Source organism: Gordonia aurantiaca, from assembly GCF_039939235.1.
In the GTDB taxonomy this organism is placed as follows: Bacteria; Actinomycetota; Actinomycetes; order Mycobacteriales; family Mycobacteriaceae; genus Gordonia.
In genome coordinates, this window is sequence record NZ_JBDUUF010000002.1 from 345,317 (window position 1) to 402,987 (window position 57,671).

Below are 57,671 nucleotides of genomic sequence, written 5' to 3' on the forward strand. Positions count from 1 at the left end.
CGGATCTGCGCGCCGGCTGATCCGGGCGTCGACGTCGGGCGTCGGTCGCCTAGTGGACACGGCGCCGACGATTTCGTAACCTTTCTGAGACCTTTGCGGAGCGTCCCGCTTCAACAGAAGTGGTCCGCACAAGTCGCCGCCTAATCGCCCCTTGTGGGCGAACCGGGGAACCACTTTCTTCGGGAGCACGTGGCCAGCGGTGCCCACCGGCATGACCTGCTGACACGTCCCGAATCGGGGTGAATCGCGTCAACGCGTATGCGTGTCCGCTTGCGGATACGCCTGTGCCGAAAACGCGTAGGGCCACTCTTCCGGCCCGAACCCGACAGCTAACTCGGTCGGCGGTACAGGGAGAATTTGAAGGAGAACTCGCTTCGTGGCCAAACATCGTTTGGAGACCCCCAATCGCGGGAGCAAGGCCGCCAAGAAGGCGGTGATCGCTGGATCGATCACGCTCGGTTCGCTCGCCGCCGCCGGCGCCGGACCTGCCCTCGCCGCCCCGGTGCACACCCCGCTCGGGACCTTCGAGATGCCGGCCCTGCCCGGTGAGAAGAAGGCCGCACCGGCGCCCAAGGCCAAGCCGGTCGCCAAGTCGCCCGCCGCCACGGTCGAGATCCCGAACCTCGGTCAGTTCACCATCCCGGGTGTCGACCAGAACCAGGTTCCGCAGCAGTTCCGCCCCAACGGTGGCGGAATCAAGAACTTCGGCCAGCCGCGCCTGAGCGTCGGCGAGAAGGCCGTGAAGGCCGCCGAGAGCAAGATCGGCGCCCCGTACTCCTACGGTTCGGCCGGCCCGGACGCCTTCGACTGCTCCGGTCTCGTCTACTGGTCCTACAAGCAGGCCGGCAAGACCATCCCGCGTGACAGCTACGGCCAGCTCGGTGGCGGCCGCGCGGTCTCGTACGCCGACGCCAAGCCCGGCGACGTGATGATCTTCAACGGTGGCGGCCACGCCGGCATCTATGTCGGCAACGGCATGTTCATCCACTCCTCGACCTACGGCGTGCCGGTCAAGCGCGACGCCGTGAAGGAGTGGCAGCTCACGGGTATCCGTCGCTACTGATACGAACTGAACAACGACAGGAGAGGGCGGGTCGCGAGCACATGGCGATCCGCCCGATCCAGTCCTCGGGGTGAAACGAACCGGAGCGGTTCGGGGGGAGAACCGCACCGGTGGCCCGGGGCAGACGAGCGGTAGAGGAGTGGTTGACACCGTGTTTTCCGGGGAGGGGCGAGTGACCGCATCACGGCCGGGTGCACGTTCGGGACCGCTGACGCTCGTCCTGTGTCTGCTTGCGGCACTCGCGACCGTCGTCCCGCTCGTGACCGGCGGCGCCGGCCGCGCCGTGGCCGCGCCCGGCCAGTCGACCGACCAGCTGCTCACCCGGTACAAGCAACTCGGCATCGAGGCCGAGAAGACCACCGAGGCGATGCACAACGCCAAGATCGAGTACGACAAGCAGCGCGGCATCGTCGTCGAGGCCAAGAAGGCCGCGGCCGACGCGCAGGCGAAGCTCGATCGGAGTCGTGCGCAGCTGGCCGACCACCAGGAACGGGTCGACGCCATCGTCCGCGCGAGCTACCGCGGCGCCCGCGTCAGCGGTCTCTACGCCGTGATGGTGAGCGACTCCCCGCAGGCGCTGCTCGACCAGATGTCCGGTCTTGACATGATCGCGCGCCAGGCGGCGGCCGATCTGACCGCGATCAAGAAGATCCGTGCCCGTACCGAGGCCGCCAAGAAGGAGGCCGAGGCCACCGCGATCAAGGCCTCCGAGGCCGTGTCGCGCGCCGAGCGCGTCCGTGGCGACCTCCAGGCCAAGCAGGCCAGCCTGCAGATGCAGGCGGTCAAGATCCGCGCGATCTATCAGACGATGACCGGCAAGCAACTCGCCGCGCTCCGCGGGGAGAAGTTCGACTTCGACCCGCGTCTCGTCCCCAGGGGAACCGCCCCGGCGCTCGTCGCGGTGCACGCCGCACTGACCCGCCTCGGCGATCCCTACGTGTGGGGTGCGACCGGCCCGCACGCCTTCGACTGCTCGGGTCTGATGGTCTGGGCCTACAAGCAGGCCGGCAAGACGCTCCCGCGGTCGAGCCAGGCGCAGATGGCCGGCGGTACCCCGGTGGCACGTGAGGATCTCCAGCCCGGCGACCTGATCATCTACTACCCGGACGCGCACCACGTCGGCATGTACATCGGCGAGGGCTACGTCATCCACGCCTCGACCTTCGGCGTGCCGGTCAAGATCGAACCCCTCGACGAGGCCGGCCCGTACAACGCCGCGCGCCGGTTCTAGAATCCTCTGGTGGTTTCACTCCGTGGGCGCCGGGGCCCGACGCTCGCGGCCCCGGCCCTGCTGATCACCGGGACCCTGCTGGTCTCCGGGACGCTCGCCGGATGCTCTGACGCGGCGTCCACGGACGCCCGGCCGGCTGGGTCGTCGATCAGCACGACGTCGACGACCACCTCCGAGAACATCTACGAGCAGCAGCGCGCCGAGGGTGTGACACAACTGCTCGACACGCTCACCGACTCGCTCACCTCCGGTGACGCGCGCAGCGTGGGCCGACTGGTCGACGCGTCGGCGATGCCGCAGTTCCGCGACCGGTTCGTCACTGCGGCCGATAACCTGCGCGCCGCCCGCCCGGACACCGCCGGCGACGACACGTCCGGTCCACTTCGCTTCGCCCGCTTCCGATATCAGCTCGCGCCCACCGAGGAGGCCGAGACGCTGGTGCCGATGCAGGTGCAGGAGCGGCTCAGCGCGGCAGGCAGCTCCGACGCCTGGGTCGCCCCGGTGGAGCTTCGTTACGCCCTCGGTGGGCAGCGGGCGCCCGGCGTCGACGAACCCGAGGTCGTCGTCGCCACCCAGTTCGTCGTCGCCCGATACGGCGAAGAATGGAAATTGGTGGGGGACACCGCCCTTCTCGACGCGGCCCCGACCCCGATCCAGATGTGGGAACTGCCCGGCCTCACCGCCTCCGACGCGGCCACCGCCGGCGGGACGTCGGTGGTCGCGTCCTATCCCGACACCGGCGACACCGCGCGGTCGCTGCGCACGCAGCTGCCCGCGGCCGTCGACGCGGTCACCGGGTTCTGGGGGCCCGAGTGGGAGCGCCGTGCCGTCCTCGTGACGACCGCGGAGGACTCGCAGTTCGAGTCCCTCGTCACGCAGGCGCGGGGAATCACGGGGACCGCCGCGGCGGCATCGATCTTCAGCCGCGTCGACTTCGCGCAGCGTGTCGCGACCGGTCAACGGGTGGTCTTCACGCCCGCGGCCACCGACCTCGCCGAGCCCATGCTCGCGGTGGTGCTGCGCCACGAACTCACCCACGTCGCCGCACGGGCCCGGACCGCCTTCGACGCCCCGCTGTGGATCACCGAGGGAGTCGCCGAATACGTCGGACGCAAGGGCACGTACCGCAGGCTCGCCGACGCCGCGCCCGACCTCGCCGACGCCGTCCGAGCCGATGCGACGCCGGCCGGACTGCCCGACGACGCGGCGTTCGCGATGGACGGGGAGGCCTCCCGGATCGCCTACCAGAGCGCGTGGTCGGTGGCCGCGTACGTGGCCGACCGTTACGGGCCCGAGCGACTCAAGAAGCTCTATCTCGGCGTCGCGGCGAGCGGAGAACCGGAACGTCAGAACGCCGCCATCCGTTCTGCACTGGGCGTCGATCGGGACCGGCTGGTCGCCGACTGGCGCCGCTGGCTCGACAGACAGGTCGGATGATGCCTCGAACCCTGTTGATCACGAATGACTTCCCGCCGCGCCCCGGCGGAATCCAGTCGTATCTGGAGAATCTCGTCGACCTGCTGCCGCCCGAGGACGTGGTCGTGTACGCGCCCCGGTGGCGGGGCCGCTCGCACATCGAGTTCGACGCCAGGGTGCCGTACACCGTGTACCGGCATCCCACGACCCTCATGCTCCCGACGCCGTTCGTCGCCCGTCGGGCCGCCGAGATCATTCGGCGCGAACAGATCTCGACGGTCTGGTTCGGCGCGGCGGCGCCGCTCGCCGTGCTGGCGCCGGTGGTGCGGCGGGCCGGTGCCCGACGGGTCCTGGCGAGCACCCACGGTCACGAGGTCGGGTGGTCGATGTTGCCGGGAGCACGTCAGGTGTTGCGGCACATCGGCCGACACACCGACGTCGTCACGTTCGTCAGCAAGTACACGCGCGGTCGTTTCGCCGCTGCGTTCGGCGCCGATGCCGCGCTGGAGTACCTGCCGCCCGGCGTCGACGTGAACCGCTTCACACCGGATCCGGTCGCCCGACAGGAGATCCGGGATCGGCACGGGCTGGGGGACCGCCCGACGATCCTGTGCCTGTCGCGACTGGTGCCGCGCAAGGGCCAGGACGTGCTCATCCGTGCGCTGCCGTTGATCCGCCGGACCATTCCGGAGGCGGTGCTCGTCATCGTCGGCGGTGGCCCGTATGCGGAGAAACTGCACGCGCTGGCGGAGTCGACCGGGGTGGGCGAGCACGTGATCTTCACCGGATCGGTTCCGTCGGAGGAACTCTCGGCGTATCACAACATCGCCGACGTGTTCGCGATGCCGTCGCGCACCCGGGGCGGCGGCCTCGACGTGGAGGGCCTCGGCATCGTCTACCTGGAGGCCTCGGCGACCGGGATACCGGTGATCGCGGGACTCTCGGGCGGTGCGCCGGAGACGGTGGTGGAGGGTGTCACCGGGACGACGGTCGACGGCCGGGACGTGGACGCGGTCGCGATGGCCGTGCTGTCGATCCTCGGCGATCGCGCGACGGCGGCCGAGATGGGCGCCGCGGGACGACGTTTCGTCGTCGAGAACTGGCAGTGGAGCCAGATGGCGGCCCGGCTGCGGCAGCTGCTCTAGACTGTCGGCTCTCGAGCACGGCCACCGCAGCCGGGACCACTCACCTCACTTGGCGTAGATCGCCTCGATGTCGCCGGAGTACTTCTCGACGACGACATTGCGCTTGACCTTGAGGGTCGGGGTCATCTCGCCGGTCTCCTCGCTGAAGTCCGACGGCAGGATGCGGAACTTCTTGATCGCCTCGGCCGAGGAGACGGTCTTGTTCGCCTCGTCAACGGCGGCCTTGACCTCGGCGAACAGATCCTCGTCGTCGATCAGGTCGGCGACCGTGGCATCGGCGGGCTTGCCGTTGCGCTCCTTCCAGGCCGGGAATGCCTCGGGGTCGATGGTGATGAGCGCGGCCACGAACGGCTTGGCGTCACCGACGACCATCGCCTGCGAGATCAGCGCGTGGGCGCGGATCACGTCCTCGAGGCCCGCAGGGGAGACGTTCTTGCCGCCGGCGGTGACGATGAGTTCCTTCTTGCGGCCGGTGATGGTGATGAAGCCCTCGGAGTCGACCGTGCCGAGGTCGCCGGTGTGGAACCAGCCGTCGACGATCGCGGTCGCGGTGGCCTCCGGGTTCTGCCAGTACTCCGAGAAGACGACCGGGCCGCGCAGCAGCAGCTCGCCGTCTTCGCCGACACGGACGGAATTGCCCGACAACGGCTTTCCGACGGTGCCGATCTTCCACGCGGACGGGGTGTTCACGCTGAACGCCGCGGTGGTCTCGGTGAGGCCGTAACCCTCGAAGACCGGGATGCCGACGCCGGAGAAGAAGTGGCCGAGCCGGGCGCCGAGCGGTCCGCCGCCGGAGATCGCCATGCCGCACTCCCCGCCCAGGGCCGTGCGCAGCTTCTTGTAGACCAGCGCGTCGAAGACGGCGTGCTTGGCCTTGAGCAGCAGACCGATGCCGCCCTTCTCCCGGGCCTCGGAGTAGGCGATCGCGGTCTCGGCCGCGGCGTCGAAGATCTTGCCCTTGCCCTCGTCGTGGGCCTTCTGGCGGGCGGAGTTGTAGACCTTTTCGAACACGCGCGGCACTGAGAGGATCAGCGAGGGCTTGAACACCGCGAACTCGTCGACGAGGGTCTTGATGTCGCTCGTGTGGCCGACCTCGGCGCCCGCCTCGATGGCGACCAGCGTGATCGCGCGCGCGAGGACGTGGGCGAGCGGGAGGAACATCAGCAGGCGCTTGTGGTCACGCTGCCGGAGTTCGTCGAGGATGTCGCCGGCGAGGATCGCCTTCATCTCGGCGAGCATGTTCGAGTGGGTGAGGATGCAGCCCTTCGGGCGGCCGGTGGTGCCCGACGTGTAGATCAGGGTCGCGGGGTCGGCGGCGCCGAGCGTCGCTCGGCGCTTGGCCACCTCGTCGTCATCGATGTCCGCGCCGGCGGCGGTGAGCTCCTCGATGGCGCCCGGGCCGTCGGTGCGGTCGATCTGGAAGACCTTGACCGGCTGGGGCAGCGACTCGATGGATTCGAACGCGGCACGGTGGGCGTCGTCTTCGAGGACGATCGCGACGGCGCCGGAATCGCGCATGATCCACTCGATCTGGCTCGCCGAGGAGGAGTCGTAGATCGGCACGGTGATGGCGCCGGCCGACCAGATGGCGAAGTCGACGAGGTTCCACTCCAGGCGCGTGCGCGACAGGAGCGCGACGCGGTCGCCGGGGGCCACGCCGGAGGCGATCAGGCCCTTGGCGATCGCGGCGATACGTGCGGCGGCGTCGGCGGCGGTGATCGGTGCCCAGGTGCTGCCCTGCTTGTGCCGGAACACGATGTGCTGGGGCGATCGTTGCGCCAGCCCGAAGATGATGTTCGTGCAGTTCTCGTCATCGGCGATCGAGAACTTGGCCGGCACGCTGTACTCGCTCATCGTGGTTACCCTCCAGTAGATGCCAATGTGCCGATGGTATCCCTGCTGCAGAACGCACGTGTTCGGGCCACCGCCTTCGGGTGCACTACCCTGCGCCGACACGAGTATGTGAAGCTAGGGGGCGTGACGAGCATCCAGGTGGCCGACGAGGTCTTCGTCGCCGCGACCCCGGCCCTGAGCACGGCCGTGATCGGCAATCCCGCCAATTGGCGCCGGTGGTGGCCCGACCTGCGTCTCACGGTGACCGAAGACCGTGGGGAACAAGGGGTCCGGTGGCGCGTCGACGGGCCGGTGGCCGGGACGATGGAGATCTGGAACGAGGCGGTACTCGACGGCTTCGTCCTCCACTATTTCCTGCACGGCGAGCCGACGGGGCCGCTGCCCGGGGAACGTGGGGACGACCCGCAGGCCCGCGCCGATTCATTGGCCGAGGAGAACAAGCGCCGGCGCGTGGCGGGCAAGGACATGTCGTTCGAGGTGAAGCGGCGCCTGGAGGAGGGCCGCGAGGTCGGCGGGCCCGCCATCGAGACATCGGCGGGGGTCGGGTAGATGGCCGATCACACCGAACGCGACATCGTCATCGGCGCCGACGCCGACGCCATCATGGCCGTCATCGCCGATTTCGAGCACTACCCGGAGTGGGTCACCGCGGCCCGCGCGGTCGAGGTGCTGCGCACCGACGACGCCGGTCGCGCGCTCGAGGTCCGCTTCGAACTCGATGCCGGCGTCCTGCAGGACACCTATGTCCTTGCCTACGAGTGGGATCCGGATGGCACCTCGGTGTCGTGGCGGCTCGTCTCCAGCGATCTGCAGAAGGATCAGCAGGGCCGTTACATCCTGACCCAGCAGGTGCCGGGCTCCACCAAGGTCACCTATCAGCTCATGGTCGACCTCCGGGTCCCGATGATCGGCCAGCTGAAACGCCGTGCGGAGAAGGCGATCACCGACGCCGCGCTGCACGACCTGAAGAAGAGGGTCGAAGGCTGATCGATCTCACCCCCATCCATGTGGTGCTCGGTCCCGGAGGTTCCGGCGTCTCCGCGATCGCCGCTGCCGCGGCATCCCAGCGACCCGGCACATCCAGGGATTCCCGTCGTGTCGTCAGCCGGGCCGAACAGCACACCCTGCTCGTCACCGTCGACCGCTGGTCGCCGGTGCACGACTGGGCCCGCGTGTACCGCCGGCCCGGTGAGCCGGTGGCGGTCTCCAAGCACCTGCACCTGCTGGCGCTCGACCGTCTCGACCTCACCGAGAAGACGTGGTCGGCCTTCGTCGACGTGCTCACTCACACGATCGGCCACAGCAAACACGTGCTGCCCGGTGTGTCGACGCTGGCGGGCATCGACGCCGCGGAACTGACCTCGCTGCCGGGCATCGACGACTTCCTGCTGCTGCGCCGCATCCGCGACGAGGCGACGAGCGGGCAGTGGCAGCGCATCGTCGTCGACTGCTCGGGCTGCGGCGACCCACTGCAGTTCCTGCGCGGCGGGTCGGTGCTGAGCCAGGCCCTCAACCGCTTCTGGCCGCGACACCGGCGCCTCGCCGCCGCGGCCGAACGCCCGGTGATGGCGCAACTGACCGCCGCCGTCGACGCCATCGACCGCGACTGTGCCGACGTCGCCGAACTGTTCGGCGATCCGCACGCGGTCGCGATCCACCTCGTGCTCGGTGCCGAGGACCGGACCCGGCGGCTGGCCGGGCGCTACCTCGCCGGCGCGGACGTGATGGGGCTGCCGCTCGCGTCGATCCTCGTCAACCGCGGGGTGGGCGGCGAAGCCGCGGACGACCTCGTCGCCCACGTAGAGGGGCTTCTCGATCCCGCGGAGGGGGACGGCCCGGTGCGGGTCGGCACCGTCGAGCGGTCGGACGAGACGATCGACCGGATGGCGCGGGTGCGCAAACTCGGCGTGCGCCTGCCCGACCCGCACGGCGTCGCACGCGGGTCGGCCGCGGCGACGGTCGACGTCGTCGCCGACGGAGAGCCCGGGCGGCCGGAAACGCCCGCCTACCGGCTGTCGTGGCCGCAGCGGCTGCCCGACCCGGATTCGTTGGCGCTCGGCCGAAGCGGTGACGACCTGCTGGTGACCGTGTCCGGATTCCGGCACCCGGTCCGACTGCCCTCGGTGCTGCGACGATGCCTGGTGACGGACGCCGCATGGGAGTCCGGCCGGCTGTCCGTCGGCTTCGTGCCCGATCCCGCCGTCTGGCCCCGCCGGTAGTCGTCGGGGCGGTTGCACTCCGGTACGTTCGAAGACCGCGCGGTCGACACCTGCGCGGTACGGTGCCTGGGATGCCTGTACAAGCGGGAGGGGAGAGACGCGAATGGCCACGGACGACGGGACGTCATCCGGCGGCGGGCCCGGCCGTGACGACCACGGCGGACACGCCGACCCGGTCCGGGATCTGCTGCTCGGACTGGCGAACCAGATCGACGCGCTGGCCGCCCTCTTCGCCGGGGCCGGCGGGGGATCGCGCACCGGGGGCTCCGACGAGCGGGAAGGCGACGGCGCGGCGGGTTCACCGCTCGCGGCCTACGCGGCGGTGTTCGGCGCAGACGGCCCGGTCGGTCACGCGCTTGCCGGCGCGTCGGGGGAGATCACCTCGCTGTTGAGCGAGATCGGGGACCTGATCGCCCGGTTGCTGGCTGCGATCATCGCGGTGCTGGAGGCGATCGCGGAGGCGCTGCGGTCGTCCCCGGCCACGGCCACGGCCCCGCGCCACTACGAACCGATCGCGGTGCGCATATCCGCGCCGCGGAACGAGACGACCACCGGACCCGACCAGGAGCAGTGATGGGTGAGCTGACGATCGGCATCGACATCGGGGGCACGAGCGTGCGTGCCTCGGTCGTCGACGACCGGGGCACGATGCTCGACACCCTGCGCGCACAGACCCCGTCGACGGTGGAGGCCCTCGAGCACTGCCTCGACCGGCTCGTCGGCGAGCTGACCTCCCGGTGGGACGCCAAGGCCGTCGGCCTGGCCATCGCCGGGTTCCTCACCACCGACCGCAGCATCGTGCGCTTCGCGCCGCACCTGCCGTGGCGGGAGGCCCCCGTCGCCGAGGACATGACCCGCCGCCTGGGCATCCCGGTCTACGCCGAACACGACGCGAACGCCGCCGCGGTGGCCGAGGTGCGCTACGGCGCGGCCGCACGCGGACACAACACCGTGGTGCTCGCGATAGGCACCGGCATCGGCGCGGGCCTGGTGATCGATGGCGAGATCTACCGCGGAAGTTTCGGCGTCGCACCGGAACTCGGACACCTCACGATCGTCCCCGACGGCCGCGCTTGCGCGTGCGGCAAGCGGGGATGTTGGGAGAGGTATTGCAGCGGAACGGCTTTGGTGGACACCGTGGTCGAGCTGCTGGCCGACGGCGACTGGGGACGGAGCCAGCTCGCCGCTGACGTCGCGGCCGACCCCGGCTCACTGACCGGACGCCGCGTGGCCGGCGCCGCCGCCGACGGCGACGCCGTGGCACTGGCCGCGTTCGCCAGGTTCGCGACCTCGCTGGGGCAGGGCCTGGCGATGATCGCCGACATCTTCGACCCCGACCTGATCGTGCTGGCCGGCGGCGTCGGGGCGGCGTCGGGTCTGTTCCTCGACGAGGCCCGCGAGCACTACGCCCGGCAGATCACCGGCGCCGGTCACCGCCAGCTCGCGCGCATCCGCGGCACCCAGCTGGGCGAGACCGCGGGCGTGGTGGGAGCGGCCGAGGTTGCGCGCCAACAATTTCGGGCCGCGCAGGAGAAGAACTCGGAACAGCCCGGAGACCGTAGGGTCGCGGGCCGCTAGAAACCGGATCCCCTGCGCGGTCTCGGACGCAGGTATGGTTCTGGTGTCGGGGCCGCGCCGAAGGCGACGGCCTCATCGGATCGGGGTCCGCAGTCGACGGGGACCGCGGGTCAGGCGAATGTGCGCGGCGAGGAGAGTCTCATGTGGTACTGGCTGTTCAAGTACATCTTCCTGGGGCCGTTCCTCCGGATTCTGGGGCGTCCGACGATCGAGGGTGAGGAGAACATCCCCGCCGACGGTCCGGCGATCCTGGCCAGCAATCACCTGGCCGTGATGGACAGCTTCTTCCTGCCGCTCATGGTCAACCGACGCATCTACTTCCTGGCCAAGAGCGAGTACTTCACCGGCACCGGTCTCAAGGGCGCGTTCCAGCGCTGGTTCTTCACCGCCGTCGGCCAGATCCCCATCGACCGGTCGGGCGCCGCGGCGGCCGAGGGCGCGTTCATCGCCGCCCGCCGCCAGCTCCGCAAGGGCAAGCTGATGGGCATGTACCCGGAGGGCACCCGTTCGCCCGACGGCCGCCTGTACAAGGGCAAGACCGGCCTCGCCCGCCTCGCCATGGACACCGGCGTCCCCGTCATCCCGGTAGCGATGATCGGCACCGAGAAGTTCAACCCGCCCGGCACCATCCTGCCGCGGCCCTGCAAGGTGACCGTCCGCATCGGCAAGCCCCTGAACTTCGCGCGTTACGAGGGCATGCAGGGCAACCGTTACATCGAGCGTGCCGTCACCGACGAGATCATGTACGAACTCATGCAGCTGTCGGGCCAGCAGTACGTCGACGTCTACGCCGCGACGCTGAAGAACAAAAAGCCCGAGGTCGAGCCGCCCGCGGCGGACGCCGCCTAGAGCCGCCCGCGGCGGACGCCGCCTAGAGCCGCCCGCGGCGGACGCCGCCTGGAGTCGGTCGGCGGACGCCGCCTGGAGTCGGTGGGCGGACGCGGCCCCCTGAGGGCTCAGCCCGCTTCGCCGACCCGTGTCTCGTCGAGGGCGGCGCGCAGATCCGGAATCCAGCCGCGGTCGGCGGGGACGACGTCCTCGTCGTCGAGCTCGCGCAGCTGAGCGGCGGTGAACCAGCGCATGTCGAGATGTTCGAGCGCGGCCGGCGTGCCCGAACGCAGCCGTGCCCGATAGGCGTGCAGCACAAGACCGTTCGGGAGGGGCACCGGGGATCCGACCGGGCGGCCGGCCTCGACCTCGGCGCCCAGCTCCTCCCGGATCTCCCGGACCAGGGCCTGCGCGTGCGTCTCACCCGATTCGACGCGACCGCCGGGCAGCTCCCACTTGCCGGCGAGTTCCGCGGGATGGGCGCGTTTGGCCAGCAGCACCCGGTCGCCGTCGATGATCGCGGCCGCGACGACGTCCTTCGGGCGGCCGTCGGCGGGCGCGGCGTCGCGGTGGGCACGGGTCGCGAACAGCCAGCCCATCGTGACGAAGGTGGCGATCGGCCACGCCGCCCCGAAGATCGCGTCGACCGCGTCGCCGGGTCGCGGGCCGTATTCGTCGAGGACGCGCAACACCCACGGAACGCCGATTCCGGCGACCACGACCCACATCGCGAGCACGGCGCGGGCACCGGGGCGTCGGGCGCCGGGCCCGTGGACCAGCCAGATGGCCAACGGGACCACCCAGACCCAGTGGTGCACCCAGGAGATCGGCGAGACGAGCAGTCCGAAGAACTGCACGACGAGCAGGATGCCGAGTAGGTCCGACGTCGCCATCCCGCGCCAGGCCAGGATCGCGAACACCGCCGCCACCAGGACGCCGACGAACCAGATCCAGCCGCTCTCGACGTCGTGATCGACGAACCGCGACAGCGTTCCGCGCAGGCTCTGGTTCATCACCTCCTGGACGGGACCGATGCGCTTGGCGTCGCCGAGCAGGGTGCCGTAGTAGGTACGGGTCACCTCGGGGAAGAGCAACAGGCATCCCAGGACGGTGTCCACGAACGAGATCGCCGCCCACAACGCGCCCCAGGGGCGCCGGGCGGCGAGATACCAGAGTCCGGTGACGGCCGGGGTCAGCTTGATGCCGGCCATCAGGCCGATCAACACACCTGAGCCGATGACGCCGCGGTCGCCCGGTGACGGCGACGGCCGGCGCGCCCAGTAGACGGCCAGCAGGGTGCCCAGCATCAGGAACAGGTTGATCTGCCCGTAGTCGAGCGTGACGCGGACCGGCTCGCACCAGATCGCCGGCGCCGTCCAGAGCGCGGCGGTGAACTGCACGTCGGTGGTCTTGCCGACCAGACGCAGTGCGAGCACCACGCATGCGTAGAGCGAGGCGAAGGTCGCCAGTTGCCAGCCGATGGCGACGATGTCCCACGGGATCAGCGACAGCGGGTAGAGGACCACCGCCGCGAACGGCGGGTAGGTGAAGGGCAGCGCGAAGTCGGTCTCGCCGGCGTAGGTGAACAGATAGAGCGACCCGTCGGTCAGACCCGCCGACCCATCACGGTAAACATGCAGGTCGACGAAGTTCCTGCCGTTGACGGTCAACGTGTCCCAGACGAGCCGCGCGATGATCGACGCCGCCAGGAAAGCGGTCGCCAGCACAGACCTGGAGCGCACGGAGTACCAGGGTAGCCAGCCCGGGGTGCCGATGGGAAAATGTGCGTCAGACCCGTCACGCCGACCGTCTCGGATGCGGCCTGCGGCGGTGAACCTGTGAATACTGTCCCCATGCGGTTCTTCTACGACTCCGAGTTCATCGAGGACGGAAACACCATCGAGTTGGTCTCGATCGGAGTCGTCGGCGAGGACGGTCGGGAGTTCTACGCGGTGTCCACCGAGTTCGACCCCGGCCGGGCGGGGGACTGGGTTCGAGCCAACGTGCTGCCCAAGCTGCCGTCCCCGGCGTCGCCGGTCTGGAAGGACCGTCGCCGGATCCGTGACGAGCTCCTGGAGTTCCTCACCGCCGACAGCACCGACATCGAGCTGTGGGCGTGGGTCGGCGCGTACGACCACGTCGTCCTCTGCCAGCTGTGGGGTCCGATGACCGCGCTGCCCCGCGCCATCCCGCGCTTCACCCGCGAACTGCGGCAGCACTGGGAGGCCGCCGGCCGCCCGCCGCTGCCGCCTGCCCCGTCGGATGCCCATGATGCGCTCAGCGACGCGCGGCACAACCTGCGCCGCTGGGAGGCCATCGAGAAGGCCCGCGCCGGCCAGGGGAGATGACCCGGCGACCGGTCCGCGGAAATCGAGTTCGGTGGGATGACAGGAGATCCGACCCTGCCCGCCGACCACGGGTGACGACTCCATTAGGCTGAAACCGTGGTGAACTGGACCGTAGACGTTCCGATCGACGAACTCCCCGAACTGCCGCCGCTGCCCGGTGGCCTCCAGGAGCGCTTCGACGACGCGATGAGCAGGCCCGCCCTGCAGCAGCCGAGCTGGGATGCCGAAGAGGCCCGCCGGATGCGCACGGTCCTGGAGTCGGTGCCGCCGATCTGTATGCCGGCCGAGGTCGAGTCGTTGCGCAGCCAGCTCGCCGCCGTGGCCGAGGGTCGCGCGTTCCTCCTGCAGGGCGGTGACTGCGCGGAGACGTTCGCCGACAACACCGAACCGCACATCAAGGCCAACATCCGCACGCTGCTGCAGATGGCCGTCGTCCTCACCTACGGCGCGAGCCTGCCGGTGGTCAAGGTCGCCCGCATCGCGGGGCAGTACGCCAAACCGCGCTCGTCGGACACCGACGCGCTGGGCCTGCCGTCGTACCGCGGTGACATGGTCAACGGATTCCCGGCCGACGAGGCCGTGCGTCGCCACGACCCGTCGCGCCTGGTCCGCGCGTATGCGAACGCCGCCGCGGCGATGAACCTCGTGCGCGCCCTGACCCAGGCCGAGGCCGACCTGCACCGCGTCCACGACTGGAACCGGGAATTCGTGCGGACCTCGCCGGCCGGCGCCCGGTACGAGGCGCTGGCCTCGGAGATCGATCGCGGCCTGCGTTTCATGGACGCCTGTGGCGTCACCGACTCGAGCCTCAAATCGGCGGCGATCTTCGCCTCGCACGAGGCCCTGGTCCTCGACTACGAGCGCGCGATGCTGCGCCTGGCCGACAACCCGAAGGGCAGCGAGGACGCGGAGAAGGTTCTCTACGACCTGTCGGCGCACTTCCTGTGGATCGGCGAGCGCACCCGTCAACTCGACGGCGCGCACATCGCCTTCGCCGAGCTGATCAACAACCCGATCGGCGTGAAGATCGGCCCGACCACCACGCCTGAGCAGGCCGTCGAATACGTCCGGCGACTCGACCCGCGCAACGAGCCGGGCCGGCTCACCCTGGTCGCCCGCATGGGCAACAGCAAGGTGCGCGAGGTGCTCCCGGCGATCGTCAGCGCCGTCGAGGAGACCGGGCACAAGGTCATCTGGCAGTGCGACCCGATGCACGGCAACACGCATGAGTCGTCCACCGGGTTCAAGACGCGACACTTCGACCGCATCGTCGACGAGGTGCAGGGCTTCTTCGAGGTGCACCGTGCCCTCGGCAGCCATCCCGGCGGCGTGCACGTCGAGCTCACCGGTGAGGACGTCACCGAGTGTCTCGGTGGCGCCCAGGAGATCTCGGACTTGGACCTCGCCGGCCGCTACGAGACCGCCTGCGATCCGCGACTCAACACCCAGCAGTCGCTGGAGCTGGCGTTCCTCGTCGCGGAGATGCTGCGGGGCTGAGAAAGGCTCGTCAGCCGACCGCGAGATACGTGCTGCCGACCCAGAATCCGGCGGCGCCGAGTCCCGCGGCGACCAGCAGCACCAACAGGATCCACAGGATCGACGCCAGGCGCGATCCGCCGACGAACTCGGGTTCGGGATCCGGTCCGTCGTCGATGTCGGCGGACCGGCGCTGCGCGCGACGGTGCTCGCGCACGAGCGCCGGTGACGCGTCGCCGACCGCGGCGACCGGACGCGCCGGCGCGGGATCCGCAGGGACGTCTGGTGCGGAATCGCCCGGTTCGTAGGGGCCCGGCCGGGATTGCACGCGCGTGCCGCGCCCGGCCCGTCCCACGGGATCGACCGCCCGGTGACGCGCACGAATCTCCCGCTCCCGGGACCGACGCGGCGCGGGCACGGTGAACGGCGGGAGATCGAGCTCGTCGGCCACCGCGAGCAGGTGCTGCTGCATCTCGAACCCGTCGGCGTACCGGTCGGCGGGATTCCGCTCGGTCGCGCGCAGCACGATCTCGTCGAGCTCGGCGGGCACCCCGGCGATCACGTCACCAGGCGCGGGCACATCGTAGGAGAGGCGCTGATAGGCCAGCGCCAACGGCGAGTCGCCGTGGAAAGGCGTTCTGCCGGTGAGGAGTTCGAACATCATCACGCCCATGGAGTAGACGTCGCTGCGCGCGTCGGCATGGGTGGACTCGACCTGCTCGGGCGAGAGGTAGGCGGCGGTGCCGAGGATGACGCTGGCCGAGGTGACCCCGGCCTCGGCGACGGCCCGCACCAGACCGAAGTCGGCGACCTTCACCTCGCCGGCATCCGAGATCAGCACGTTCTCGGGTTTGACGTCCCGGTGCACCAGGCCGGCGGCGTGCGCGGTGCCGAGACCGCCCAGCACCGGATCGGCGACCGCGACGACCGCGTGCGGAGGCATCGGACCGCGCTCGCGCAACAGTTCGCGCAGGCTGCCCCCGTCGACGAGCTCCATGACCAGGAAGGCGACCCCGCCGTCGATGCCCTGGTCGTACACGGCGACGAGACCGGGATGCTTCAGCCCGGCGACCGCGCGGGCCTCGAACTCGAAGCGTCGCAGGAACTGCGGATCGCCGGAGTACCGGGGGTCCATCACCTTGACCGCCACGTCGCGGCCGAGGCGCAGGTCGACGCCGAGGTACACCGCCGACATGCCACCCCGCGCGATGGGTGCGTCGATGCGGTACCGGTCCTCGAGGACGGTCCCGAGCATCGTGTCGACGGGGGAGTTCACGACGCTGAATCTACCTGCAGGACCGCGCGGTCGGGGCCATCGGTGGATGTGAGCCCGGCCGGTGTCGCCCCCGTCGGGCGGTCGGATGTGTGCCAGGCGGCGGGTACTGCGGTTTCACCGTCACCAGGCAGCCGCTACGCTGCATCACGTGGGTTCCCTACCGTTGTCCCCGGACACTCTGCCCCCTGACGTCGAGACGCTCACGGTCGACGATGTCGCCAAGCGACTCAAGGTCTCGACCAACCGTGTCCGCACCCTGATCCGCGATCATCACCTGCTCGCCGTCTCCCGCGACGGTCAGCCGGCCGTGCCCGCGCTGTTCTTCGACGACCTGGGCGTGGTCAAGCACTTCTACGGCCTCGTCGAGGTGCTGCTCGACGGCGGGTACACCCGCGACGAGGCGATGGTGTGGCTGTTCACCGTGCACGAGGACCTGGGTCTCCACCCGGCTGCCGCGCTGCACACGCACTCGGCGCGAGAGGTCATCCGCCGGGCGCAGGCTCAGGCCTTCTGACCCCGTTCTCGTCCGCAGGGGCGTCCGACGCCTTGTCGCGAGCGGATGCCGCGGGTGTGGGGGTGCCCCACGCCCATCTGCCGAACCGGCCGAGGCGCAACGGATCCGGTCGCAGCAACGACCAGGCCGCGAGACCGGCGAGCACAAACGCCAGCACGAGTTCGAACGGCTTGTAGAAGACGATCGCGTCGTCGGGCTGGAAGACGATCAGCATGAACGTCGACGCCCCGACGACGGTCGCATACGCCCAGCGGGGTAGCGTGAACGCCACCGCGACGGCCAGGGCCCACGTGTAATACCAGGGGAGAGTGGACGGTTCGAGCAACAGGACCGCGAGCATCGCCCAGGCGATCCCGGCCACCGCGGTCCGCTCGTCGTGGCGCTGCCGCCACCACAGGCCGACGAGGACGAGCGCCAGCACGACCGACCCGATCGCGCGCGTGACCTCCAGCACCGGCTGCAGATTCAGCGCCACGAACGGCGCGGCGACCAGCGTGACGAGATGTGCGACGAGGGTCGGGATGGTGAACCAGTTGATGATCACGTCGGCCCAGCCGAGGCCGGTGAGCCAGCCGAGTCCCAGCCCGATCACCAGGGTCCAGAAACCGAAGACCGCGAGCGAGACCCCGACGATCGCGGCGAACACCTTCACCACGTCGCGGGCGGCCACCGCGCGCTCGGAGCGGATGTGCGACAGCCAGATCCACAACACGAAGGGCACCGCGATGGCGGCGGTGATCTTGATCGACACCGCCATCGCCAGCGCCGCGGTGCCCCAGGCGTGCCGGCCGGACACGACCAGCGCGACGCCGGTGGCCAGCACACCCATCATCAGCATCTCGACGTGCGGTCCGGCGACGATGTGGATGAGCACCATCGGGTTGAACAGCGCCAGCCACAGACCGGCCTGCGGAGAGGCGCCGAAATGCGTTGCCAGCCGGGGGATCGCCCACAGCGAGAGGAACAGGCCGGGCAGCAGGACGAGCCGGATCGCGAGCACACCGGCGACGACGTGGTCGCCGGTGATCTCGGTGACCACGCGGAACAGCCCCATCGTGAACGGGCCGTACGGCGCGGTTGTGGTCGCCCACACGGTGGCCATCGAGTCGACCAGCGGACCCGGATTGTGCGCGGGCCCATCGGCATACGGATCGAAGCCGGCGCCGAACACCGCTCCCTGCGCGAGATAGGCGTACACGTCACGGCTGTAGACCGGGGCCGCGACGAGCAGCGGCGCCGCCCAGGCCGGCAGCCAGCGCTGCAGGGTCCGGACCGACGGCACGTCCGCGGCGTCGGTCCGATCCGTGCGCGCGCCGATCACGCGGCGCCCCAGCCGAACCCACGCGAACACCAGGCAGAAGACACCGGCCCAGAACAGGACGCCGGAGACGTTCTTGCCGTGGCCGTAGCCGATCCAGCCGAGGTGCAGGTCGGTGGGCACCGACCAGTTGCGGGGCGGGTCGCCCACGCCGAAACTGCCCAGGCACACCAGGATCGCTCCCAGTGCGCCGATCGCGAGGTCGCGGCGGGTGCTCATGCCTCGCGATGCGCGGTCCGGTGGGCCACCGCGGTCAGTTCGGCCCGGATGTCGTCACCGATGTCCGCGGAGGACAGCGCGTCGAGCGCTTTGCCGAGCAGGTCGTCGATGGCGGTCTCCATCTCCGCGACCGCACCGACCTCGACGAGGATGCCGCGTGCGGAGGTCAGTTCGGCGTCGTCGAGTGGCCGTCCGATCAGGTCGCGAAGGCGTTGTCCCACGGCGGGATCGGAGTCGTCGGCACGACGCAGCGCGGTGCCCAGCAGGGCGGTGCGCTTGCCGGAGACCAGGTCGTCGCCCGAGGGCTTGCCGGTGCGCACCGGGTCGCCGAACACGCCGAGCAGGTCGTCGCGCAACTGGAACGCGATGCCCAGGTCGTGGCCGATGCTGCGCAGCGTCCCCACCAGGTCCTCCGACGCCCCGGCCAGGCGCGCGCCGAGTTCGAGCGGGCGCGCCACGGTGTAGGCGGCGGTCTTGAACTCCATCACCCGGTAGGCGGCCGCGGCCGAGTCGTCGCCGCTGGCCTCGTTGACGATGTCGAGGAACTGGCCGCCGAGCACCTCGGTGCGCATGGCCGCCCAGGTGGCCCCGACCGCGGGCGGCAGGGCGCGATGGTCGCGCACCCCGCCGGTCGAGTCGGTCGGAACCCCCGGCCGGTGGTCGTGCACCAGGTCGTCGGCCCACGCGAGTGCGAGATCGCCCGCGAGGATCGCGGCCGCCACCCCGTGCTCGGCGGCGTCGCCCGCCCAGTCGGCCTCGACGTGCCGCGACTGGAAGACACGGTGCAGCGTCGGGTTCCCGCGGCGTGTGTCGGAGTGGTCGATGATGTCGTCGTGGATCAGGGCACAGGCCTGGACGAGTTCGAGTGCCGCGCCCACGCGCAGCGCATCCGATGCCTCCCGGCCGACGGGGGAGTCGGGCGCCGCGTCGGCCCGTGCCGACTCGGTCATCCCGCAGCGCCAGCCCGCGAACGCGAAGACCGGCCGGATGCGCTTGCCGCCCTGCAGCACGAAGTCACGCACCAGTTCGGCCGCGGTGCCCACCACCGGGGCGATCTCGGCCGCCGCGGGTACCGCGACGTCGAAGAAACGGCGCAATTCGGTCTCGACGGCCGCCGGGACCGCATCGAGCGAGGTCGGCGTGGGGGAGGCGGAGGTCACCCTGCCAGGCTATGCGAATCGCTCTCTACACTGAGCGGGTGACCCCAACCGCTCCGGCACCCTCGATCGTCGAACGCCTGTCCGCCCCGCACCGTGGACCGGTGCCGTTCTCCGTCGAGTTCATGCCGCCGCGCGACGCCGAGGGCGAGGCCCGGCTGTGGCGCGCGGTGCGCATCTTCGAACGGTTGTCCCCGGCATTCGTGTCGATGACCTACGGCGCCGGCGGGTCCACGCGTGACCGCACGGTCCGCATCACCGGCGAACTCGCCGCCCAGACCACCCTGCTCCCGGTCGCGCACCTGACCGCGGTCAACCACAGCATCGATGAGCTGCGCGCCTTGGTCGGGGCGTACGCCGACCAGGGCATCACCAATCTGCTCGCGCTGCGCGGCGACCCGCCCGGGGATCCGCTCGGCGAGTGGGTCAAGCACCCCGACGGCGTCGAGTACGCGGTGGAGCTCGTCCGCCTCATCAAGGAGCTCGGCGACTTCCACGTCGGCGTCGCGTCGTTCCCGGAGGGTCACCACCGCGCGATCGACCTCGAGCACGACACCGCGAACCTGGTGAACAAGCTGCGCGCGGGCGCCGAGTACTCGATCACCCAGATGTTCTTCGACGTCGACGACTACCTGCGGCTGCGCGACCGCGTGTGCAAGGCCGACCCCGAACAGGGCGCCAAGCCGATCATCCCGGGCATCATGCCGGTCACCTCGCTGGCGAGCATCAGGCGCATGGCCTACCTGTCCGGTTCCAAGATCCCGCCGGCGGTGGAGGAGCGCTTCGCGCGGGCCGCGGGCAACGGGCCGGAGGAGGATCGCGCGGCGGTCCGCGCGGTCGGCATCGACTTCGCCACCGAGACCGCGCAGCGGCTCATCTCCGAGGGCGCCCCGTGCCTGCACTTCTGCAGCCTCAACTTCGCCAAGGCCACCTCCGAGGTGCTCGCGCGCCTCGGCGTCGACGTGGACGCCGCGCTGCACGTCCCGGCCTGACGCTCACGGGAGCCGGTCGGGACGTCCGTCGGGCACCGGTCGTCAGGTGTTCGTGCCGGACCCGTCGCCGGTTCCCTTCGCGGCCGGTGCCGGAGAGGTCGGGTCGGCCGCGGCCGCCAGTCCCTCCGCCGACAGGTTCGTCTGGGCCGGCTTGCCGACCGGCCGTCCGGGGCGCGGTCCCTTGTAGCGCATCTTGTAGGCCATCCGCACGATGACGGCGACCACGAGCAGGCACACGATCGCCAGGAACCACGACCAGCTGCTGACCGCGGCGGTCGCGGGGTCGGGGTAGGTGGCGTCGGCACTGAAGTCCGACGGCTCACCCGGCTGTGGGGTCCAGGTGACGGTCGACTCGCCGACCTGGTCGCCGTTGGTTGCGGTGACCGGCCCGGCGAAGGTCACCGTGAGCTGCACATAGTCCTGCTGCCGAGGGTTGAGCTCGGACAGGTCGGCGTTGCCGCGGAACCGCACGACCTCGCCGCTGCGCTTGGCGTTCAGGTCCATCGACAGCGACGTCTCGCCGTAGGCGTCGGAGATGATGTCGCCGAGCTGACCGAACTGCCCGGCGGTGAGATCGGAGAAGCTGGCGCGGGTGCCCACCCGAGACACGGCCTCGTCCTTGTCGTTCTTGTCGTCGGAACCCTCGTCCTCCGGTGCCTCCTTGTAGTTGGTCACCGAGACCTGACCGAGCATCGACTCCGGGATGTCGAGCTGCGGCGCGCCCTTCGGGTTGTCCGGCGAGGTCGCCACGATGACGCTGCCGGAGTAGCGGTCGCCGACCGTCGTCGACCGCTCGAGGCAGCCGGCGGTCAGCGGTGACAGCAGCAGCGTCACCAGGGCCAGGGCCAGCGGGGTCAGTCGGCGGGACCTGCCACGGGTCCCGCCGGGGGTCGGTGCATCCAGTTCGGGATTCGACGATCGCACGCTGCTCATCGTGCCAGACGCTCAGCCGAAGATGCGTCTGCGCCGCAGGACGGCGTGGGCGGCGATGTATCCGCTGGCCCCGGTGACGCCGCCGCCGGGATGGGTCGACGCCCCGGCGAGGAACAGGCCGTCGGCGCCGGGCACGCGGTGTCCGGCGAGGTCGGGGGTGGGACGCCACATGAACATCTGATCGATGGACATCTCCACATGCATGATGTTGCCGCCGATCATGCCGAGCTCGTCCTCGAGGTCGGCCGGCGTCTGGACGAACCGGTGGGCGATCGAGTCGGCGAAACCCGGTGCGTGGCGGCCCACCTCGGTGCAGACCGCGTCGGCCGCGGTGCCGGCGGCCGACGCCCAGCTGGTCTTCGCGGCGCCCGCCGTGTGATTCTCCGCGAGCCGGTACGGATGCCACTGAGCCCACAGATTGACCACGTGGCGGCCCTCGGGGGCGAGGGTCGGGTCGATCGCCGAGTAGCTCATCGCCACCACCGCCGGTCGCGGCGGCAGTTCGCCGACCGAGGCGGCGGCGTGCGCACGGACCAGATGGGATCGCTCGGTGACCAGCAGCCCGAGCGCGGAGTGCACCCCGTGCGCAGGGAGGTCACCTGGCAGGTCCCGGTAGGCGGGCAGCGCGGTGGTGCCCAGGCGCACGGCCATGCCGATGCCGGTGCCGACGACGATGTCGCGCCGCCACCGTTGGATGGTCGCGGCGTCGAATCCGCCGCGTGACAACAGATCCAGCGTCGTCAGCACATGGCAGGCGCTGATCACGGTCGGAGTGCACCGCCGCTCACCGGACGCGGTCTCGACTCGCCAGTGGTCGCCGCAACGGGTGATCGACACGGCCGGGTCGCCGCACGAGACGCGTCCGCCGTCGGCGCCGATGCGGCCGACCAGGGCATCGGTCAGTGCCCCACTCCCACCCACCGCGCGTCCCGGCGGGATCTTGTGCATCAACGCGGCGAAGCCGATCATCGGCGCGGTGCCGGGCGCGCTCATCGGCGGGCCGGACTGCGCGCCGAACCAGGCGAGCCCGGCCTTCAGGTGCTCGGAGTCGAACCACCGGTCGAGCAGCGCGTCGCCCGGGGCCATGAGCTCGGCGGTCAGGTTCAGCATCGCGCCGCCCCGCCGGCCGACGGGGCCGGTGCGCGCCGTCGACGAGGTCGGCCCCAGGCCGGCGAAGGAGCGTCCGAACCGTCCCATGGTCGCGGGTCGGTAGAACGCGTCCATCACCGCGGCCGCACGCGGCGCCCAGGTCCGCACGAACTCCCGGTAGGCCGCGGCATCGCGTGCGCCACAGGCCTGTTCGATCGAAGCGCAGGTGGCGTCGAGGTCGGTGCGGAACACGATCGCCGGCGCCGAGTCGGTGGCCGGGACGAAGGCCCACGGGTCGCAGTCGATGTAGCGCAAGCCGTGCGCGGCGAGGTCGAGGTCGTCGAGAACGGGGGAGTGCCGGATCATCAGGTGCGCCGACGAGCCGCGGTCGACGCGGTGACCGGGGAATCGTTCGACGGTCGTGACCGCGCCGCCCGGGATCGTGTCGCGTTCGAGCACCTCGACGTCGCGGCCGGCCCGTGCCAGGTAGGCCGCGGCGATGAGCCCGTTGTGGCCGCCACCGACGATCACCGCGTCGCGCCGAACGCCGTGCGGGCCGGTGGATCTCGAGCGGCCGGTGGTCATCGCGCGTGCGCCCGTGGTTCGGCGGCCGGCGGACGGAACTCGAGGGGGAGCGGGCGGCCCAGGAAGGCGAACGGCCTCGGGTCGCCGGTGAAGGTGAAGTGTCGCAGCACATCCCGGAAGCCCATGCGCCGGTAGAGCGACCACGCGCGGTTCTGTTCGGCCGGGATCTCCGGTGTGGAGAGCAGGACGTGGCGTTCCGGACGGTTCGCGAGCAGGTTGACCAGCAGCCACTGTCCGATGCCGCGGCCCTGGGCGGTCGGGTGCACGTGGAGCTCGGTCAGCTCGAAGTAGTCGCGGGCGATCGCCTCGATGTCCTCGGGGGAGCGGCCGGTCTGTCGCAGGCCGAGCCGCAATTGCTGGTTCCACCACTGACCCGTCGCGCCGGTGTAGCCGTAGGCGATGCCGACGAGGACGTCACCCGGGTCGCGGCCGATCGGCGGGGCGAGGCGGCGGCGGGCGGCCGGCATGGCCTGGGCCTCGTGGGGTGGGAGGGTCGCGATCGCACCGATCGCGCGCCAACCGGGCCGGGCGATGTGTTCGCGCCACAGCGCCGCCCGGTGGATCTCGGTGCCGCGCGGGTAGCCCATGGCGGTGACGTAGACGTCGAGCGCCGGGTCCAGCCAGATGCGCGAGTCCTGGCCGCTCAGGGTCACCAGCCGGACGGTCATCGCCGGACCGCCCGTCGGATTGCCGTGGGCGTCCACACCCGGTGGGCCGATGTGTTCTGGACCATCAGGTGGGGCTGTCCTCTCGATGCCGTCTGTGTAGGGGCCGAATCCCGGGTCCGGAATTCGGGTCACGGGCCCAACGTTGGATCCGTTGCGTTCAACCTATGTCTAGCGCACCGACCGGTCGATCGGTGCGTCACACCGAGGTGACGGTCCACGCCTTGAAGAGGCGACGGCCGCTGGCTATATTGAACGTGTCGAACGGATGTTCGATGAATGTGCCTCCGCCAGCTGTTCGCGTTCATCCGACGACTCGAGGTGTCCGGTGGCGGACGAGGGAAGCGTCTGCCACCGGACCCGCCTCGAAGGTCGGGTTCACCGCGAGCCGGTAGGTCTGCACGAGGCAGGTCCGCACGACGACGCAGGAGAAGGCGACGCGGCTGAAGACGGCGCGGCTGAAGGCGGCGGCGCAGCACACGACGACGCAGGGGTTCTGTGCGAGAACTTTGTCAGACCCTTCCGGCAGGCTTCGGTACGACGACAGCGTGCAGCTTCGGTGCACGACGGAGAGGAGGGCACCATGGCCGCCAGGACCACCACCCGCCGGTCCGCCGCCGGCTCACGTCGCGGGGCGCCGGTCGACCCGGTCATGGTCAGCCGTGCCCGGGATCTGCTCCAGCGCGCCCATCTGCTCCTCGACAACGCCGACGGGGTGGAGGACACCGCCGAGCGATTCCGTCAGCTCTACCTCGTCGCACTGCGTGCGGCCGGCGCGGCGATCGCCATCGGCGAGCCGCCGACGGCCACCCGGCGCAAGACGTCGAACGCCTGGACGCGCATCGGCGTCGTCGTACCCGAGCTGGCCGCGCCCGCCGCGCGCTTCGCATCGTTGTCGTCTGTCCGTATGAAGATCGAGTCGGGTCTCATCCGGACTCTCGACCCCGACAGTGTCGCCGGGATGCGCCGTCTCGTGGTCGACTTCCTCCGCCACGTCGAAACCATGGTCATCGCCTACGAGCAAGGCAAATTCGGTACCGAAGAGGTCCAGATCGGACAGACCGCGTAGGTTCCGACGCGATCTGGGTGTGGTCGACGTCATTCCGTGATCCGAGTCGTTGCCCACATGGCCCGGTAATGGTGGTCGCGGCCGATTTCACCTCGTATCATGGGTGCATATAAGGCGCAGACGCCTCACCGGTCGCGGTTGACCGTCGTCGGCGTCGTGGATCAGGGAGAAGGAGGGTCGGTGCCACTTTCGGAGCACGAGCAACGCATGCTCGAACAGATCGAGAGCGCTCTGTACGCGGAAGACCCCAAGTTTGCGTCCAGTGTCAAGCGCCGTCGGCTCGGCCGGTCGAGTGGTCGGCGTCGGCTTCAGGCCGTGGCGATCTTCGTCGTCGGTCTGGTCATGCTCGTCGGCGGTCTCATCGTCAACATCGACATCGGGGGCTTCCCGATCGTCAGCCTCCTGGGCTTCCTGGTGATGTTCGGAGCCGGACTCCTCGCCCTGTGGGGTGACGATGTCGATGACGCCCCGGCCGCGCCTTTGTCGCGCGGGGGCAAGAAGTCCGGGGGCCACGGCCCCAAGCGCAAGCTGTCCGAGCGGATGGAGGAACGCTTCAACCGTCGCTTCGAACAGGAGTGAGGCCCCACCGGGCCCCCTGACCCAGCGCACCGAGTCCACAACAGAGCCGCGTCCCGCTTCCGGGGCGCGGCTCTTTCGTGCATCCGCCCCACCGCCCCCGCCGGGATCCCCACCGGGCTCCCCACCGTGCCCCACCGGCGTTCCCCACTTCGCCCCACTCGGATTCCCCACTTTGCCCCACCTGCTCGAAACCACTGGTCGCAGGTACCTCTCACGCCTCAAATGGCACGCCCGTAACCCCTCCGGTTGAAGCACTGGCGGCTGGGTGGGTGACAGGACACGCAGGTCGCATTGCGAATTTCACCCTTCTGAACTGGGTATTTACTCCTGCTGTAAGTTGAAGTGGGCACCTGGGGTGGAAAGTGGAGGAAAGTGGGGTACTGTGGCATCACTGGGTGAAGCGATCCGGAACGCGAATCCCAGGGGCAGGAGGTGTCGACGTGTCGTCTGTGCGATTTGTCGGCACCTACACGCCCAAGTTGGACGACAAAGGGCGACTCACGTTGCCCGCGAAGTTCCGCGACGCATTGGCAGGAGGGTTGGTGGTCACGAAAGGCCAGGACCACAGCCTGTCGGTGTACCGGACCGAGGAGTTCGACGCGATCGCGGCGAGGATCGTCGAGGCGTCACGCAGCAACCCCGATCTGCGTGCGTTTCAGCGAACGTTCTTCGCCGGTTCGGAAGAGCAGCGGCCGGACGGCCAGGGCCGGATCGTCCTGTCCGCCGCCCATCGGACCTACGCGGGACTGTCCAAGGAGTGCGTGGTGTTCGGCAGCTTCGATCACCTCGAGATCTGGGATTCGGCCGCATGGAACGAGTACCAGGCTCAGCACGAGGAGGACTTCTCGGCCGCCAACTCGGCCGCGTTGAACGCGGTCCTGTAGCCGAGGGGTCGCAGAGGCGGAGTCGGTGCACGGGCTTCGGGTGGCACGAGGCCCCGGTCCGGTCCGACCCTGGCGTACTTCCCCAACGCCAGGTGCGTGATCGGATCGGGACCCCGCTCCATCCGGAGCTCCGGACCCTCTCCGCACCGTGACCCAGCCGAGAGAGCACTCCGGTGACCTGTGATGAAGAGCCGATACGCCGAACCTGCCGGACGACCTGGCCGCAACGCCGATGGGGGCCCTCGAGTGGATGAGACTGGTGACGACACACGCCGATCGGGCGAGTTCGGCCACATCCCGGTCATGGGACGGCGCATCGTCGAATTACTCGCCCCTGCACTGGAATCCGACGACACCCGGGTCTATCTGGACGCCACGCTCGGGGCCGGCGGGCACAGCGAACTCATCCTGAACGCCTTCCCGAACGTCCAGGTCATCGGTATCGACCGGGACTCGTCCGCGCTGGACATCGCACGACGCAGGCTCGCGCCGCACGCCGACCGGATCTCCCTGCACCAGGCGACCTTTCACGAGATCGACGACGTCCTCGCCGAGGCGGGCCGGCGGTCCATCGACGGCGCACTCTTCGACCTCGGCGTCTCGTCGATGCAGCTCGACCAGGCCGGACGCGGCTTCGCCTACTCGGTCGACGCGCCGCTGGACATGCGGATGAATCCCGACGACCCGCTCACCGCCGCGGACGTCCTCAACACCTACTCGCATGGCGAATTGGCCCGCGTCCTCTCCGAATACGGCGAGGAGCGCTTCGCGGGGAAGATCGCCTCGGCCGTCATCCGCGAGCGGGAGAAGGAGCCCTTCACCACCAGTGCGCGTCTGGTGGAGCTGCTCTACGCCACCATTCCGGCGGCCACCCGCCGCACCGGGGGACATCCGGCCAAGCGCACCTTCCAGGCTCTGCGCATCGAGGTGAACCACGAACTCGACGTTCTCCGTGAAGCACTGCCGGCCGCGCTCGACGCGCTCGGCGTCGGTGGACGCGTGGTGGTCATGAGCTACCAATCACTCGAGGACCGGATCGTCAAGCGGGAGTTCGTCGCCCGTACCACGTCGAAGTCGCCGCCCGGGTTGCCGGTCGAGCTTCCCGGCACCGCCGCGGAATTCCGTCTGGTGACGCGGGGCGCCGAGCGACCCGACGACGAGGAACTGGAGAGCAATCCGCGATCCGCGCCCGCGCGGGTCCGGGCGATCGAACGAGTCGAGAAGAAGGGCTAGGGCATGACCGTTCTGCACGAGGCCCCGACGCACTCGAATTCGCGGGGTGCCGGATCTCGGCGCTCGGGCACGGATGCGCGCCGACGCGGCGACGAGCGGCGAGCCGGTGACGCCGAGAACACCCGGCGGTCCCGGCGCGCCCGGATCGAGTCGGAGCGCGCCACTCGGTCGAAGGCCGCGCAGCGCGCCCTCGACCGGCGCCGCCGACGCATGGCCACGGGCACTCCCGCACCGCGCGGCGGGTTGTCGATCTCCAGTGTGTCGTTCCGGGAACGCCTGCAGCACACGCCGTTCGTCGTGCCGGTTCTCGCGTTGCTCATCGTCGGTCTGGGCCTGAGCCTGTGGCTGTCGACCAAGGCCGCGCAGGACTCCTATCGGCTCGGTGTGGAGCGGGCGGAGAACCAGGCGCTCGTCGACCAGCGTGACGCACTCAAGCGTGACTACGAATCCGGCAACTCGGCACCCGAGCTGGCCCGGGAGGCAACGCGTCTCGGCATGATCCCGGCGCAGAACCCGGCCCGGATGATCGTCGAGGATCCGCGCCGGCCGAAGATCGTCGGCAAGCCGGCACCGGCCTCCGGGAAGCCGATGGTGGATCTCAACCCGCAGCCGACGCCGGACCCGACCGAGAAGATCGACCCGAAGCAGGTGGACGACTCAATCGGCCTGGGCGGCAGCGCCGTGCCCGCACCGGCGAACCCGACCACGCCCGCGCCGCAGGCCGGCCAACCGGCCCCCGCCGCCCCGGGGTCCGGAGCTGCGCCGACCGGGCCGTCGGCGAATCCGGCTCCGCAGAACCAGAATCCGGCCCAGCCGAATCCGGTTCCCCAGAATGTGGTGCCCCAGAACCCGCCACCGCCGAACCCGGCACCCCAGCCGTCATCGCCGGTGCCCGCACCCAATGTGGTGCCGCGCACGTGAGTGGGGGCCAGGTGCCCCGCGGCGAATCGCAACCCACCGACAGCAAATCCCGGAAACGACCCTGAAGCGGTGAAGAATTGACGACCATGACACGTGCGGCATTCGAGCGAGTGGGCCAGCGGCCGTCTCGCCCGGGGCGTCGCCCGGGCCAAGGATCGCAGCGGATTTCCCGGAACCCCGCCGCACGCACCGGATCGGGCGGAAAGCCGCCGCGGTTCAGGGGGTTCCGCCCGACCGGCAACAGTGGAGGGTTCCACGGCTTCGGTTTTCGCACCCGTGTGTTCGCGGTCGTCGTGGCGCTCATCGTGCTCGCGGTCGCGACCAAGATGATCGTCGTCCACACCATCCAGTCCGGCTCGATCTCGGCCGAGGCCGCTCAGCAGCGTGAGTACACACAGGTGCTCACGGCCAAGCGGGGTTCCATCCTCGACCGCAACGGCCGTCCGCTGGCCTACACCGACGAGGCGCGGGCGCTGACCTTCCTGCCGAAGGCGGTGCGCAAGTCGATCGCCGAGGAGCACCAGAAGAACCCGGAGCTGCCCGACGTCGACACACGTCTGAAGGAGATCGCCAAGGGTGTATCGGAGATGCTCGGCGGCTCGATCAGCGAGAAGGACCTCCTCGAGAAGGTCACCGGCGACGAGACCTTCGTGTACCTCGCACGGTCGGTGAGCCCCGACGTCGCGTCCCGGATCACCGAGAGGTTCCCCGAGGTGGGCGCGGACCCGCAGAGCATCCGCCTCTACCCGGGCGGCTCGCTGGCCGCGAACGTCGTCGGCGACGTCAATTACGACGGCAACGGCCTCATCGGACTCGAGGCCTCACTCGACGCGCTCCTGTCCGGCACCGACGGCTCGCGCACCTACGACCGCGGCTCCGACGGCGCGATCATCCCGGGCAGCATGCGCAACGTGCACCCTGCGATCAACGGTGCGACCGTGCGGCTCACCCTCGACTCCGACACCCAGTGGTTCGTCCAGAGCGAGGTCATGAAGGCCAAGCAGCTGTCCGGCGCCAAGTCGGCGTCGGCGGTGGTGCTCGACGCCAAGACCGGCGAGGTCCTCGCGATGGCCAACGACGGCACGTTCAACGCGTCGCTGCCGCTGAGTGAACAGCCGAAGGCGGAACTCGGCAACCCGTCGGTCACCTCGCCGTTCGAGCCGGGCTCGGTCAACAAGATCGTCACCGCGGCCGCCGCCATCGAGTACGGACTCACCACCCCGCAGACCGTGCACCGCGTCCCCGGCAGCATCCAGATGGCCGGCGTGACCGTGCGCGACGCGTGGGCGCACGGCGTCGAGCCCTACACGACGACCGGCATCTTCGGTAAGTCGTCCAACGTCGGGACCCTGATGCTGGCCAAGAAGGTGGGCGAGGAGCGCTTCGCGGAGATGCTCACCAGGTTCGGCCTCGGGCAGCGGACCGGCGTCGGCCTGCCCGCGGAGAGCGCCGGCGAGGTGCCCGCCCTGAGCCAGTGGTCGGGTGGTTCGTTCGCGAACCTGCCCATCGGACAGGGTCTCTCGATGACGCTGTTGCAGATGACCGCCATGTACCAGGCGATCGCCAACGACGGCCTGCGCATCCCGCCGCGCATCCTCATCTCCGAGGAACGTGACGGCCAGAGGCCGGAGGAGCGGGCCCGTCCCGATCCGATCCGGGTGGTCAGTCCCGACACCGCGCGCGTCGTTCGCGACATGTTCCGCTCGGTGGTGCAGGACGACCCGATGGGCGAGCAGATGGGCACCGGCACCAAGGCGGCGGTCAGCGGCTACCAGATCTCCGGCAAGACCGGCACGGCCCAGCAGGTCGATCCGTCCTGCGGCTGCTACTCGAACTCGCGCTACAACATCACGTTCGCGGGCATCGCACCTGCCGACGACCCGCGCTATGTCATCGGGATCATGCTCGACAACCCGCGTCGCAGCTCCGACGGCACCGGCGGCCAGTCGGCCGGACCGCTGTTCTCGACCATCGCGTCGTGGATGCTGCAGCGCGCCCAGGTCCCGCTGTCGCCGCCGGCCCCGCGCCTGACGCTCACGGCCCGCTGACCGCACCCGCCGGCGCGGACACATCCGGGTCGGCCCACCGCGTCCCGGGCACCGTCGCGTGGGTCGGTATCGTGAGTGGGATTCTGCGCCGACCCGCGTGGCAGCCGGTTCTGCCGAGACCCGGCCGTCCACGCCCATCGGCCCCGCTACCGACCGACATGACACCGACCAGACCGAGGAGGCGAACAACGCATGGCGTCTCGTGGTTCTGCGGGTAGGAGGGCCGGTGGCAAGGCGAGCGGCAAGAAGAAGGCCGGCCGCGTTCCCGGTCGTCCCCGGGAGGTCGCGCCCACCGCGGTGACCGTGCTGTCCACGGCGACCGGCGCGCGCCTCGACCTCGTCGGCGGCGCCGACCGCGACACCAGCGTGCGCGGCGTCACCCTCCGCGCACAGGATGTCCAGCCCGGCGATCTGTTCGCCGCGCTGCCCGGCACCGCGACGCACGGCGCCCGGTTCGCCGACCAGGCAGTCGCCGCCGGTGCCACCGCGATCCTCACCGACCCCGCCGGCCGGTCCGAACTGGCACGCGTCCTGCCGCCCGAGACCGCCGTGGCGGTCCTCATCCACCCGAACCCGCGGTCCGTGCTGGGCAATGTCAGCTCCCGCGTGTACGGCAACCCGTCGCAGCGGCTCAAGCTGATCGGCATCACCGGCACCTCGGGCAAGACCACCACGTCGTACCTCGTCGAGGCCGCCCTCCTGGCCGCCGGTCACTCGGTCGGCCTGATCGGAACCGTCGAGACCCGCGTCAACGGGGTCGCCCAGCCGAGCTCGCTGACCACGCCCGAGGCGCCCACCCTGCAGGCGCTGCTGGCGTCGATGCTCGAGGACGGTGTCGACGTCGTCGTCATGGAGGTGTCCAGCCACGCGCTGTCGCTGGGCCGGGTGGACGGCGCGCACTTCGCGATCGGCGCCTTCACCAACCTCTCCCAGGACCACCTCGACTTCCACCACTCCATGCGGGCGTACTTCGACGCGAAGGCACAGCTGTTCGTGCCGTCGTCGCCGGTGCACGCGGTGCGCGCGGTGATCTGCGTCGACGACGACTGGGGCCTGCGGATGGCCGACCTCGCACGACGCCCCGGCCAGGCGCCGCACCTGCAGCCGGTGACCGTGTCGACCGGACCCACCCCGGGCCACTGGCGGGCCGGTGCGTCGGAGCTCGCCCCCGACGGCACCACCCACACCCCGTTCGTCGAGCCGGAGGGCCGCCATGAGCTCGTCATCCCGCTGCCGGGCCGCTACAACGTCGCCAACGGCCTGCTGGCCGTCGCGGTGGCCCACGCGGCGGGCGTGCCGGTCAGCACCGCACTCGAGGCCGTCGCCCGGGTGAGCGTGCCCGGCCGACTGCAGCGCGTCGACCGGGGCCAGCCGTTCCTGGCACTCGTCGACTACGCCCACAAGCCGGGTGCCGTCGAGGCCGTCCTGGCCACTCTGCGCGGACAACTCCGAGGTGCGTCGGGCGACAGTCCACGCGGCCGGGTGGCCATCGTCATCGGCGCCGGCGGCGACCGCGACGCCGGTAAACGTCCGCTCATGGGCGCCGCCGCGGCGCGGGGAGCAGAACTTGTCGTCGTCACCGACGACAACCCGAGGTCGGAGGACCCGGCCGCCATCCGCGCCGAGGTTCTCGCCGGGGCCCGCTCGGTCAACGACGCCGACCGGCCGCCCGGCGCCGAACCGATACGTGAGGTGGGGGACCGGGCCGCGGCGATCGCCGCGGCCATCGCCTGGGCGCGACCCGGCGACATCGTGCTGGTCGCAGGCAAGGGACATGAGACAGGGCAGGAGATCAACGGCGTGAAGCATCCGTTCGACGACCGGGAGGTCGTCGCGCAGGCGCTCGAATCGCTCACCGGGGAGACCGCTCCCGCACAGGTGACGGTGGAGGACGATCGATGACCGGTTCGTTCGTGACGGTCATCCGCGGGAATGCACCGGTGTCGGTCGACGACGCCCGGATCCTGCTGCGCCGGCTCGTCGAGCGCGCGGCCGCGCAGCGCAGCGCCCCCGGCGAGGGACCGCGCACGTGGGCGGTCATCGCGGAGGTGGCGACACCGGAGGCGATCGAGGAGAATCAGCGGGTCGTCGAGCACGACCTGCTCGGCCGGCAGGCCGTCCGTCTCGCCGTGGACAAGACCCTTTGCATCGGTGACTCGCGCTGCGTGCACGCCCTGCACCAGGGTGCGGTCATGGAGGGTTCGTGGGGCGACGAGGCCAAGATCGTCGACTCGGTCGAGGCCGCGGCCGCACTGCCCGCGTCCGAACCGGACTGGCGACCCGCCCCCGGCGACGTGATCCTGCTCGCGGCGGCGACCGCCGACCTCGACGCGGTGATCGCGGCATGGGGCGAGACCTGCGGATGGCAACCCAACTACGAAGGTGCGGACGCATGATGCGGGCACCCAACAGCACAGGAGTCGGAGAGACAGGCGTGGTCGGGAACGGACGAGTGAACACGAGGGCAGCACGGTGACCCAGATCCTCCTCGCGGGTGCGATCGCGATCGCGGTGTCGATCCTGCTGACCCCCGTCCTCATCAAGGTGTTCTCCCGGCAGGGATTCGGCCAGGAGATCCGGCTCGAGGGCCCCAAGAGCCACCAGACCAAGCGCGGCACCCCGTCGATGGGCGGTGTCGCGATCATCGCCGCACTGTGGGCGGGCTACTTCGGCTCGCACCTCGTCGGCGTATTCACCGACCCGGGCAACGGCCCGACCGCGTCGGGTCTGCTGGTGCTGGGCCTGGCCACCTCACTGGGCCTCGTCGGCTTCCTCGACGACATGATCAAGATCCGCAAGCACCGCAACCTCGGCCTGAACAAGACCGCGAAGTCGGTCGGGCAGTTCATCGCCGCGATCCTCTTCGGCGTGCTGGTGCTGCAGTTCCGCAACGACTACGGCCTCGCTCCGGCGAGCACCAACCTGAGCTACGTCCGCGACATCAGCGCGATCGGGCTCGGCTCGGTGGTGTTCGTGATCTTCTGCTGGCTGGTCGTCGCCGCGTGGTCGAACGCGGTGAACTTCACCGACGGCCTCGACGGCCTGGCCGCCGGCTCGATGGCGATGGTCCTCGGCTCGTACGTGCTGGTGACGTTCTTCCAGTTCGTCAACGCCTGCGCGGGCGGTGCCAAGCCGCCGAGCGAGATCCCCACCGGCTGCTACCAGGTCCGCGACCCCCTCGACCTCGCGATCATCGCGGTGGCCGGCGGCGGCGCCTGCCTCGGCTTCCTGTGGTGGAACGCCGCACCCGCCAAGATCTTCATGGGCGACACCGGGTCGCTCGCGCTCGGCGGCATGCTCGCGGGCCTGTCGATCTGCACCCGCACCGAGTTGCTCGCGGTCATCATCGGCGCCCTGTTCGTCGCCGAGATCATGTCGGTGGTTATCCAGATCGCGTTCTTCCGCACCACCGGACGACGCGTGTTCCGGATGGCGCCATTCCACCACCACTTCGAGCTCGGCGGCTGGGCGGAGACGACGGTCATCATCAGGTTCTGGTTGCTGACCGCCATAGCCTGTGCGCTGGGACTGTCGCTGTTCTACGGCGAGTTCCTGACCAGCAATGGCTGACGCGGCGTCCGATCGGTCCGGAACCGACCCGCTCGGATTGTCGGGCCATACCGTCGTGGTCGCCGGTGCCGGCACCGCAGGCCTGTCCGCGGCGCGCTACCTGCTGACCCGCGACGTCCGCGTGGTGCTGGCCGATGACCGCTTCGCATCGAAGGAGGCCGACGACGCCACTCGCCGGGCCGCGTTCGACGCCGTCAACGGGGCGGGGGAGCTGGTCGCGCGGGGCGTGCGGGCCGTCGCCATCGCCGACCTGCTGGCCGACCCGGAGTGGTCCTCGGACGTCGCCGTCGTGATCGTCTCGCCCGGGTTCGCACCCACCCACGAACTCGTCGTCCGCGCCGAACGGGACGGCATCCCGATCTGGGGTGAGGTCGAACTGGCCTGGCGCGTCGACGCCGCCGGCCTGCTCGGCGAGCCCCGCACCTGGCTGGTAGTGACCGGCACCAACGGCAAGACGACCACCACCTCGATGCTCGCCGAGATCGTGGAGCGCTCCGGCCGGTCCGGTGCCGCCTGCGGCAACATCGGCCTGCCCGTCCTCGACGCGATGCGGGCCACCCCGCGCGTCGACGTGCTGTGCGCCGAGCTCTCCTCGTTCCAGCTGCACTGGGCGCCGTCGGTCACGCCGGCCGCCGGGGTCGTGCTCAACATCGCCGACGACCATCTCGACTGGCACGGCGGCTTCGACGCCTACGCCGAGGCCAAGACCGGTGCGCTGCGCGGCGGGATCGGGGTGGTCGGACTCGACGACGCGGTCGCCTCGGGACTGTCTGCTGCGGGCCGTCGCGTCGGATTCACCCTGCACGCACCGGAAGACGGACAGCTCGGCGTCTCCGACGGCCACCTCGTCGACCGCGCGTTCGGGGCGGGACGCCTCATCGAGGCCGAGGCCATCCGTCCGGCCGGGCCGTCGGGCATCGCGGACGCGCTGGCGGCGTCCGCGCTCGCACTGGCGATCGGGGTGGAGCGAGACGCGGTGGAGGCGGCCCTTCGCGACTTCCGTCCCGGCGCCCATCGCGGCGAGATGGTCGCCGAACGCGACGGCATCGTCTTCGTCGACGACTCGAAGGCCACCAACCCACACGCCGCGCAGGCGGCGGTGTCCGCATTCGGGCGCGTGGTGCTGATCGCGGGTGGTCTGCTCAAGGGTGCATCCATGGACGAGATGCTCACCGCGGTGGGCGATCGGCTCGCGGGAGTGGTCGCCATCGGCCGAGATCGTGATCTGGTCGTCGAAGCAATTTCACGACACGCCCCAGAAGTCCCAACAGTCACAGTATTCACAGGGGACGATGGCACCGTGAACGTGCATCGCCCGGGACATGCCGATCCCGTCCCCTTCCCGATCGAATCGTCGGATTTCGAATCGTCGGGCACGGACACCGCCGTCGCCGTGATGGAGCAGGCGGTCTCCGAGGCCTGGGAGCTCGCGGCCGCGAGTGACCCGGCACCCGACGCGGTGCTCCTCGCGCCCGCTGCGGCGTCGCTCGACATGTTCGCCGGATACTCGCGGCGCGGCGACGCCTTCGCCGATGCGGCCCGCCGCGTCGCCGGCGCCGCTTCCCGGCGGTGAGCCGGATGGGCGCCGACCCCGCGGTCCACGACACCGCGGCCGAGGACGTCGTCACGGGTGATGCCGACGAATCCGACGATCCTGCCGTGACCGATGCTGCCGTGAACGATCCGACCGACGACACCGACACCGACACCGCCGCCCCCGGGAGGCGGACGCGCGCCGGCCGCGCCGCGTCCACGACGGCCACCGCGAACTCCGCTGTCGCCACGGCCTCCAATGCGGCGGCGGTCACCGCGTCGATCCCGGCCATCGTCGTCGGTGCGGTCCGCAACCTGCTGGCGCGCCCGCTGGCGTCGTATCAGCTGGTCCTGACGATGGCGTTCATGCTGACCGCCTTCGGCCTGGTCATGGTGTTGTCCGCGTCGTCGGTCGAGGGCTACTCGCAGGACGGTTCGGCGTACGGACTGTTCACCACGCAGGTCATCTTCGCCGGACTCGGACTCGTCGTCTTCTACATGATGTTGCGGCTGCGGGTGAGCCTGCTACGGCGCTTCGCCGCCCCGGCGATGGCGATCACGATCGTGCTGCTGGCGCTGGTCCTCGTGCCCGGCATCGGTACCCTGAGCCAGGGCGCCCGCCGCTGGTTCGTCATCTCCGGCATCTCGGTGCAGCCCTCGGAGCTGGTCAAGGTCGCCCTGTGTATCTGGGGCGCCCACCTGCTGGCCTCGCGGCGCCGCGACAACGCATCGCTCAAGGAACTGCTGATCCCGCTCGTGCCGGTCGCGCTGCTGATCTGCGTGCTGATCATCCTCGAGCCGAACCTGTCGACCACCATCACCATCGCGATCATCGTCGGCGCGTTGCTGTGGTTCGCGGGCCTGCCGATAAAGGTGTTCGCCGCGTTCGCGGCGACCGGAGTGGTGCTCGCGGTGATCCTGGCGCTCGCCGAGGGCTACCGCTCGCAGCGCGTGATGAGCTTCCTGGGCAACGTCGACGATCCGCAGGGCGCGGGCTATCAGGCACGGCAGGCGACCTACGCCCTCGCCAACGGCGGTGTCTTCGGCGTGGGTCTCGGCCAGTCCAGCGCGAAGTGGAACTACCTGCCCAACGCCCACAACGACTTCATCTTCGCGATCATCGGCGAGGAACTCGGCCTCATCGGCGGCCTGCTGGTGGTGTTCCTGTTCGTGTTGCTCGGCTACGTCGGGTTCCGCATCGCGCACCGTTCGACCGATCCGTTCCTGCGCCTGATGACCTCGACGATCACGGTGCTGATCATCGCGCAGGCGTTCATCAACATCGGTTACGTGATCGGCCTGCTGCCGGTGACCGGCATCCAGCTCCCGCTGATCTCGGCCGGTGGCACGTCGACGCTCACGGTGCTCGCGATGCTCGGCCTGCTGGCCAACGCGGCGCGTCACGAACCCGAGGCGGTGGCCGCGCTGACGGCGGCCCCGCCGAGCCGGATGGCCCGCTGGCTGCGCCTGCCGACCCCGGTCGCGTACCGGCAGTCGCGTGTCGAGATGCTGCGCGACCGGCGCGACCAGCGCCGCAAGGGTGGTGGCCGGGACACCGGACGTCCGGGCGGACGCACCACCGCCCGCGGCGCGAACATGCGTGGCGCGCAACGGGCTTCGACGTCCACACGGCGCCGCCCGGACGCCCGTCGGGGGGGCGCACCCGAACCGCCGGCGACGCACGGCCGGTTCGCGATGCCGTGGAAGAGGGCAGCGGGCAGGCAGGAGAAGGCCGCCGCCCCGGCCTCCGAGCGGCGCACCTCGTCCCGGTATTCGACTGTGGGCGGCCGCACACGACCTGCGCCGACGGCCCGGGCCGGCGTCGACTACCGTGGCGGGTATCCCGGCGCCGGCGCCATGCGTGGCTCGGCGTCCCCGGGATGGCGGGCGGGCGCGCACCAGCCGCGTACGTCTCGGTCCGCCGACCCCGGGCGCAGCAGGTCGTCGTACGGCCGCGTGGGACGCCGCTGAGACCTCGGCGGCACCAGACGTGCGAAGTGGCTGGAGATGGAGTGACGACGCCGGTGAGTTCGGCTGCAGGACAATCTGATACGACCGGTTCGCCGAGCGGGCGCGGCCTGTCGGTGGTGGTCGCCGGTGGCGGCACGGCCGGACACATCGAACCCGCTCTAGCCGTTGCCGACGCCGTTCGGCGCATCGACCCCACCGCCCGCGTCACCGCCCTCGGTACCCGGCGCGGACTCGAGGTCGACCTCGTCCCCGAGCGCGGCTACGACCTCCGGCTGATCCCGCCCGTTCCGCTGCCGCGCAAGCCCGGCGTCGAACTCGCCAAGACCCCCGCTCGCCTCATGTCCTCGGTCGCCGCGACCCGCAAGGTGCTCGCCGACGTGGACGCCGACGTCGTCGTCGGGTTCGGCGGCTACGTGTCGATCCCGGCATACCTCGCCGCGCGGTCGCACCTGCGCGGCCGCCGCCGCATCCCGATCGTCATCCATGAGGCCAACGCCTCGGCCGGCATCGCGAACAAGGTCGGCGCTCGCTTCGCCGACCGGGTGCTCGCCGCGGTCGACGGCTCCGGTCTCGACGCCACCGTCGTCGGCATGCCGGTGCGCGGCACCATCGCCGAACTCGACCGTCCGGCGCTGCGCGCCCAGGCCCGCCACTACTTCGGCCTCGACGAACACGCCCCGACGCTGCTGGTCTTCGGTGGATCGCAGGGCGCGCAGCGTCTCAACGACGCCGTCTCCGGTGCCGCCGAGGCCCTCGGCAAGGCCGGCATCGGCGTCCTCCACGCGTACGGCCCCAAGAACTCGATCGACCCGGTGATCGTCGACGGCGCTCCGCCGTACCGCGCGGTCAGCTACCTCAAGCGGATGGACCTCGCCTACGCCGCCGCCGACCTGGTGATGTGCCGGTCGGGCGCGATGACCGTCGCCGAGGTGTCGGCGGCCGGGCTGCCCGCGATCTACGTCCCGCTGCCGCACGGCAACGGGGAGCAGCGCCTCAATGCGCTGCCGATCGTCGAGGCCGGCGGCGGACTCCTCGTCGAGGACGCCGAGGTGAACCCCGAATACGTCGAGCGCGAGGTGATCGCGCTGCTCTCCGACCCGGAACGGTTGCAGAAGATGTCGGCGGCCGCGGCCGGGACCGGACACCGGGACGCGGCGTCGGTGGTCGCCGAGGCCGCCCTGGAACTGGCGCGCCGACATCGTGAGGGCGCGGGCGGCGCGTTTCGTTCGCGGCGATCGGCGCGACAGCGGTGACAATTGGACGCGACAGCAGTGCCGGACACGGTGCCGGCGACAGGTCGGGACACGACGGTGGGTCGGGACACGGTGTGGGAGGTGACGACATGAGCAACACGGCCTCGGGCGGGACGCTGCCCGCGGAACTGTCGCGGGTGCACATGGTCGGCATCGGCGGCGCCGGCATGTCCGGGCTCGCGCGCATCCTGCTCGCGCGCGGCGGCCAGGTCTCCGGCTCGGATGCCAAGAACAGCCGCGCGATCCTCGAACTCCGCACGCGCGGCGCACGCATCCAGGTCGGGCACGACCCGTCGGCCCTCGACCAGATCCCCGGCGGTCCGTCGGTGGTGGTGACCACCCACGCCGCGATCCCCAAGACCAACCCCGAGTTGGTGGCGGCCCGCTCCCGCGGCATCCCGATCCTGCTGCGGCCGCGCGTGCTGGCACGCCTCATGGAGGGGCAGCGGACGCTGCTGCTCGCCGGCACCCACGGCAAGACCTCGACCACGTCGATGTCGGTGGTCGCGCTCCAGCACGCGGGCAGCGACCCGTCGTTCGCCATCGGCGGCGAACTCAACGAGTCCGGCACGAACGCACACCACGGCGGCGACCCCGTCTTCGTCGCCGAGGCCGACGAGAGCGACGGCTCCCTTCTCGAGTACACGCCCGACGTGGTCGCGGTGACCAACATCGAGTCCGACCATCTCGACTTCTTCGGCTCGGTCGAGGCGTACGTGCGCGTGTTCGACGAGTTCGCCGAGCGCATCCGGCCCGGCGGGACCCTCGTCGTCTGTCTCGACGACCCGGGGTCGGCGGCACTCGGCGGACGCGTCGCCGACGCCCTCGCGACGCGCGGCGTCACCGTCCTCGGCTACGGCCGCGGCACCCACGCCGACCGCGCGCCCGGCGTCCCGAACGTCGCGACCCTGCTGTCGTGGCAGCCCGACGGCACCGGGGGAGTGGCGCGGGTCCGCTTCGCCGCCCCGGTCTCCGCCGGCGATTCGGTCGATCGCGAACTGGTGTTGCCGCTGCCGGGAGAACACATGGCCCTCAACGCGATCGCCGCGGTCATCGGCGCGGTCCGGGTCACCGGCGCCCCCGAGGAGCGCCGCGCGGAGACGCTCGATCGCATCCTCACCGGCATCGGCGCGTTCGGCGGCGTCCATCGCCGCTTCGAGTTCCGTGGACGCCGCGGCGGGGTCGAGGTCATCGACGACTACGCCCACCACCCGACCGAGGTGCGGTCGGTGCTGACCGCGGCCCAGGCGATGCTCGCCGCGCGCGGGGGCCCGGAGGGGTCGCGCGGCCGGGTGATCGCCGTCTTCCAACCCCATCTGTATTCGCGCACGGTCGAATTCGCCGACGAGTTCGCCGCGGCACTCGACCTCGCGGACTCCGTCGTGGTCGCCGACGTCTACGGCGCGCGTGAGGCACCGATTCCCGGGGTGAGCGGTCGCACGATCGCCGACAGGGTGACCTCACCGGCGCTGTTCGCCCCCGATCTGTCGAGGCTCGCCGACCAGGTCGCGGGGCTCGCGAGGCCGGGCGACGTCGTGCTCACGCTCGGCGCCGGCGACATCACCATGCAGGGTCCGGAAATCCTCGCGGCGCTGTCCGCGAAGGACGGCGACGGGGCCGCGAGATCCGGTGAGGGGACCGGCGGGGCCGCCGGCGACCTCACGGGACGGGTGTCGTGATCCGCTGGCCCACCCGCCGCCGGTCGCGCCTGCTGCTCGGCACGATGATGGTCGTCGCCGCGGGGGTGGGCCTGGTCCTGATCGCCTACCTGACCCCGCTGATGGCCGTGCGGAGCACCGAGATCCGCGAGAACGGCTCGGTGCCCAGCGACGAGATCCTGGCCGCGGCCGCGGTCGCCCCCGGCACACCGCTGCTGCAGGTCGACACCAAGTCCGTCGCCCAGCGCATCGCGACCATCCCCTCCGTCGAATCCGTACGCGTGCAACGGTCCTACCCGTCGACGCTGCGGATCACCGTCAAGGAGCGGGTGCCGGTGGTGATCGTGAAGGCCGGCGACGAGGTCCATGTGCTCGACCGGTCGGGGGTGTCATTCCTCCACTACGACAAGACCCAGGGCGTCCCGCCGGAGGTGCTCAAGCTCCCGGTCCTCGAGACCCCGAAGGCCGGTCCGGCCGACCCGACCACGCGCGAAGCCATCGCGGCGGTGGACGGGTTGCCGGATTCGTTGCGGGAACAGGTGATCCGGGTGCGGGCGCAGTCGCCCGTCGACATCACGTTCCTCCTGACCGAGAACCGCCGGGTCATCTGGGGAGACGCCGACCGCGGGGCGGAGAAGGCGCGAACTCTCACCTACCTGTTGAGACGTGAGGCCACGGAGTACAACGTCACCAGTCCGGAATTCCCCGCGTACAAGTGATTCCGGTGGTCCGGGCCCGTCGCTGACCTCCCGTTTCCCGGACATCGCCGCGCGCGCGGGGAAATTCACGCGCAACTTGCCGACACGCCGAGCGTGAATCTGGATACCGACGCCCGCGGTGCATAGCGTCTCTACCACGAACTACTTGACATAACTCTAAATCTATGGTTCAGGTTTAGGGTTTTGCCAGCACCCCCATGCCGGGGTCCGGCGCTCGGTGACCACCCCGGCGCGTCGGGTAACCGGCACCGAAACATCGAGCACGACCCAACGAGGAAGGCGAGCGCATGACGCCACCGCACAACTACCTGGCCGTCATCAAGGTCGTCGGCATCGGCGGCGGCGGCGTGAATGCCGTCAACCGCATGATCGAGCAGGGGCTCAAGGGAGTCGAGTTCATCGCGATCAACACCGACGCGCAGGCCCTGCTGATGAGTGACGCCGACGTCAAGCTCGACGTGGGCCGTGACTCGACCCGTGGCCTGGGCGCCGGCGCCGACCCCGAGGTGGGCCGCCGTGCCGCCGAGGACGCGCGCGACGAGATCGAGGAACTCCTCAAGGGCGCCGACATGGTCTTCGTGACCGCGGGCGAGGGCGGCGGCACCGGTACCGGTGGTGCGCCGGTCGTCGCGCAGATCGCCCGCAAGCTCGGCGCGCTGACCGTCGGCGTGGTGACCCGACCGTTCTCCTTCGAGGGCAAGCGCCGCGGCAACCAGGCGGAGGCCGGCATCGCCGCGCTGCGCGAGTCCTGCGACACCCTGATCGTCATCCCGAACGACCGCCTGCTGCAGCTCGGCGATGCCAATGTCAGCCTCATGGACGCCTTCCGCAGTGCCGACGAGGTGCTGCTGAACGGTGTCCAGGGCATCACCGACCTGATCACCACGCCCGGTCTGATCAACGTCGACTTCGCCGACGTCAAGGGCGTCATGAGCGACGCGGGCAGCGCGCTGATGGGCATCGGCTCGGCCCGCGGTGAGGACCGCGCGAAGAAGGCCGCCGAGGCCGCGATCAACTCGCCGCTGCTCGAGGCGTCGATGGAGGGCGCCCGCGGCGTGCTGATCTCGATCGCCGGCGGCAGCGACCTCGGCCTGTTCGAGATCCACAACGCGGCGACGCAGGTCCAGGAGGCCGCGCACGAGGACGCCAACATCATCTTCGGCACCGTGATCGACGACAACCTCGGCGACGAGGTGCGCGTCACGGTGATCGCGGCCGGATTCGACGGCGGCGCACCGCGCAAGCGCACCGACACCCCGGCCGCGGCCGGACGTTCGGGCGTCGCGACGGGGCAGGCCGGCGCCGTGTCGGCCCCGCCGAAGAACGATCCGCTCTTCGGCGAGATGCCGAAGGGCTCGGGCGATCCGTTCGGCTCCGACCGTGAGCCGGAACCGCCGCGCCGCAACACCGTGCACCTCGACGACGACGACGTCGATGTGCCGTCCTTCATGAAGCGCTGACCCGCGATGCGGGTACGTCGTGTGGTCACCACCCGTGCCGGCGGCGTCTCGGTGGCACCCTATGACTCGTTCAACCTCGGTGACCACGTAGGGGACGACCCGGCCGCGGTGGCCGCCAACCGCAAACGACTCGCCGAGCAGATCGGGCTCGACGAATCGTCGGTCGTCTGGATGGAACAGATCCACAGCCGCAACGTGACCGTGGTCGACGGTCCGGTGCAGGGTGCGGTCCCGGCGACCGACGCGCTCGTCACCACCACGCCCGGGCTCGCGCTCGCCGTGCTGTCGGCCGACTGCGTGCCGGTGCTGCTCAGCGATGACGAGGCCGGCGTCATCGCCGGTGTGCATGCCGGACGCGTGGGTGCGCGTATCGGCATCGTTCCGGAGACCCTGCGGGTCATGGTCGAACTCGGCGCCGCGCCCGAGCGGATCGGCGCATTCCTCGGACCCGCTGCCAGCGGCGAGTACTACGAGGTGCCGCCGGACATGCAGGCCGATGTCGAGAAACACCTGCCCGGATCGGCGACCCGCACCCGCAAGGGCACGACGGGACTCGACCTGCGCGCCGGTCTGCGGCGTCAGCTGCTCGAGGCCGGTGTCGCCGCGGTCGCCGTCGACCCGCGCTGCACGATCTCCGATCCCGATCTCTTCAGTCACCGCCGCGGTGCACCGACCGGCCGGCTGGCCTCGGTGATCTGGATGGACGAGAGCGAACCGGACGGGTCCTGAACCTGCTCGTCTCGCTCGCGAAAACCGTTGTCCCAGCGGAGAATGATGGAAGACATGACCGTTTCGCCCGATCCTCGCACCGCCGAGCTGTCCGAGCGCCTGAATGCCGTCCGTACCCGGCTCGACGCCGCGCTGGAGGCGGCCGGACGCCCGGCCGGATCGTGTGCGCTGCTCGTGGTGACCAAGTTCTTCCCGGCCGACGACGTCCGCCGGTTGCTGTCACTCGGGGTGCGAGAGTTCGGCGAGTCCCGCGAGCCGGAGGCCGGGCGCAAGGTCGCCGAGGTGCTCTCGGACTGGGCGCCCGACGACCCCGCCGACATCCCGGTCTTCGACATGATCGGCACGGTGCAGTCGAAGAAGGCGCGCTCGATCGCCCGCTGGGCACGGATGGTGCACTCGGTCGACCGGCCGAAGGTCGCCGAGGCCCTCGGTCGCGCGGCCCGGACCGCCCTGGACGAGGGGGAGCGGACCGAACCGCTCGGTGTGCTCCTCCAGGTGAGTCTCGACGGCGACCCGCAGCGGGGCGGTCTCGTCGAAGCCGGGTTGGAGGCCCTTGCCGACCGGATCTGCGCCGACGACGCGCTGCGGCTGCGCGGGCTGATGGTGATCGCCCCGCTGCACGGCGAGCCCGGGCACTGGATGGACGAAACCGCCCGAATACACAGTGCTTTTCGCGAGCGGTACCCCGACGCGGTTGAGCTGTCCGCAGGCATGAGCGGCGACATGGAGATCGCCGTCGCGGCCGGCTCGACATGCGTGCGTGTCGGAACCGCGATCATGGGCGAACGGCCGCTACTCTCTCAGTAATCACATTGGTAACAACAGAACCAAGTGACCCAACAAGCTCAGATGACATCAGAAGCACCATCCGGCACGGCTGCACACCGGCGTCGCACGACAGAGAGGCCGCTCATGACCACGATGCAGAAGTTCAAGGCATACTTCGGCATGGTGCCGCCCAGCGAGTACGAGGACGACTACCTCGAGGAGGCGGCGCCGCTCCGTCCGACGTCCCGTGAGCGCGCCTACCGCGACGAGTACTACGGCGATTCGCCGTATGACGCCGGCTACGAACCGGCCGCCGGATACCGCGACGACATGTACGACGACCGCTTCGAGCCGGCCTACGAGATGGCCGGCGACTTCGCCGGCGACTATGCGTACGCCGGACCGCGGCCCGCTCCGGAGGCTCCGGTGCGCGCCTCGGGACGTCTCGAGCCCCTGCAGCGTTCGTCGAGCGCCGCCCTGCGGGCCGCCTCGCCGCGTCCCGTCGCCGAGCGCGACTTCGAGCGTGTCTTCCCGGAGGGCCCGTTGCAGAAGATCACCACCCTGCGTCCCTCCGACTACAGCGAGGCCCGCACCATCGGGGAGCGTTTCCGCGACGGCAACCCGGTCATCATGGACCTCGTCGACATGAGCAACGACGACGCCAAGCGCCTCGTCGACTTCGCCGCCGGCCTGGCGTTCGCGCTGCGCGGTTCCTTCGACAAGGTCGCCACCAAGGTGTTCCTGCTGTCGCCGGCCGACGTCGACGTCTCGCCGGAGGACCGTCGCAAGATCGCCGAGACCGGCTTCTACAACCACTCGTGAGCGGCGAGGACACCCTCGGTTACCCCTCGCCGGTGATCTTCAGGCAATCTTGACGCGTGGCTGCGATTCTGTTGGGCGTCTTGTACTACGTCCTGTTGGTCTTCTGGTTGCTGCTCCTCGGGCGGCTCGTCGTCGAGCTGGTGCGCACCTTCGCACGTGAGTGGCGCCCCACCGGGGTGGCGGTGGTGATCATCGAGTCGGTGTTCACCGTGACGGACCCGCCGATCAAGCTGCTCCGCCGCATCCTCCCGCCGATCCCGCTGGGGCCGATCCGCCTCGACCTGTCCCTGATGATCGTCATGCTCGTGGTCATCATCGCGATGAACGTCGTCAATGGTCTCCGTGCCGACGCGATGGCCGATTCCCTCGCGACCGCCCTGGCGCTCGCCGGACGCTAGTCTCCGCCGAAGAGTTGGTCTCCTCGACCGACACCGCCGGGCTCACCCCGGACGCACGGGACGGTCCGGCCGGGTAAGTTGAGGAACGTCGACGAGGCCACCGCGGTGGTCGTCGTCGGGCCTTTTGGTCTCGCCGAGAACAAAGGGGTGCGACCAACGGTTCGCATGTGACAGGATTGGACGCCAGTTACTATTTTTGACTGGTATGAATAGTTAGTGACAACCTGTATTGGTCGAACGACTCAGGTCGCGCGATCCGGGTTGGACGGTACGCCAACTGAACACAAGCTTCACCACAGACACGAGGGGAACCGACATGCGGCTGACTCCAGCTGATGTGCACAACGTCGCGTTCAGCAAACCGCCGATCGGTAAGCGCGGCTACAACGAGGATGAGGTCGATCAGTTCCTCGATTTCGTCGAGGCGGAGCTCGCCCGGCTGATCGAAGAGAACACCGACCTGAAGCAGCGTGTCGAGGAGCTCGAGGGCGAGCTCGCCGATGCCCGGTCGGGCGCCGGTGCGCCCGCCTCGGAGGAGCGCACCCAGATCTTCGCCCAGGCGCCGGCACAGGAGGCCCCTGCCGCCGCTCCCACCGACGACGACGCCAATGTGCGTGCCGCCCGTGTCCTCGCGCTCGCGCAGGACACCGCCGACCGTCTGACCAGCAGCGCCCGCGCCGACGCCGATGCGCTGCTCGCCGATGCGCAGACCCGTGCCGACACCCTCGTGTCCGAGGCGCAGAGCAAGTCCGACGCGATGCTCGCCGACGCCCGCCAGCGGTCGGAGGCCATCCTGGCCGACGCGCAGACCCGTTCGGAGGCGCAGCTGCGCCAGGCCCAGGAGCGTGCCGATGCGCTGCAGGCCGACGCCGAGCGCAAGCACAGCGAGATCATGGGCACCATCAACCAGCAGCGTGGCGTCCTCGAGGGTCGCATCGAACAGCTCAAGACGTTCGAGCGTGAGTACCGTACCCGCCTGAAGACCTACCTGGAGTCGCAGCTCGAGGAGCTGCAGCAGCGTGGCAGCGCCGCGCCGGTGGAGGGCGGACGCCCCGATCAGTCGTTCTCGAACGACCCCGGCAACGGTGGTTTCAGCAGCTATTCGCCGAGCTGACCCCGGTTGGTGGTCATGCACCCTAGGCTGGTGATGTGCTGACCTTGGCCCTGGGCGCGACCCTCGTCGGGTTCGTGCTGCTCATCCTCGGTCTCATCACCGGGACCGTGTGGCTCGCAGTCGCCTGTATCGTCATCTGTCTTCTCGGCCTGGCCTTCCTGCTGGTCGACGTGTTCGCCTCCCGGGGGAGGGAGAACACGCGATCGCTGGAGGATCTGGTGCCGGGTGCGACCCGTGACGATGACGGGGACGCCGACGTGTACTCGGACGACCTGCACGCCGACGACCTGCACGCCGACGACCTCCATGAGGACGAGCATCCGGATTCCGGGCCCGGCCCCGAGGTGGTCGGCAACGCGTCCGGCGAGGAGCCGACACGTCGGTACCAGGCGGCGAGCGCCCCTGACGAGCCGAGCCCGTATGACCCGCCGCCGTTCCAGCCCGGGATGGCCGCGCCGACCGGCCCGTCCGGACCGCGGCCGGGCCCCGCGCCGCGACGGACGGGATCGCAGCAACCCCCGTCCGGTCCGAACCCGCAGGTGCGGCCCGCGCCCGAGCGTCGCGAGGGAACATACGAGGACTATCTCCGTTCCGTCGGTGGCGCCGGCGATCTCGGCGCCGCATCGTCGGGCCCGATCCCGGGGCAGCCGCCCGTGGGCAGGCCGCAGTCCGGGGACCGGCAGTACGGGGCCCCGCCACGTCCACCGCAACCGGGGCAGGCGGGACCGGGTGGACCCGGTCCGCAGCATCTCGGCCCGCCGCAGCCTGGGGGAGTGCCTCCGCAGCCTGGGGGAGTGCCTCCGCAGCCTGGGGGAGTGCCTCCGCAGCCGCCTCGTGCCGGTGGTCCCGGACAGGGCGCCGCGCCGGGACGGTCCGGACGTGCCGAGCACTCCGACCCGCCCTCGGGGAGTCGGCGCCGGCCGGAGTTCGATCCCCTCGATCCGAACTGGAAACCGCCGCTCGACGACTGAGCACGACAAGTCCACACCACCGCATCGCCCGCACATCCGATACCGATTGGATTGTGCGGGCGATGCATCGTTACACTGGTGGACGCGTTGATCCGGCCATCACCGGGGAGCACCCGGAAGAACAGAGTCCGGCCCGCCGCGGCCGACTCCCAGTAGAACCGGGCGGGAGTGGCCCGTCACAGCCACCGGACCGTACGGTTCGTCCGCGCGGTCCCTGAGAGGCGTCGGATTTCCCGGCGCAAGCGGGGTGGTACCGCGTATGCCCACATGGCATGCGTCCCCGTGCCGTATGTGATCAGACATCCAGGCACGAGGAGACGAGCCGTGGCGGACATGAACGACAAGAGCGCCGACGAGACGGCCGCCAACGCGACCGGGCGTGCGTACCCCAGGGTCGACATGACGGGTGGGACGGGCCGTGGTGCGCCCGACTTCCCCTCCGTCGAACGGAACGTCCTCGAGTACTGGGACGAGGACGGCACCTTCGCCGCATCGATCGAGAACCGTGCCGACGCCGAGGAATTCGTCTTCTACGATGGTCCTCCCTTCGCCAACGGCCTCCCGCACTACGGCCATCTGCTGACCGGCTACGTCAAAGATGTGGTTCCGCGGTACCAGACCATGCGCGGCAAGAAGGTCGAACGCCGGTTCGGTTGGGACACACACGGTCTGCCCGCAGAGCTCGAGGCCGAACGCCAGCTCGGGATCACCGACAAGTCGGAGATCGAGAAGATGGGCATGGAGAAGTTCAACGAGTACTGCCGCGACTCGGTTCTCCGCTACACCGGCGAATGGCGCGACTACGTCACCCGCCAGGCCCGCTGGGTCGACTTCGACAACGACTACAAGACGCTCGACCTGGACTTCATGGAGTCGGTCATGTGGGCGTTCAAGGCCCTCTACGACAAGGGCCTGATCTACCAGGGTTACCGCGTGCTGCCGTACAGCTGGTACGAGCAGACGCCGCTGAGCAACCAGGAGTCCAAGCTCGACGACGCCTACCGCATGCGTCAGGACCCGGCGGTCACCGTCCGGATGCCGCTGCGGGTGCCCGAGGGGCCGCTGTCCTCGCTCGACGGCGTCAACGCCCTGATCTGGACCACCACGCCCTGGACGCTGCCGTCGAACCTCGCGATCGCGGTCAACCCCGAGGTCACCTACGTCCACGTCCGTGCCGCCGACGGGCAGGAGTACCTGCTGGCCGAGGCGCTGCTGGGCGCGTACGGCAAGGAGATCGCCGAGCCCGAGGTGCTCGGCACCTTCCTCGGCAAGGAGCTCGAGAACCTCTCCTACACACCGCCTTTCGACTTCTTCCTCGGGCACCCCGGGGCACACCGCGTCCTGCTCGGCGACTACGTCACCACCGAGAGCGGCACCGGCGTCGTCCACCTCGCGCCGGCCTTCGGTGAAGAGGACATGGAGCTCGCGACCTCGTACGGCATCGAGGTCGTTCAGCCGCTCGACCCGGGCGGCCGCTTCACCTCGCAGGTCCCGCCGTACGAGGGCCTCATGGTCTTCGACGCCAACCCGGTGATCATCAAGGACCTCAAGGCGGCCGGGCGCATCCTGCGCCACGAGACCATCGAGCACTCCTACCCGCACTCGTGGCGGTCGGGGCAGCCGCTGATCTACATGGCCGTGCCGTCGTGGTTCGTCGCCGTCACCAGGTTCCGCGATCGCATGGTCGAGCTGAACAAGCAGATCACCTGGGTGCCCGAGCACATCCGGGACGGCCAGTTCGGCAAGTGGCTCGAGGGTGCCCGCGACTGGAACATCAGCCGTAACCGGTACTGGGGTGCGCCGATCCCGGTATGGATCTCCGACGACCCGGAGTACCCGCGCATCGACGTCTACGGTTCGCTCGACGAGCTCGAACGCGACTTCGGGGTGCGACCGGACAACCTGCACCGTCCCTACATCGACGAGCTGACCCGGCCCAATCCCGATGATCCGACCGGGAAGTCGACGATGCGTCGGGTGCCCGAGGTGCTCGACTGCTGGTTCGAGTCGGGCTCGATGCCGTACGCCCAGGTGCACTACCCGTTCGAGAACCGCGAGTGGTTCGACGGCGGGGACTCGGCCGACGCGCCGCCGCACAACCCCGGCGACTTCATCGTCGAGTACAACGGCCAGACCCGCGGCTGGTTCTACACGCTGCACGTGCTCGCGACCGCGCTGTTCGACCGCCCGGCGTTCAAGACCGTTGCCGCACACGGCATCGTGCTCGGTGACGACGGGCAGAAGATGTCGAAGTCCAAGCGCAACTACCCGGACGTCAACGAGGTCTTCGACCGCGACGGCTCCGACGCGATGCGCTGGTTCCTGATGGCCTCGCCGATCCTGCGCGGCGGCAATCTCGTGGTGACCGAACGCGGCATCCGAGAGGGGGTGCGCCAGGCGCTGCTGCCGCTGTGGAACGCCTACAGCTTCCTGCAGCTGTACGCGGAGCGCCCGGCGACGTGGCGGACCGACTCGCAGCACGTGCTCGACCGCTACATCCTCGCCAAGCTCGCCTCCACGCGGGATACGATGACCGAGGCGCTCGACACCTACGACATCGCCGGTGCCTGCGAGTCGTTCCGCGAGTTCGTCGAGTCGCTGACCAACTGGTACGTGCGCCGTTCGCGCGCCCGCTTCTGGGCCGGTCAGGACGCCGACACCGACGCCTTCGACACGCTGTACACGGTGCTCGAGGTGGCCTGCCGCCTGGCGTCGCCGCTGCTGCCGCTGGCCACCGAGGCCATCTGGCGCGGCCTGACCGGCGAGCGTTCGGTGCACCTCACCGACTGGCCGACCGCCGACGAGCTGCCCTCCGACGCCGAACTGGTCGCCGCGATGGACGAGGTCCAGGCGGTGTGTTCGGTGGCATCGAGCGTCCGCAAGGCCAACAAGCTGCGCGTTCGCCTGCCGCTGCCGGGTCTGACCGTCGCCTCGCCGACCGCGGCCGCCCTCGAGCCTTACGTCGACCTGATCAAGGACGAGATGAACGTCAAGTCCGTCACGCTCGCGACCGACGCCAGCGAGTACGGCCGCTACGAGATCGCGGTCAACGCGCGTGCCGCCGGCCCGCGTCTGGGCAAGGACGTCCAACGGGCGATCAAGGCCGTGAAGTCGGGTAACTGGGAGGTGCGGACCGACGCCGGGGGTGCCGAGGTCGTCGTCGCCGACGGCATCGAACTGCTCGACAGCGAGTACACCCGCAAGCTGGTGGCCGTCGAACCCGATTCGACCGCCGAGTTACCGGGTGGCAAGGGCCTGGTGGTGCTCGACACCAACGTCACGCCCGAACTGGAGGCCGAGGGCTGGGCCAAGGACCGGGTCCGCGAGTTGCAGGACGCGCGCCGCAACCTGGATCTCGACGTCTCCGACCGCATCACCGTCCGCCTGGTGGTGCCCGCGGAGCGTCTGGAGTGGGCACAGACCCACTCCGGCCTGATCGCCGGCGAGGTCCTGGCGGTCGAGTTCGACGTCACCGCCGACGGTGGGCCCGGCGCCATCGAACTCGGCGACGGCGTCACCGCCGACGTCGCGAAGGTCGGCTGACCAGCGAGATCGCGATGGTTGTCACGTTCTGCCTCCCGTCGGTGTCTCGAGGATGACCACCTCGAACACCGACGGAAGGCAGAACGATGAACACATCTGACATCACCCCGATCGCCCGTACCCGGGTCGTCGTCCTCGGCGCGGGCTACGCCGGGACGATGGCGGCCAACCGGCTGCGTCGCAACCCGGATGTGGACGTCACGGTCGTCAATTCCCAGCCGTTCTTCGTGCAGCGCATCCGGCTGCACCAGTGGGTGTCGGGCACCGGCGACCCGATGATCTCCTTCGACGACGTCCTCAACGAGGACGTCAGCGTCGTCGTCGACACCGCGACCCGCATCGATGTCGCACGGCGGCGGGTGGAACTGCAGTCGGGCGCCGGCCTCGACTATGACTACCTGATCTACGCGGTCGGCACCCGGCACCGCGCGCCTGACATCCCCGGTGCCGCCGAACACGGCTTTTTCATCGCCGATTGGTCGGACGCGGAGCGGATTCGTGAACACCTCGAGGCCGTCGACGCCGAAGAGACGGTCACCGTCGTCGGCGGTGGGCTGACCGGGGTGGAGGTCGCCTCCGAACTCACCGAACGCGGACTCACGGTCCGCCTGGTGGGTGGCGGCGGAATCGCCGCATCTGTGGGAGCGCGGGCACGGGCGGCCACGGAGCGGCAATTGCGCCGGCTCGGAGTGGATGTCGTCGCAGACGGACGCGTCGTCGGCGTAGCAGAGCGGAGTGTCACTGTCGCCATCGACGGCGAACAACGCGTCCTGCCCAGCGCGGCAACGATCCTCGCGACCGGATTCGAGGCGCCCGCCCTCGCCGCGGAGAGCGGCTTGAGCACCGACGGGATCGGGCGGCTGCAGGCAGACGTGACACTCACCAGCATCGACGACGATCGGATCCTCGGTGCGGGAGACGCGGTTGCGATCGCCGGCCGGTCGTTACGCCTGAGCTGCCAGGCCGCGGAGCCACTGGGCGCCCAGGCCGCCGAGGCGGTGCTCGCGCGGATCGCCGACGAGCGGCCGAATCCCGTCGACCAGGGTTTCGTCGCCCAATGCACCAGCATCGGCCGTCACGCGGCCACGCTGCAGTTCACCCGCCGTGACGATTCGCCGGCCCGCACCGTGGTCACCGGCCGTCTGGCCGCTCTCACCAAGGAACTCGTGTGCCGCGGTACGGTGTGGAACATCAGCCGCGAGGCCGCTCACCCCGGTGCGTTCAGCTGGTTCCGCGGACGTGAGGCGGCCGCCGAGCGCGAGCCGGTCGTGCGATGACGAATGCGCCGGCAGGAGGCGAGGTCACGGTGAACAGCAGTGAATCCGACCGCCGCGCAGCGCGTTTCGCCGAGTTGCGGCCGCTGCTGTTCACCGTGGCCTACGAGATCGTCGGGACCGCCGCCGATGCCGATGACGTGCTACAGGACAGCTACCTGCGGTGGGCGGAGGTCGACGACACCGCCATCGACGACACGAAGGCGTACCTCGCGAAGATCGTGACGCGCCAGGCGCTCAACGTGCTGCGGTCGCGGTCACGACGCCGCGAGGACTACGTCGGGCCGTGGCTGCCCGAGCCGATCCTGCTCGACGAGCGGGACCTCGTCGACGACGTGGTGCTCGCCGAGTCGGTGTCCACGGCGATGCTGATCGTCCTGGAGTCGTTGAGCCCCGACGAACGTGCGGTGTTCGTGTTGCGCGAGGTCTTCGGGTTCTCGCACACCGAGATCGCGGACATGCTCGCCAGACCGGCTGCGACGGTTCGTCAGATCGGCCACCGGGCGCGCAACCACGTGGAGGCGCGCCGCCCCCGATACGACCCGGTGGACGCCGATCGGGCCGCCGCAGCCGTGGACGCGTTCCTCGCCGCGGCCGAGTCCGGGGACGTCGAGAAGCTCCTCGAGCTGCTCGCACCCGAGGTCGGGTTCACCGCCGACAGCGACGGCAAGGTGATGGCCGTGCGCCGCCCGGTCCACGGTGCGCTCGCGGTGGCGCGTCTGCTGGCCGGTTTCGCGCGGCTGGGCAAGGACATGGACCACCGCCTCGAACCCGCGGTGTTCAACAACCAGCCCGGCGTCGCGATCTACATCGACGGCGAACTCGCCGGCACGTTCACCCTGCACATCGTCGACGGCGTGATCCAGCAGATCTATGCCATGCGCAACCCGGACAAGCTCGCTCACCTCGATCGGCCACGGGTGATCGCGCGGTAGGTCCCCTCCGCGCGAGGGGAGCGCCACGGTCACCGGGAGCGTGGCAGGCGGCCCGAACCACCGACCTGCCCCGATCGGATTCACGTCGCACCCGACGTCGCTGCGGATCCGCGACGGCGGCCGGTGTCGCCGAGCGATGTCGCGTGCGACATCACCCCGGGGGATCGCGACGCGGAAGAGTCAGGTCCGGAACAGTCCCGACAGCGTCATCTCCATCTGCATGCGGAACAGCGACCCAGGATGCGCGAAGGTGTCGGCGCCGTACTGGCCGAAGGTCTCGAGACTGATCGCGCCGACCATCACGGCCCACAGCGTCGTCGACGCGGCCAGCACCGCCGCCGGGGCATCGATGCCGAACTCGTCGCGGATCGCGACCATGTCGTCGGCGACTTCCGTTGGGGGAGCGGGCAGGTCGTCGCGCAGCAGGCCCTCGGCATGGGCGGACGCGGTCTCGCGCAGGACCAGCGCGGTGACCCGGGTGCCCGGCCCGGTCGTCTGGTCGCCCGGCGCCGAGTACCCGGGTACCGGGCTGCCGTACAGCAGTGCCCAGCGCGCGGGATCGGCGAGCGCCCACGACCGCGCGGTCTCCGCGGCGACGAGCAGTCGCTCCCGCCGTCGCGCTTCGTCGACGGCGTCGACCGCTGCCTCGATCGTGTCGGCGATGTCGTTGTAGGCCTCGACGAGCAGCATCGTCAGCAGGTCGTCGCGGCTCGGCACGTACCGGTACACCGCCGACGACACCACTCCCATCTCCCGGGCGATCGCCCGCAACGACAGCCCCGCCGCGCCGTGGGTGGCGAGATGCTCGCGACCCAGACGGAGTATCTCCTCGGTCATCCTCGCGCGGTTCTCCGCGCGGCTTCCCCTGGCCATGATCCGATCGTCGCACATTTCGAGAGCAGTGCTCTTGATTTGTGGTGCGTGTTCGTGCACACTCAAAACCGAGAGCAGTGCTCTCGAAGTGACGCAGGGACGACGAGCCGAGGAAGGGTTCACCAGAGATGACCGCCACCACGCACTACCGCGCCCCGGAGGGCGCCGACACCGCCTTCAACCGCGCCGTCCGCTGGCTCGCCGACCGGGGCGTCAATCTCGCCGGCGCGCAGAATCTCACCGTCGCCGGGCGACGCACCGGCAGGCCGCAGACCGTCCCGGTCAACCTGCTGGCCATCGACGGACGCGAGTACCTGGTGTCGCCGCGCGGCAACACCCAGTGGGTGCGAAACGCCCGGGTCGCCGGCACCGTCGAACTGCGACGCGGCCGCAGGCGTCGCACGGTGGCCCTGACCGAACTCGACCCCGCGCAGCGACCGCCGATCATCGCCACCTACCTGCGCAAGTGGGGATGGGAGGTCGGTCGGTTCCTGCCCGAGGGTCTGCCCGTGAAGCCCACCGACGAGGAACTCGTGCGTCACGCGGCCTCCATCCCCGTCTTCGCCGTCGGCCCCGCTCTCTAGGGTCGGTCCCGCCCAATAGACTCCGAGGCGTGGCACGCCCGGACTCCGAACCGACGACTGCGGACGGTTCCGCTCCGCAGCGGTGGGTCGCGGGGACCCGGCCGGCGGGCGCGGACCCGGCCGGCGACGACTCGGAACGCAGCTCGCGGTGGGTCATGCACCTCGACATGGACGCGTTCTTCGCCTCCGTCGAACAGCTCACCCGGCCCACCCTGCGCGGCCGGCCCGTCCTCGTCGGCGGGTCCGGAGGCCGGGGGGTGGTCGCCGGGGCGAGCTATGAGGCCCGCGTGTTCGGGGCACGATCGGCGATGCCCATGCACCAGGCACGACGCCTGATCGGACCGACCGGGGTCGTCGTGCCGCCGCGCGGCGCGGTCTACGGGGTCGTCAGCAGACGCGTGTTCCGCATTCTGCGCGAAGCGGTTCCGGTCATCGAGACACTCTCGTTCGACGAGGCGTTCGCCGAGCCCGCCGAACTCGTCGGCGCCACCGTCGCCGACGCCCGCGCCTTCGCCGAGGAACTGCGGGCCCGCATCCGAGCCGAGGTCGGGCTCGCCGCGTCGGTGGGACTCGGCAGCGGCAAGCAGCTCGCGAAGATCGCCTCCGGCATGGCGAAACCCGATGGCGTGATGGTGATCCCGCCGTCGGGTCAGCTCGAGTTCCTCCACGGCCTGCCGGTCCGCAAGCTGTGGGGAATCGGTCCGGTGTCGGGAGACCGATTGGCGCGCCTGGGGATCAACACCATCGGTGACCTCGCCGCGATGTCCACGGTCGAGGTGGCGTCCGTCCTCGGCGGCACGGTCGGGCCGGCGCTGCATCGTCTCGCCCAGGGCATAGACGACCGACCGGTCACCGAACGTGCGTCGGCGAAACAGATCAGCGCCGAATCGACCTTCGCGGAGGACATCGTCGAACTCGACGAGCTGCGCAGGGCCATCCGCCGAGCGGCGAGCGATGCGCATCGCCGGCTGCTCAAGGACGGCCGCGGCGCCCGCACCGTGGTGCTGAAACTCAAACGGTCCGACATGTCGATCCTCACCCGCTCGGCGACCACCGCGGCGGCCACGACCGATTTCGACGACCTCGAGCGCACCGCCCAGCGACTTGCCCTCGACCCACGCTCGGTCGGTGCGATACGTCTTGTGGGCGTGGGCTTCTCCGGTCTCACCGCGGTACAGCAGTACGCGCTGTTCGACGACCTCGACGCCGGGCCGGGAGAATTGACGCACCACGACACGGCCACCGACGCCGGCGGCTCGGGTTCCGGCGATGTCGTCGAGGTGTCGGAGACCGTGCACGACCCCACCGCCGACACCACCTCACCCGAACCGGTGCGGTTCGCGCCCGGCGGCGGCCCGGCGAGCCGCGCGCCGTTCGCACCCGGTGCCGACGTGCGGCACCCCGAATACGGGCACGGTTGGGTGCAGGGCAGCGGCCACGGCGTCGTCACGGTGCGCTTCGAGACCCGCACCACCGGACCCGGACGCACCCGCACGTTCGCCGTCGACGACCCGGACCTGCGTCCCGCCGACCCGCTCGCCAGCCTCGAGTGGGATCTCACCGCCGAGAAGGACGACACCGACGCCTGACACCGCGCAACCGGCCCGGACCGGCGGCCGGCACCCGGACGTTGTGGCCGAGGGGGTTCAGTCCCCGGACGCGTGGAAGAACTCGGCGATGGTCTCCGGCTCGGCCCGTGCGGTCAGCAGCGCGATGAGCGCCATCCGTGCCTGCGGCGCCCGCAGCCACGGCGAGACGATCGCTCCGGCCCGGCTCAGATCGACTGCGCCGCCACCCCCGCCGTAGGTCGCGGTCACCTCGCCATAGGGCACCCGGCTGGTCACGACGACGGTGACGTCGTGTGTGACGGCGAGGGAGACCTCGGCGACGATGTCCGGGTGCGTGTTGCCCGAACCCGTTGCGGCGAGCACGATCCCGGCCGCGTTCTGGGCGACCGCCGCGGCGATCAGACCCGGCGACACCCCGGGATAGAGGGCGAACATGTCGACCCGGGCGGTACGGCCGAGCGGGATGTCGTCGAGAACCGGGCGCGGCAGATCGGTCCGCACCGAGTCGAAGGCCGCCGTAGCGGTGGTCGACACCTTGAACAGGCCGCGCGCCGGCAGGACGCGCCCACCGGCCACCACCTGCACCCCGCGGCCCCGCGCCGCGGGATCGTGCACGGTGGCCAGTGCTGCCGCCAGATTCGACGGACCGTCGGCGTCCGGGTGGTCGGCGGGCAGCTGTGCGCCGGTGAAGACGACCGGCCGCGGGTCGCTGCAGTACAGGTCGGCGAGGAAGGCGGTCTCCTCCATCGTGTCGGTGCCGTGGGTGACCACCACACCGGCGATCGTCGGGTCGGCGAGCGCCTCGTCGATCGCCCGCACGACCGCGAACTGGTCGGCGACGGTCATCGCCGAGCTGTCCACCGACATCAGGTCGACCGTGCGGATTCCGCCGGACGGGGTCTCGCCGGAGGAGGCCGCATCGGCGGCCGCCGACAGCAGGTCACCGGCGGCGAGTTCCGGGACCGCTCCGTCGGAGGTGGTGCGTGCGGCGATGGTGCCGCCGGTGCTGATGAGTACGGTCGCTGCGGGTGCGTCGGGTGCCGCCATGATGGTCAAGCCTCACGGCCGGGCGAGACCGCGTCAAGCACCCGGCGGCGTGATTCGCCCGCAGAAGTGTCGTGGTGGAGCCGGGAACGCTCAGCTTTGTTTGGCATAGTGGTGAGGGCTGTCTGGCGGGGCGCCGGCCCGACCTGGGTCGATCCCGGCAGACCACGACGACCAACCGTGGGCCGGCGCTGTTGCGGCGTGCCCGGGGTCCACAGACACAGTGAGGGAGATCGTTGAAGTA

General features: G+C 70.3%; 50 protein-coding genes and 1 riboswitch. Of the genes, 40 read left to right on the top strand and 10 right to left on the bottom strand.

Annotated elements, in window-relative coordinates; all coding sequences use genetic code 11:
- Positions 1-127 precede the first annotated feature (127 nt).
- A riboswitch (cyclic di-AMP (ydaO/yuaA leader) is annotated at positions 128-359 on the top strand.
- A gap of 17 nt (positions 360-376) precedes the next feature.
- From ABFT43_RS06585 to ABFT43_RS06600, 4 genes are all read left to right on the top strand, one after another.
- Positions 377-1,063 carry a C40 family peptidase gene (locus ABFT43_RS06585; RefSeq protein ID WP_347959570.1) on the top strand — a complete coding sequence of 229 codons (687 nt, stop codon included), beginning with the start codon at positions 377-379 and terminating at the stop codon, positions 1,061-1,063.
- A 151-nt stretch (positions 1,064-1,214) separates the two neighbouring features.
- Positions 1,215-2,294, top strand: coding sequence for a C40 family peptidase (locus ABFT43_RS06590; protein WP_347959571.1), 1,080 nt, complete (start codon positions 1,215-1,217; stop codon positions 2,292-2,294).
- A 9-nt stretch (positions 2,295-2,303) separates the two neighbouring features.
- Entirely contained in the window at positions 2,304-3,731 is a 1,428-nt protein-coding gene (locus ABFT43_RS06595) for a hypothetical protein (RefSeq protein WP_347959572.1), read from the top strand.
- Positions 3,731-4,855, top strand: a complete 1,125-nt coding sequence (locus tag ABFT43_RS06600) for a glycosyltransferase family 4 protein (protein WP_347959750.1) — start codon at positions 3,731-3,733, stop codon at positions 4,853-4,855. The genes ABFT43_RS06595 and ABFT43_RS06600 overlap by 1 nt, the downstream gene beginning before the upstream one ends.
- 45 nt (positions 4,856-4,900) lie before the next feature.
- On the opposite strand, the gene ABFT43_RS06605 is transcribed toward ABFT43_RS06600, so the two are convergent.
- Complete coding sequence (locus tag ABFT43_RS06605; RefSeq protein ID WP_347959573.1) at positions 4,901-6,709, bottom strand: AMP-dependent synthetase/ligase; 1,809 nt, start codon at positions 6,707-6,709, stop codon at positions 4,901-4,903.
- Between the two features lie 108 nt (positions 6,710-6,817).
- Here ABFT43_RS06605 and ABFT43_RS06610 point away from each other — a divergent pair, with 108 nt between their 5' ends.
- The 6 genes from ABFT43_RS06610 (at position 6,818) to ABFT43_RS06635 (ending at position 11,355) form a co-directional block, all read left to right on the top strand.
- Positions 6,818-7,258, top strand: a complete 441-nt coding sequence (locus ABFT43_RS06610) for a hypothetical protein (protein WP_347959574.1) — start codon at positions 6,818-6,820, stop codon at positions 7,256-7,258.
- A complete protein-coding gene (locus ABFT43_RS06615; protein WP_347959575.1) occupies positions 7,259-7,696 on the top strand; it encodes an SRPBCC family protein in 438 nt (145 codons plus the stop codon).
- A 20-nt stretch (positions 7,697-7,716) separates the two neighbouring features.
- On the top strand, positions 7,717-8,928 hold the full coding sequence (locus tag ABFT43_RS06620) for an ArsA family ATPase (protein ID WP_347959576.1): 1,212 nt from the start codon (positions 7,717-7,719) through the stop codon (positions 8,926-8,928).
- A 103-nt stretch (positions 8,929-9,031) separates the two neighbouring features.
- The gene (locus ABFT43_RS06625) at positions 9,032-9,502 is read left to right on the top strand and encodes a hypothetical protein (protein WP_347959577.1); all 471 of its coding nucleotides are present in this window, start codon (positions 9,032-9,034) and stop codon (positions 9,500-9,502) included.
- Complete coding sequence (locus ABFT43_RS06630; protein WP_347959578.1) at positions 9,502-10,506, top strand: ROK family protein; 1,005 nt, start codon at positions 9,502-9,504, stop codon at positions 10,504-10,506. The genes ABFT43_RS06625 and ABFT43_RS06630 overlap by 1 nt, the downstream gene beginning before the upstream one ends.
- 141 nt (positions 10,507-10,647) lie before the next feature.
- Positions 10,648-11,355 (top strand): lysophospholipid acyltransferase family protein, encoded by a 708-nt coding sequence (locus ABFT43_RS06635; RefSeq protein ID WP_347959579.1) that lies wholly within the window; start codon positions 10,648-10,650, stop codon positions 11,353-11,355.
- Positions 11,356-11,462: 107 nt separating this feature from the next.
- On the opposite strand, the gene ABFT43_RS06640 is transcribed toward ABFT43_RS06635, so the two are convergent.
- Positions 11,463-13,061 (bottom strand): mannosyltransferase, encoded by a 1,599-nt coding sequence (locus ABFT43_RS06640; protein ID WP_347959751.1) that lies wholly within the window; start codon positions 13,059-13,061, stop codon positions 11,463-11,465.
- A gap of 126 nt (positions 13,062-13,187) precedes the next feature.
- Between ABFT43_RS06640 and ABFT43_RS06645 the strand changes: the two genes are divergently transcribed.
- Together ABFT43_RS06645 and ABFT43_RS06650 are read left to right on the top strand one after the other, a co-directional pair.
- Positions 13,188-13,682 carry a polyadenylate-specific 3'-exoribonuclease AS gene (locus ABFT43_RS06645; protein WP_347959752.1) on the top strand — a complete coding sequence of 165 codons (495 nt, stop codon included), beginning with the start codon at positions 13,188-13,190 and terminating at the stop codon, positions 13,680-13,682.
- A 96-nt stretch (positions 13,683-13,778) separates the two neighbouring features.
- Entirely contained in the window at positions 13,779-15,179 is a 1,401-nt protein-coding gene (locus ABFT43_RS06650) for a class II 3-deoxy-7-phosphoheptulonate synthase (RefSeq protein ID WP_347959580.1), read from the top strand.
- Positions 15,180-15,189: 10 nt separating this feature from the next.
- On the opposite strand, the gene ABFT43_RS06655 is transcribed toward ABFT43_RS06650, so the two are convergent.
- On the bottom strand, positions 15,190-16,434 hold the full coding sequence (locus ABFT43_RS06655) for a protein kinase domain-containing protein (protein ID WP_347959581.1): 1,245 nt from the start codon (positions 16,432-16,434) through the stop codon (positions 15,190-15,192).
- A gap of 148 nt (positions 16,435-16,582) precedes the next feature.
- Between ABFT43_RS06655 and ABFT43_RS06660 the strand changes: the two genes are divergently transcribed.
- A complete protein-coding gene (locus ABFT43_RS06660) occupies positions 16,583-16,948 on the top strand; it encodes an Rv2175c family DNA-binding protein (RefSeq protein ID WP_347959582.1) in 366 nt (121 codons plus the stop codon).
- Here ABFT43_RS06660 and ABFT43_RS06665 read toward each other — a convergent pair.
- Positions 16,917-18,485, bottom strand: coding sequence for an alpha-(1->6)-mannopyranosyltransferase A (locus ABFT43_RS06665; RefSeq protein WP_347959583.1), 1,569 nt, complete (start codon positions 18,483-18,485; stop codon positions 16,917-16,919). The two genes, ABFT43_RS06660 and ABFT43_RS06665, sit on opposite strands and share 32 nt — an antisense overlap.
- A complete protein-coding gene (locus tag ABFT43_RS06670; protein ID WP_347959584.1) occupies positions 18,482-19,645 on the bottom strand; it encodes a polyprenyl synthetase family protein in 1,164 nt (387 codons plus the stop codon). The genes ABFT43_RS06665 and ABFT43_RS06670 overlap by 4 nt, the downstream gene beginning before the upstream one ends.
- Before the next feature lie 11 nt (positions 19,646-19,656).
- On the opposite strand from ABFT43_RS06670, the gene ABFT43_RS06675 reads away from it, so the two are divergent.
- Positions 19,657-20,634, top strand: a complete 978-nt coding sequence (locus ABFT43_RS06675) for a methylenetetrahydrofolate reductase (protein ID WP_347959585.1) — start codon at positions 19,657-19,659, stop codon at positions 20,632-20,634.
- 42 nt (positions 20,635-20,676) lie between these two features.
- Here the strand turns inward: ABFT43_RS06675 and ABFT43_RS06680 are convergent, their stop codons facing one another.
- From ABFT43_RS06680 to ABFT43_RS06690, 3 genes are read right to left on the bottom strand one after another with little or no spacing between them, the layout of a single operon-like run.
- Positions 20,677-21,567: an LppM family (lipo)protein gene (locus ABFT43_RS06680; protein WP_347959586.1), complete on the bottom strand. Its 891-nt coding sequence runs from the start codon at positions 21,565-21,567 to the stop codon at positions 20,677-20,679.
- A gap of 12 nt (positions 21,568-21,579) precedes the next feature.
- On the bottom strand, positions 21,580-23,241 hold the full coding sequence (locus ABFT43_RS06685; protein WP_347959587.1) for a phytoene desaturase family protein: 1,662 nt from the start codon (positions 23,239-23,241) through the stop codon (positions 21,580-21,582).
- On the bottom strand, positions 23,238-23,909 hold the full coding sequence (locus ABFT43_RS06690) for a GNAT family N-acetyltransferase (RefSeq protein WP_347959753.1): 672 nt from the start codon (positions 23,907-23,909) through the stop codon (positions 23,238-23,240). Before ABFT43_RS06690 ends, ABFT43_RS06685 begins: the two co-directional genes overlap by 4 nt.
- 580 nt (positions 23,910-24,489) lie before the next feature.
- On the opposite strand from ABFT43_RS06690, the gene ABFT43_RS06695 reads away from it, so the two are divergent.
- From ABFT43_RS06695 to sigJ, 24 genes are all read left to right on the top strand, one after another.
- Entirely contained in the window at positions 24,490-24,975 is a 486-nt protein-coding gene (locus ABFT43_RS06695; protein ID WP_347959588.1) for an SAV_6107 family HEPN domain-containing protein, read from the top strand.
- A gap of 180 nt (positions 24,976-25,155) precedes the next feature.
- A complete protein-coding gene (locus ABFT43_RS06700; protein WP_347959589.1) occupies positions 25,156-25,554 on the top strand; it encodes a DUF3040 domain-containing protein in 399 nt (132 codons plus the stop codon).
- Positions 25,555-25,994: 440 nt separating this feature from the next.
- Complete coding sequence (gene mraZ, locus ABFT43_RS06705) at positions 25,995-26,438, top strand: division/cell wall cluster transcriptional repressor MraZ (protein ID WP_347959590.1); 444 nt, start codon at positions 25,995-25,997, stop codon at positions 26,436-26,438.
- Between the two features lie 246 nt (positions 26,439-26,684).
- Positions 26,685-27,671, top strand: coding sequence for a 16S rRNA (cytosine(1402)-N(4))-methyltransferase RsmH (rsmH, locus tag ABFT43_RS06710; RefSeq protein WP_347959591.1), 987 nt, complete (start codon positions 26,685-26,687; stop codon positions 27,669-27,671).
- 3 nt (positions 27,672-27,674) lie between these two features.
- Positions 27,675-28,592: a hypothetical protein gene (locus tag ABFT43_RS06715; protein WP_347959592.1), complete on the top strand. Its 918-nt coding sequence runs from the start codon at positions 27,675-27,677 to the stop codon at positions 28,590-28,592.
- An 86-nt stretch (positions 28,593-28,678) separates the two neighbouring features.
- Positions 28,679-30,640 (top strand): peptidoglycan D,D-transpeptidase FtsI family protein, encoded by a 1,962-nt coding sequence (locus ABFT43_RS06720; RefSeq protein WP_347959593.1) that lies wholly within the window; start codon positions 28,679-28,681, stop codon positions 30,638-30,640.
- Positions 30,641-30,832: 192 nt separating this feature from the next.
- Positions 30,833-32,542, top strand: a complete 1,710-nt coding sequence (locus ABFT43_RS06725) for a UDP-N-acetylmuramoyl-L-alanyl-D-glutamate--2,6-diaminopimelate ligase (protein ID WP_347959594.1) — start codon at positions 30,833-30,835, stop codon at positions 32,540-32,542.
- Positions 32,539-33,036, top strand: coding sequence for a UDP-N-acetylmuramoyl-tripeptide--D-alanyl-D-alanine ligase (locus ABFT43_RS06730; RefSeq protein WP_347959595.1), 498 nt, complete (start codon positions 32,539-32,541; stop codon positions 33,034-33,036). Before ABFT43_RS06725 ends, ABFT43_RS06730 begins: the two co-directional genes overlap by 4 nt.
- 76 nt (positions 33,037-33,112) lie before the next feature.
- The gene (gene mraY / locus ABFT43_RS06735) at positions 33,113-34,210 is read left to right on the top strand and encodes a phospho-N-acetylmuramoyl-pentapeptide-transferase (protein ID WP_347959596.1); all 1,098 of its coding nucleotides are present in this window, start codon (positions 33,113-33,115) and stop codon (positions 34,208-34,210) included.
- Positions 34,203-35,783 carry a UDP-N-acetylmuramoyl-L-alanine--D-glutamate ligase gene (murD, locus tag ABFT43_RS06740; protein WP_347959597.1) on the top strand — a complete coding sequence of 527 codons (1,581 nt, stop codon included), beginning with the start codon at positions 34,203-34,205 and terminating at the stop codon, positions 35,781-35,783. Before mraY ends, murD begins: the two co-directional genes overlap by 8 nt.
- A gap of 5 nt (positions 35,784-35,788) precedes the next feature.
- Positions 35,789-37,714: a putative lipid II flippase FtsW gene (gene ftsW / locus ABFT43_RS06745; protein ID WP_347959598.1), complete on the top strand. Its 1,926-nt coding sequence runs from the start codon at positions 35,789-35,791 to the stop codon at positions 37,712-37,714.
- A gap of 53 nt (positions 37,715-37,767) precedes the next feature.
- Positions 37,768-38,967, top strand: a complete 1,200-nt coding sequence (gene murG / locus ABFT43_RS06750; RefSeq protein ID WP_347959599.1) for an undecaprenyldiphospho-muramoylpentapeptide beta-N-acetylglucosaminyltransferase — start codon at positions 37,768-37,770, stop codon at positions 38,965-38,967.
- An 89-nt stretch (positions 38,968-39,056) separates the two neighbouring features.
- Positions 39,057-40,646, top strand: a complete 1,590-nt coding sequence (gene murC / locus ABFT43_RS06755) for a UDP-N-acetylmuramate--L-alanine ligase (RefSeq protein ID WP_347959600.1) — start codon at positions 39,057-39,059, stop codon at positions 40,644-40,646.
- Positions 40,643-41,344 (top strand): cell division protein FtsQ/DivIB, encoded by a 702-nt coding sequence (locus ABFT43_RS06760; protein ID WP_347959601.1) that lies wholly within the window; start codon positions 40,643-40,645, stop codon positions 41,342-41,344. The genes murC and ABFT43_RS06760 overlap by 4 nt, the downstream gene beginning before the upstream one ends.
- Positions 41,345-41,631: 287 nt before the next feature.
- The gene (gene ftsZ, locus ABFT43_RS06765; protein WP_347959602.1) at positions 41,632-42,804 is read left to right on the top strand and encodes a cell division protein FtsZ; all 1,173 of its coding nucleotides are present in this window, start codon (positions 41,632-41,634) and stop codon (positions 42,802-42,804) included.
- A gap of 6 nt (positions 42,805-42,810) precedes the next feature.
- Positions 42,811-43,533: a peptidoglycan editing factor PgeF gene (gene pgeF, locus ABFT43_RS06770; RefSeq protein WP_347959603.1), complete on the top strand. Its 723-nt coding sequence runs from the start codon at positions 42,811-42,813 to the stop codon at positions 43,531-43,533.
- A gap of 54 nt (positions 43,534-43,587) precedes the next feature.
- The gene (locus tag ABFT43_RS06775; RefSeq protein ID WP_347959604.1) at positions 43,588-44,340 is read left to right on the top strand and encodes a YggS family pyridoxal phosphate-dependent enzyme; all 753 of its coding nucleotides are present in this window, start codon (positions 43,588-43,590) and stop codon (positions 44,338-44,340) included.
- 105 nt (positions 44,341-44,445) lie between these two features.
- Positions 44,446-45,123: a cell division protein SepF gene (locus ABFT43_RS06780; RefSeq protein WP_347959605.1), complete on the top strand. Its 678-nt coding sequence runs from the start codon at positions 44,446-44,448 to the stop codon at positions 45,121-45,123.
- A gap of 56 nt (positions 45,124-45,179) precedes the next feature.
- Positions 45,180-45,521, top strand: coding sequence for a YggT family protein (locus ABFT43_RS06785; protein WP_347959606.1), 342 nt, complete (start codon positions 45,180-45,182; stop codon positions 45,519-45,521).
- A 316-nt stretch (positions 45,522-45,837) separates the two neighbouring features.
- Positions 45,838-46,635 (top strand): DivIVA-like cell division protein Wag31, encoded by a 798-nt coding sequence (gene wag31, locus ABFT43_RS06790; protein ID WP_347959607.1) that lies wholly within the window; start codon positions 45,838-45,840, stop codon positions 46,633-46,635.
- A gap of 35 nt (positions 46,636-46,670) precedes the next feature.
- Positions 46,671-47,606 carry a hypothetical protein gene (locus ABFT43_RS06795; protein ID WP_347959608.1) on the top strand — a complete coding sequence of 312 codons (936 nt, stop codon included), beginning with the start codon at positions 46,671-46,673 and terminating at the stop codon, positions 47,604-47,606.
- Between the two features lie 333 nt (positions 47,607-47,939).
- Positions 47,940-51,149, top strand: coding sequence for an isoleucine--tRNA ligase (ileS, locus tag ABFT43_RS06800; protein WP_347959754.1), 3,210 nt, complete (start codon positions 47,940-47,942; stop codon positions 51,147-51,149).
- A gap of 86 nt (positions 51,150-51,235) precedes the next feature.
- Positions 51,236-52,426 carry an NAD(P)/FAD-dependent oxidoreductase gene (locus tag ABFT43_RS06805; RefSeq protein ID WP_347959609.1) on the top strand — a complete coding sequence of 397 codons (1,191 nt, stop codon included), beginning with the start codon at positions 51,236-51,238 and terminating at the stop codon, positions 52,424-52,426.
- Positions 52,423-53,358, top strand: coding sequence for an RNA polymerase sigma factor SigJ (sigJ, locus tag ABFT43_RS06810; RefSeq protein ID WP_347959610.1), 936 nt, complete (start codon positions 52,423-52,425; stop codon positions 53,356-53,358). Before ABFT43_RS06805 ends, sigJ begins: the two co-directional genes overlap by 4 nt.
- Before the next feature lie 180 nt (positions 53,359-53,538).
- On the opposite strand, the gene ABFT43_RS06815 is transcribed toward sigJ, so the two are convergent.
- The gene (locus tag ABFT43_RS06815) at positions 53,539-54,231 is read right to left on the bottom strand and encodes a TetR/AcrR family transcriptional regulator (protein ID WP_347959611.1); all 693 of its coding nucleotides are present in this window, start codon (positions 54,229-54,231) and stop codon (positions 53,539-53,541) included.
- 128 nt (positions 54,232-54,359) lie between these two features.
- Here ABFT43_RS06815 and ABFT43_RS06820 point away from each other — a divergent pair, with 128 nt between their 5' ends.
- On the top strand, positions 54,360-54,815 hold the full coding sequence (locus tag ABFT43_RS06820; RefSeq protein ID WP_347959612.1) for a nitroreductase/quinone reductase family protein: 456 nt from the start codon (positions 54,360-54,362) through the stop codon (positions 54,813-54,815).
- A gap of 155 nt (positions 54,816-54,970) precedes the next feature.
- Positions 54,971-56,404: a DNA polymerase IV gene (locus tag ABFT43_RS06825; protein WP_457590113.1), complete on the top strand. Its 1,434-nt coding sequence runs from the start codon at positions 54,971-54,973 to the stop codon at positions 56,402-56,404.
- A gap of 57 nt (positions 56,405-56,461) precedes the next feature.
- Here the strand turns inward: ABFT43_RS06825 and ABFT43_RS06830 are convergent, their stop codons facing one another.
- Positions 56,462-57,430 (bottom strand): asparaginase, encoded by a 969-nt coding sequence (locus ABFT43_RS06830; protein ID WP_347959614.1) that lies wholly within the window; start codon positions 57,428-57,430, stop codon positions 56,462-56,464.
- Positions 57,431-57,671 lie beyond the last annotated feature (241 nt).

What these genes read in the sequence shown, in the direction of transcription:
- ABFT43_RS06625 (WP_347959577.1), top strand. Translation starts at nt 9,032, where the DNA reads ATGGCCACGGACGACGGGACGTCATCCGGCGGCGGGCCCGGCCGTGAC.
- ABFT43_RS06815 (WP_347959611.1), bottom strand. Translation starts at nt 54,231, where the DNA reads ATGGCCAGGGGAAGCCGCGCGGAGAACCGCGCGAGGATGACCGAGGAG.
- ABFT43_RS06820 (WP_347959612.1), top strand. Translation starts at nt 54,360, where the DNA reads ATGACCGCCACCACGCACTACCGCGCCCCGGAGGGCGCCGACACCGCC.
- ABFT43_RS06615 (WP_347959575.1), top strand. Translation starts at nt 7,259, where the DNA reads ATGGCCGATCACACCGAACGCGACATCGTCATCGGCGCCGACGCCGAC.
- murC (WP_347959600.1), top strand. Translation starts at nt 39,057, where the DNA reads ATGAGCAACACGGCCTCGGGCGGGACGCTGCCCGCGGAACTGTCGCGG.
- ABFT43_RS06830 (WP_347959614.1), bottom strand. Translation starts at nt 57,430, where the DNA reads ATGGCGGCACCCGACGCACCCGCAGCGACCGTACTCATCAGCACCGGC.
- murD (WP_347959597.1), top strand. Translation starts at nt 34,203, where the DNA reads ATGGCTGACGCGGCGTCCGATCGGTCCGGAACCGACCCGCTCGGATTG.
- ABFT43_RS06600 (WP_347959750.1), top strand. Translation starts at nt 3,731, where the DNA reads ATGCCTCGAACCCTGTTGATCACGAATGACTTCCCGCCGCGCCCCGGC.
- ABFT43_RS06690 (WP_347959753.1), bottom strand. Translation starts at nt 23,909, where the DNA reads ATGACCGTCCGGCTGGTGACCCTGAGCGGCCAGGACTCGCGCATCTGG.
- ABFT43_RS06675 (WP_347959585.1), top strand. Translation starts at nt 19,657, where the DNA reads ATGCGAATCGCTCTCTACACTGAGCGGGTGACCCCAACCGCTCCGGCA.
- ABFT43_RS06805 (WP_347959609.1), top strand. Translation starts at nt 51,236, where the DNA reads ATGAACACATCTGACATCACCCCGATCGCCCGTACCCGGGTCGTCGTC.
- ABFT43_RS06825 (WP_457590113.1), top strand. Translation starts at nt 54,971, where the DNA reads ATGCACCTCGACATGGACGCGTTCTTCGCCTCCGTCGAACAGCTCACC.
- ABFT43_RS06695 (WP_347959588.1), top strand. Translation starts at nt 24,490, where the DNA reads ATGGCCGCCAGGACCACCACCCGCCGGTCCGCCGCCGGCTCACGTCGC.
- ABFT43_RS06730 (WP_347959595.1), top strand. Translation starts at nt 32,539, where the DNA reads ATGACCGGTTCGTTCGTGACGGTCATCCGCGGGAATGCACCGGTGTCG.
- ABFT43_RS06680 (WP_347959586.1), bottom strand. Translation starts at nt 21,567, where the DNA reads ATGAGCAGCGTGCGATCGTCGAATCCCGAACTGGATGCACCGACCCCC.
- pgeF (WP_347959603.1), top strand. Translation starts at nt 42,811, where the DNA reads ATGCGGGTACGTCGTGTGGTCACCACCCGTGCCGGCGGCGTCTCGGTG.
- ABFT43_RS06715 (WP_347959592.1), top strand. Translation starts at nt 27,675, where the DNA reads ATGACCGTTCTGCACGAGGCCCCGACGCACTCGAATTCGCGGGGTGCC.
- sigJ (WP_347959610.1), top strand. Translation starts at nt 52,423, where the DNA reads ATGACGAATGCGCCGGCAGGAGGCGAGGTCACGGTGAACAGCAGTGAA.
- ileS (WP_347959754.1), top strand. Translation starts at nt 47,940, where the DNA reads ATGAACGACAAGAGCGCCGACGAGACGGCCGCCAACGCGACCGGGCGT.
- ABFT43_RS06685 (WP_347959587.1), bottom strand. Translation starts at nt 23,241, where the DNA reads ATGACCACCGGCCGCTCGAGATCCACCGGCCCGCACGGCGTTCGGCGC.
- ftsW (WP_347959598.1), top strand. Translation starts at nt 35,789, where the DNA reads ATGGGCGCCGACCCCGCGGTCCACGACACCGCGGCCGAGGACGTCGTC.
- ABFT43_RS06605 (WP_347959573.1), bottom strand. Translation starts at nt 6,709, where the DNA reads ATGAGCGAGTACAGCGTGCCGGCCAAGTTCTCGATCGCCGATGACGAG.
- ABFT43_RS06630 (WP_347959578.1), top strand. Translation starts at nt 9,502, where the DNA reads ATGGGTGAGCTGACGATCGGCATCGACATCGGGGGCACGAGCGTGCGT.
- wag31 (WP_347959607.1), top strand. Translation starts at nt 45,838, where the DNA reads ATGCGGCTGACTCCAGCTGATGTGCACAACGTCGCGTTCAGCAAACCG.
- ABFT43_RS06780 (WP_347959605.1), top strand. Translation starts at nt 44,446, where the DNA reads ATGACCACGATGCAGAAGTTCAAGGCATACTTCGGCATGGTGCCGCCC.
- ABFT43_RS06725 (WP_347959594.1), top strand. Translation starts at nt 30,833, where the DNA reads ATGGCGTCTCGTGGTTCTGCGGGTAGGAGGGCCGGTGGCAAGGCGAGC.
- ftsZ (WP_347959602.1), top strand. Translation starts at nt 41,632, where the DNA reads ATGACGCCACCGCACAACTACCTGGCCGTCATCAAGGTCGTCGGCATC.
- ABFT43_RS06775 (WP_347959604.1), top strand. Translation starts at nt 43,588, where the DNA reads ATGACCGTTTCGCCCGATCCTCGCACCGCCGAGCTGTCCGAGCGCCTG.
- ABFT43_RS06720 (WP_347959593.1), top strand. Translation starts at nt 28,679, where the DNA reads ATGACACGTGCGGCATTCGAGCGAGTGGGCCAGCGGCCGTCTCGCCCG.
- ABFT43_RS06635 (WP_347959579.1), top strand. Translation starts at nt 10,648, where the DNA reads ATGTGGTACTGGCTGTTCAAGTACATCTTCCTGGGGCCGTTCCTCCGG.
- ABFT43_RS06665 (WP_347959583.1), bottom strand. Translation starts at nt 18,485, where the DNA reads ATGAGCACCCGCCGCGACCTCGCGATCGGCGCACTGGGAGCGATCCTG.
- ABFT43_RS06645 (WP_347959752.1), top strand. Translation starts at nt 13,188, where the DNA reads ATGCGGTTCTTCTACGACTCCGAGTTCATCGAGGACGGAAACACCATC.